Genomic DNA, 57,671 nt, shown 5'->3' on the forward strand with positions numbered 1-57,671 from the left:
CCGCCGCTAGGATCAGCGCGCCGATCACTGCCGTCAGGATCACACCCCAGATGATGCGGTGCTTGACACCGGTTTCCTGGCTACCACCCGACATGATGGTGTTCATGACCAGAATGCCCGAGTCCGCCGACGTCACAAGGAAGGTCATGATCAGGATCACGCACATGACGTTCAGCATGGACAGCAGCCCACCGTCGATCATGTAGGACAGGGTTACGAACAGCTTGTTGGTGTTCGATGCACCGATGATCGCACCTTCCGCGGCGCCTGCCAGTTCCAGATCGATCGCAGTGCCGCCCAGAACGGTCATCCAGGCAAAGCACACCAGCGCAGGTGCGAACACGCAGCCCAGTATGAACTCGCGAACGCTGCGACCCTTGGAGATGCGCGCCAGAAACAGACCCACGAAGGGCGAGAATGCGATCCACCATGCCCAGTAGAAGGTAGTCCAGCCTGCCTGCCAGCCAAACTGACGTCCTTGCTCACCCGCAGCATATGCCGCGGCCAAGGTTGCTTCGTCCAACTCGGCTGCCGCACCTTCCAGACCGCTTTTGAAGCCGTCAAAACTGCCCCATGCGTTGGTTGCGCCCCCCATCAGGTCTGCGGCGTGTGCTTGCGCTTCAGCCGGCAGGGCCGCTGCGAATGCTTCGGCCGACAGCGGGCCATAGGCATTAAAGCTGAGCGACAGGAACTGCAGGATATAATCGACCATCGCAGTTCCGTAGGTGGTCAAGGCAAAGACAAACGAACCGAAGACCACGAAAGTGCCCAGCAAGATGATCGACAGCACCAAGTTCAGGTTCGACAGGTACTTAACACCACGGCCGACACCGGAAACAGCAGAAATGATCGACAGGCACATGATGACCACCAAACCTGAGATCAGACCAACCTTGCTGGGGGTCGGCACCTCTCCGCCCAGATCCATGATCCACTGGATACCAGTGATGGCATAGAGGCCGTCGATGAACTGGCTGACGCCAAAACCGATGGTTACGGACACGCCGAGGATCGTTGCAACAACGCCCAAAACGTCGACCACATGGCCGAAAAAGCCGTTGACGAAACGACCAAACAGCGGAGTCAACGCCGAGCGGATCGTCAGAGGCATGTCGCGTGTATAAGCGTAGTAGGCCAGGGACAGACCAGTCACCACGTAGATTGCCCAGGCGTGGAAGCCATAATGCAGGAAAGTGAAACGGTAGGCCGATTGCAGTGCTTCGGGCGTGTTACCTTCGACATCACCAGAAACGACAACCGGATTCGAGCCCCAAAGACCCAGCGGTTCTGCTGTCGCAAAGACCATGAGACCGACACCCAGACCGGCACCGAACATCATAGAAAACCATGAGAAGTTGGAAAACTCAGGCTTTTCCCCTGGCGTTCCCATGACCCGACGACCCGTGGAAGGAATGATCGCAACAACGGCAAGGAAAAGGAAGAAGAACCCGACAATGATGATGTAGAAGCTGTTGAAGACTTCAAGCAACTGGCTGTTCAGGCTTCCCAGTGTGCTGTTTGCATTCGCAGGGAAAACCAGGGCCCAAAGGACCAGCCCGACCATGATGGCCTTACTGATCAGGGCAATTGGGACGCTGTAGTTTTCGTAGAATCCGGAATTAGCCGTTTCTATTTCAACGTCCGTGAAAGGTTCAGGTATCGACATATCGCGCGTTCCTCCTTGAGTGTCGTTTTTTGTTCTTTAGAAAATAGTGCTGGAAGACACCGCGCTGCACGGTGTGGACCATCATGCACGATGCACAAACTGATGATGAGCTGTGTTCAGCCCAGGTGTGGGCTTGCAGTAAAAACGCGTGCTCCCATTACGTTCCTTACTGCAGATCTCCTCCCGATTAATCGCTACCAGCCGACATCCCTGGTCCTAGTGATAAGTCAGCATGTCTTTAAACATGATCGCAACGTCGTAAGTGGTTATTGGGCTTCCAACTTCGAAACACCTATAGCATGGGTTAAGTGTCCTAATTTGAAAATCCGACACTTCGATTACGTGAAACGACTATAAAACTCACTCGTTTTCTATGTTAGCGAGAACAGTGCGATGCTATGAATTGCAGTGGTTATCATACTGTCTATAGCTTCAGGACCAGTTTCTCGGACTTGGCCCGCGATACACAGGTGCACAGGAACTCGTGGCTTTCCTGTTCTTGCGGTGTGAGTATTCCGTCGCGGTGGTCGACTTTTCCGGACACCACGTCAACGATGCAGGACCCGCACAACCCTTCGGAACAGCCGAAATCGACCTGCACGCCGTTGTTTTGCAATACTTCGAGAATGGTCTCCTCTTTGCCGACCGGGTAGATCGCGCCGGTTGACTGAATTTCGACCTGGAATTCGGCGTTTGTGTCGTGCTCGATATCAGATGCGGCTGCAAATCGTTCAAAATGGATTGCACCGCCGCGCAAGGATGCACTTGCTTCAAGAACAGCATTCAGCATCGGTTCAGGTCCGCAGGTATACACATCCGCACCCATCGGCATCGATTGCATGACCGATGCCAAATCAAACTGACCGTCGGTGTCATCGCAGTGCAAATGATACCATTCATCCAATCCAAGCGTTCGGAACTGCGCATCCATCGCGGCATATTCCCTTGACCGTACCAGGTAATAGACCCGAAAATCCTGCCCTCGGTTCATCAATTCCCGCGCCATTGCCACCAGCGGCGTCGCCCCAATGCCGCCTGCAATCAACGTGACGTGCCGATCATGGCTTTCGAGTTTGAAGTGATTTCGCGGCCCGCCGATTTCGACCATCGACCCATCTTGCAACGCGTGCATCGCCACCGAGCCGCCACGCCCTGCGTCGTCACGTTTGACGGCGACATTGATCAAGCGACCGTCTTGGCTCCAGCTCCACAGTGAATACTGCCGCACCAGATCATCGGCCAGATGAACATCGACATGTGCCCCGGGTTGAAGGCCCGTGAAGCGGCCGTTTTCGACCTCAAAGCAAAAATCGGACGTGTCCGGGCTCAGCTGTGTTTTGCGCACGAGGCGAGCAACTTGTGTATCCATCACACGTCCTGTTCGTTCTTGATCGAATTCGATCCTGTACCAGACGGCAAACAGCAGGAAAAAAACATAGATTTCAATTGCAAATTTTCTCACATTCGGATGAATGGAACTCACCTCTGTCCCTTGAGCAACGCAGCAGCCATGTCACGACGCCACTACAATCTTCCTCCGCTCACGACATTGTCGGCCTTTGAGGCCGCTGCCCGGCACCTCAGCTTCAAAGAAGCTGCAGGTGAACTGTCCGTTACGCCGGGTGCTGTCAGCCACCAGATAAAAGCGCTGGAAGGCGAATTGGGTTCAGCGTTGTTTGTCAGAAAGCACCGGGGCGTGGAACTGACCGAGGATGGTCAGGACTTGTTCGAAGTTCTCGGTTCGTCGTTCCGGCAGATATCGAAAGTGCTTGAAAAGATACGAAGCGGTGATTCGGAGAATCCGGTGACGGTCGGGTCCACTACCGCTGTGGCGGCATTGTGGCTTTCTCCTTCGGTCATCCGGTTCTGGCAGGACTATCCGTACGTCAAAGTGAACCAGATGGCGCAGGACAAGCCATTCTCGGACAGACCGGATATCGACTTTTTCATCCGCTACGGCCGTGACGTGAACTCGCAGCTGAACCATACCAAACTGTACCGTGATACTTTGACGCCAGTCTGTAGCCCCGAGATGGCCTTGGAACTGAAGGGGGCAAGCCTGGAAGATCTGGTCGAGCGTCGCCTGATCCACCTTGAAACGCAGGACAACACCTGGACCACCTGGCCATCTTGGTTTCACGACGTTGGATATACCGGAGTTGTACCGGTGCAGTCGCGCGTGAACAGCTATGCGTTGGCGTTGCAGTTGGCCCGCAAAGGGGCTGGACTTGCATTGGGGTGGAAACGCTTGATCCAACCCATGTTGACCTCGGGAAAACTTGTTGCGCTGGAAGAATTCAGCATACCCGCCCCGAACAATTTTTATCTCGTCGGTCGCCCGGACGACCAACTGACAGAAGGTGCCCTGGCCTTGAAAAACTGGTTGCTGGATGAATTGTCCGGGAGTTCGGTTTAGTTTACCTCAATCGGTCATTAGGTTTTTTGATATTGAATGAAGCTGGCTCGACCGGCCAATGGGGTAACGTTTAACGCATTCCGAATTACTCAGGAGCAACCGATGAACAAGCATTCAAGGCTTTCGTCTGTTCTGACCCCGGTAAACACCGCCAAGGGTCTGCCGAACGAGCATTATGTCGATCCCGCTGTCTTCGCCGAGGAACGGGATGCGGTCCTGTTTGCGAACTGGTCTGGCATCGGTTTCGGCAAGGACATTCCCGAAGCGGGTGATGCCTATCCGATCGACTTTCTTGGCACGCCGCTTCTGATGGTGCGCGACCGTGACGGACAGATCGGTGTTTTCCAGAACACCTGTCGTCATCGTGGAATGATTTTGGTCGACAAGCCGCAGAAAATCCGTGGCGCGATCCGTTGCCCCTATCACAGCTGGTGCTATGGCCTGAATGGCGAGTTGCGCACTGCGCCGCATGTCGGCGGCCCCGGACGGAACACGCATGAAGATCTGGACTTCGCCGAACTGGGCCTGATCCGCATTCGTTCTTATGTCTGGCGTGACGTTATCTTCGTCAATGTGGATGGCAACGCCCCGGAATTCGAAGAGGTCCATGGCGAGTTGATGGAACGCTGGAAAGATTTCGATCAGCCGATGTATCATGGCGGTGCCGGCGCGTCTGTCCGGCTGGCGCTGGAGTCGAACTGGAAACTGGCGGTCGAGAACTTCTGCGAAAGCTATCACTTGCCTTGGGTTCACCCGGGTCTTAACAGCTATTCGCGCCTAGAAGACCACTATAACATCAATGAACTGGGCAAGTATTCGGGTCAGGGCACTTATGTTTATCGTCAGTTCGAAGGTCAGAACGGCGAGAAACTGGATGACTTCCAGAACCTGAGCGAACAGTGGCACGAAGGTGCGGAATACATCGTCGTGTACCCAAACACCCTGCTGGGTGTTCAGCGCGACCATGGCTTTGCCTTCATCATCGATCCGATCACCCATGAGAGGTCGAATGAGAGAATTGAGCTGTACTACACCAAAAAACCGGAAGACGCACCCGAGCACGAAGCGTTGCGCGCAAAGAACGCGCAGCTTTGGAAAACCGTTTTCGAAGAGGATGTGTTCGTGGTTGAGGGCATGCAGAAGGGCCGTCATGGTGTCAAATTCGACGGCGGCCGCTTCTCGCCTGCGATGGATGGTCCAACGCATTGTTTTCACCACTGGGTGGCAACGCAGATCGAACAGGCCCGCGAAGAGGCATAGGCGACTTTCTACAGTACAGTCTGGCCCGATCCCAGGTGGTGGCGCACATGCCGAGGGCGGGTCAGATCTCTAACAGCAAGTGTTTGCTGGCGAACTCTCGACCCTGTTTGGTGGCGTTGGAAATTCCGGTTTCAGGCGCGAGAAAGGACTGAAAGCGTTGTATAAATACATGCGCACCAAAAACATCGCGATATCGCTGAAAGGCTGACCTTGGATTTTCAAGAACTCGATGACCAACTGCTGCAGGCCCATGCGGATAGCGATCTGCCGGCGCTGATCCGACTGTACCACGAGGCGGCCAGCCAGGCCGAACAACGTCAGGATCATGACGCGGCCTGTTTCTATCTGACACATGCGTTCGTATTTGCACTGGAATACGGAGCCCCCGAAGCGGATGAACTGAACTGCAAACTATACGAACGCGGTCGCGCCCATCGTTTGGCGTTCTGATGAAACCGGTATAACTGGGTTATTGCGGTGGCAAAGAGACAAAGCATGACTCATTTCACATTTCTATGCCTTGAAGATTTCCCGGTTGCTGCCCTGTCCATGGCCATTGACCCGTTACGCGTGGCCAATGAGATCAGCCGCAGGGATGGTCTTGGCTGGACCGTCGTATCAGAAGATGGGCAACCGGTCATGTCCAGCTCACGCCTCAGCTTCAATCCCGACAAGGCATTGTCCGAGGTGGATGAGACCGATGTGGTATTGGTCTTTGCCGGGGCGTCAACCCGGTTCAGGGATCGCAAGGCGTCAGGCGGAGCGCTGCGACGGCTTTTGTCCCATGGCGTGCGGATCGGTTCCGTCAGCGGTTCACTTTTTGCGCTGGCGGAAGAGAGGTTCTTCGATGGTTACAGCTGTAGCGCGCATTTCTGCTATACTGCTGCTTTGAAAGAACAATTTGACAGAGTGACCCTGTGTGACACGCTCTATACCATAGATCGCAACCGAATGTCGTTTGCCGGAACTTCGGCGGTGTTTGAATTTATGCTGGGCGTAATTTCGGATGAGGTATCCGATACGGTTGCCGTCGAAACGGCCTGCTGGTTTCAATACGCGACTTTGCGCGATGCAGGTACTTTGCAGGTTCTGCCGGGGTATAGCAAAGATCAAACCCGGAATGGCCTGCCACGCCCGGTTCGGCGGGCCATCGAGCTGTTTGCAAACAATATCGAAAACAAGATCTCAATCGAGCAGGTCTCGAAACTCGTTGGTATGTCCATGCGGCAATTGGAACGGCATTTCAAAAAAGAAACCGGAATCAGCCCCGGTGGGTATTATCGCAGATTGCGGCTGGATGCGGCGCGGCAGAAGCTGCTTTATACCGACCAGTCCCTGCAGGAAATCGCGCTGTCGGTCGGGTATGACAGCGCCAGTTCCTTCTCAAGCAATTACCGGCGGGAATTCGGCCTGCCTCCAACACAAGAGCGCAAGGAAAGAAGCCGCGGTGCAAGACACGCGGCCTTGTCCTTTGGTCAACGTCCGTCAAAGGGCTTTGGCCACCTCGGTCAGCATGTGGTGAACTGAAATCGCGTAGCTGCGTGGCGCGTAGATCGAGAAATCCGTTCCTGCCTCATTACAGCGCAACAGGCATCCCACATGATAGATTGCAGTGCGGTTGAAGGCTCCGGCCTGCATCTGCTCGACATCCAGAACCGTCAAGCGTTGCAGTAGATCGATGGCACCCTGCCCGGTCATGTCGATGCGTGTAAACACGTCCGACTGATCGGTCACGGACGCTATGCCAGCGAATTCGACCGCCATCCTCCGGGCCGGCTCCAATGGGCCTGTGTATGTTTCTTCGCACAGGTACTGATCCGGGCCCAACCAGTGCAGACTGCTGGTTTCGCCCTGTTCCCATTGCCCCGCGTCAGGCGCCGGGACTCCACAAACGGTTTGAAGCCTGGCCTTCACAGCCTCTTCTTGTCCCAGTCTGGCCGAAACGGATGCCAGTGCCACATCCTCTCGTTCCTGAAAGGTCAGAGGTCCGACCACGTCCCGTTTTGGTTCGGTGCCGCCAATGGCGGTCTTGGCAACAAACTCACGCACGGAGCCGTTCTCCTTCGGGGTCAACGAAATGCGCGCTGACAAGCGTCGCTTTGATGTTGGTGTCATCCACCGGGCTGACAATCTGCACGGTGTCGCCCAATCGCTGCGCCCCGCGTTTTACAAAGGCCAGGCCGATGCTGCTGGACAGGTGCGGCGAATAGGCAGCCGATGTGACATAGCCCAGATCGTTTTCCGGCAGGTGTGGCGCATCCTCGTCGAACACATGGCCACCGGCCAGCACGGTATCGGCGTTGTTGACCGGCCGGATGCCGACCAAAGCCAGGCCATCCGGATCCGTCAGAGCTTCGCGTGCGCTGAGCGTCGCACCGATACTTTCTTTCTTGGTTGAGACCATGCGCCCCATGCCCAGATTGTGGGCGCTGGTGGTTCCGTTCAGTTCGTTTCCGGTGGCATGGCCCTTTTCAATCCGCAGAACGCCAAGCGCTTCGGTGCCATACGGCGTTACGCCAAAGGGCTTTCCAAGCGCCATCAAATGTCGGATCAGCGCGTCACCGTACCGGGTAGGCACAGCCAGCTCATAGGCCAACTCGCCCGAGAACGAGATGCGGAACAGCCGCGCCGGGACCCCCCCGGCAATGGTCACCTCGCTACACGCCATAAAGGGGAAACCTTCGTTGCTGATGTCATAGCCATCATCAACGACCTTTTGCAGCAACTCACGGGATTTCGGGCCCGCTATGGCATATTGCGCCCAGGCGTCGGTGGTCGAGATCATCTGCACATCCATGTCCGGAAACAGGCATTGATGCACGAACTCCATGTGGCGATAGACACCAACCGCGTTTGCGGTTGTGGTGGTGACCACAAAGTGATCCTCGGCCAGGCGGGCGGCGGTGCCGTCATCCATGGCTATGCCGTCTTCGCGCAGCATCAGGCCATAGCGGGTTTTGCCCACCGGCAGTTTGGCGAAGCCGTTACAATAGATCTTGTTGAGGAATTCCGCGGCATCCGCGCCCTGCACGTCGATTTTGCCCAGCGTGGTCACGTCGCAGACGCCGACACCGCTGCGTACTGCCAGAACCTCGCGGTCCACCGACTCGCGCCAATGGGTTTCACCAGCCTTGGGGAACCACTGCGCACGCAACCAAGGGCCCACCTCGACGAATACCGCGCCTTGTTCTTCAGCCCATTGGTGGCTGGGCGTCAGTCGCGTAGGTTTGAACTCTTTCCCGACCGAGCGCCCGGCCCAGGCGCCCATCGCCACAGGCGTGTAAGGTGGCCGGAAGATGGTTGTGCCGGTTTCGGGAATGCTCTTACCGGTGATCTCGGCCATCACGGCCAGCGCGCCGACATTCGCGGTTTTGCCCTGATCGGTCGCCATGCCAAGAGTTGTATAGCGTTTCAGATGCTCGACACTGCGAAACCCTTCCTGTTCGGCCAGTTTGACGTCCTTTACGGTCACGTCATTCTGGAAATCCAGCCAGGCGCGGCCTTTGCCGGGCACGTTCCAGAACGGGGTGATACGGATCGCATCATCCTCAGCTTCCGGCAGGTCGACCGGGCAGGCCGTGATCCCCAATCCGTCCAGCGCCGCAAGTGCCGCATTGGTGCCCGAGGCGATCGCCCCGTGGCTGGTCAGGTTGCCAGCGGCGGCACCGGCGACAACCATACCCTTCGGCAACTCGGCCGGCGGGATGAAGGCTGCAAGCGGTTCGAACCATTGCGGGCGACCGCGTTGGTGGCATGTCAGTTGCACATTCGGGTTCCATCCACCCGAAACGCCCAGACCGCTGACTTCAATCGGGCGGGTCTGACCATCGGCCATCTGCACGGTGATCGATTTCAGCCCCAGACGCCCCTGCGCGCCGATGACTTGCGCACCGGCCAGCAATTCACATTCGGCGATGCGCGGTGCATCGCGGCGCGGGTCGATAACAGTGACAACCTTGATCCCGGCTTTGATCAGATCCTGCGCGGCGCGGTGTCCTTCATCGTTGTTGGTGAAGATCGCCACGCGCTTGCCCGGTGTCACAGCCCAGCGGTTTGCATAGGCCCGCATCGCGCCCGCCAGCATTATGCCCGGTCGGTCGTTGTTTTCGAAAGCAATCGGACGTTCGGTAGAGCCGGCACAAAGCACCGAGTGCTTCGCGTAAATGCGCCACAGAATCTGGCGTGGTTTCCCCGCTTCGGGCACTGCAAGGTGATCCGAGACCCGCTCAAGCGCGCCGTGGATGCCGTGATCATAGGCGCCGAACACAGTGGTGCGCGTCAGAAGGCGCACATTGTCCATCGACGCCAGCTCTCCCAGTGTCTGCGCGACCCAATCCGCATTCGAAATGCCCTCGAACCGGTCACAGTCAGACAACAGACGCCCACCCATCCGGCTGTCCTCGTCGGCTAGAATGACCCGCGCGCCAGACCGCGCCGCCGTCAAGGCTGCGATCAGGCCAGAAGGACCGGCTCCGATAACCAGTACGTCGCAATGCAAATAGCCTTTGTCGTAGATGTCCGGGTCAGCTTCTTTCGTCAGGTTGCCCAGACCGGCCGCCTTGCGGATCATCGGCTCATAGAGCTTTTCCCAGAACGCCTTGGGCCACATGAAGGTCTTGTAATAGAAACCCGCCGTCAAAAACGGTGAGAACTGGTCATTGATTGACAGCGCGTCGAAGGCGAGCGAGGGCCAGCGGTTCTGCGATGTCGCCTCGAGCCCGTCGAACAATTCAATTGTGGTCGCGCGTGTGTTCGGTTCCTGCCGGTTGCCTGTGCGCAGCTCAACCAGCGCGTTGGGTTCTTCCGAGCCCGAGGCCAGCACACCGCGTGGGCGGTGGTATTTGAACGAGCGGCCAACCAACCGTACGTCATTGGCCAGCAGAGCCGAGGCCAGCGTGTCGCCCTGATAACCTTCGTAGGATTTGCCATCGAAGGTAAAGCGCAGTTTTTTGGACCGGTCGATCAGACCGCCCTGCAAACGATTGCTCTGGGTCATCTTCCCCGCCCCGTCTTGCGGGCTACATCCCGCGCCAGTTCTGTTGCCAGAATTTCATGGGTCAGCGTGTTGCGTGTCACAACAAGCCACGAGCGGTCGCCCTGCTCGTGAAACCACAACTCACGATGGGTTCCTGCGGGGTTGTCGCGCAGGTAGAGATAGTCGTGAAACTCTGCGGCAGCCGATTCTGATTGCCAGTCGGGCCGATTGATCAGGCTCGCGTCACCCAGATAGGTGAATTCGGATGCGTCTCGCGGGCCAAGCAATGGATGATTTATGATCATGTCCGGGCCTCCTCAGTGCAGGTTGGGCTGTGCGCCCACGCCTTTTTCGTCAATCATCCGTCCGGTTTTGAACCGGTCCAGACGATAGGCAGTTGCAACTTCATGCGGTCGGTCAGTGGCCATCAGATGCGCGAAACAAAAACCAGATGCTGGCGTTGCCTTGAAACCGCCGTAGCACCAGCCACCATTGAAATAGAGCCCGTCAATTCCGGTGTGATCTATGAACGGCGAGCCATCCATCGACATATCCATCACGCCGCCCCACATCCGCAGCAGGCGCGCGCGACCGATCATCGGCATCAGGGACATACCACCTTCGGCCACATCCTCAACCACAGGCAGGTTGCCGCGTTGGGCATAGGTGTTATAGCTATCGATATCGCCACCAAAGACCAGCCCGCCCTTGTCCGATTGGCTGACATAGAAATGTCCGGCGCCATAAGTTATCACCCCGTCAAGAACCGGTTTCAGCCCTTCGGTCACAAAGGCCTGTAGCACGTGACTTTCGATCGGCAGACGCATTCCCGCCTGAGCCATCACGCGGCCGGAAGAACCGGCCACCGCCACGCCCACCTTCTTGGCACCGATATATCCCCGTGTGGTTTCAACACCCAGCAGTTTTCCGTTTTCGATGCGGAACCCGGTGACTTCGCAATTCTGGATGATGTCGACACCCCGTTGATCCGCGGCACGGGCATAGCCCCAGGCCACACCGTCATGACGCGCCGTGCCGCCACGACGGTGCAAAAGACCGCCCTTGATCGGAAAGCGCGCATCGTCAAAGTTCAAGAACGGATACATCGCGCGAACGCCGTCCGTATCCAGAAGTTCGGCCCCAGAACCGGTGAACATCATTGCATTGCCACGGCGGCGATACGCGTCTCGCTGCGCATCCGTGTGACAAAGGTTCAGAATACCGCGCTGGCTGACCATCGCATTGTAGTTCAGGTCCTGCTCCAGGTTCTCCCACAGTTTCAGCGACAGTTCATAGAAAGGCTGGTTGCCCTCCAACAGGTAATTGGCGCGAATGATCGTCGTGTTCCGCCCCACGTTACCGCCGCCGATCCAGCCTTTTTCCAGAACGGCCACTCTTGCGGCGTTGTGTTCCTTGGCCAGATAGTATGCCGTCGCAAGGCCATGACCGCCGCCGCCAATCACGATGAAGTCATAGCTTGATTGAGGTTCGGGATCGCGCCATGCCGGTGTCCAGCCCCGGTGCCCGTTCAAAACCTGCCGCATGATCGCGAGTGCCGAATACCGCATATGGATGAGTCCTTAACCCTTTGTGCGTCGATGCATCTTGAGCCACCTGAACGGACTCAGTCACGGCGTAATCCGTCACGGAGTTTATCAGTTGCGACAATTTTCAGGCTCGTGTTCGGATAGACTGTTGGACGACTGAGCAAATTACCAATGCATGGGTGACGGGCCCGTGCAGCCATCGCGCGAAGATCAACGTTCCATGCGAAGCCGCCCGGCCATCGTCCGGTTGTCTTCCGTGATTGCGGGGTTGCTGTTACAACGCCAAAGGCACCGCCGCGTGTGAGGGGATCAGAACCGCAACAATTCAAGCGTATGCCCTGCGGGCAGGTCCTCGGCCTCTGCCGGTATGGTCACCAACCCGTCTGCCTGCGCCAGCAAAGCCACACGGCCACTGTAGGATGGTGCCATCAGGCGCAACCTCAGAAGGCCATCCGGCGAGGTGCCGTCAATCTGGACCGGTCGATATTCCTGCCGACCCGCGTGACGCTGCAAGGGTTCGGCCAGCACCGCCTGAACAGGTGTCTGAGGCATGTGACGCAGACCCGCGCGGCGCGCCATCATCTGTGATCCGATTATCTGCCATGTCACGTAAGCCGAAACCGGGTTGCCTGGCAGACCAACATAGAGAGCACGTCCGCGCCGCCCGAACATGACCGGTTTCCCTGGCTTCATCGCGACTTTCATGACATCGGTTTCGCCGCCGATCTCGCTGAACAGTCGGGGCATGTGATCTTCATCCCCTACGGACACTCCCCCGGTTGTAACGATCAGATCCGAGGTATCGCATGCCTCGCGCAGAACCCGTCCAAGACGGGCCGGGTCATCTTCGACCGGCCCCCGGTCGTTCAGTTCGATCCAGGGTTTTTGCAACAACGCCAGCAGCATATAACGGTTCGAGTTGTAGATTTGGCCGAGGCCAAGGGGTTCGCCCGGTTGGCGCAGCTCGCTACCTGTCGAAAAGATCGTAACCTTCAGTTTTCGGAACACCAAGACCTCGCCGTACCCGGCGGATGCCAGGGCTGCCACCTCACGCGGTCCAATTTCGCAGCCGCGCTGCAGGATCGGACCCCCAGCAAGAAGATCTTCCCCCGCACGCCGGATATTCTGGCCGGGTTTGGGGCGGCGGCTGAATCGAACCCTGTCGATCACGAGATCGCAATCTTCCTGCATCAGCACAGCATCGAAGTCAGGCGGCACAGGAGCCCCCGTAAAGATGCGCAAAGCGCTGCCTTCGGGTGCATCATGGTCGCCGGGGTCGCCCGCAGCCACGCGTCCGGCCACGGGAAGTTCGAATACCGGTCCGTCGCCCAGATCTCTGGTGCGGATGGCATAGCCATCCATGGCAGAGTTGTCGAAGGCGGGCATGTCGACCTTACTGGTGCAATCCTCGGCCAGAACCCGGCCTATCGCCTGTTTCAGCGGCAAAGTCTCGGTTTCAGTAAGAGGATCGGCCACAGAAAGACCGCGCTCAAGGGCGTGATCTACACTCAAATACACGTTGGCCTGGCGGTCACATGCACATCCATCAGCCATGTTGATCCTCCAAATATGCAAAGAAGTCTTGGAGCCCTGTAGCCCCGGCAGGGATTTGCGGTGACCTCAGCTCAAACCGAAAGGCGAGGATTGGTGTGTCCGCCTTCGGGTCGATGCTCTGATGTATTGCAACGGCCTCGGAGATAACCTTGGCCGATGCAGCGTGGGCAAAGACCCAGAGTCCGGTAAAGATTGCTGCAGTTAGTTTCAGCGAAGCATTCATCTGTCCCTCCGGAGTTCAGGCCGCCCGGCAGAAATCCCCCAGCAGGTCAGCCAGAACGCTGATCACCACCGGCAAAAGGGAGCGATGGTTATTGTCGCACAGTCCGGCCAGAAATTCCCGGCCAATGGACATCACGTCAGGCGTACTGTCATTGACATAGGTCATGACCCGCCGTTCGGGGCCTTTGTCAGCAAAGGCACTATGGCCGCCTCTGCTGCTTCCACAGGTTCTGAAATCACAACCGAAGCCGCGCACTGTTCGTTGCGTTGCCCTTTGGTCGGTTTCGAAAGAAAAAAGCCTGGCACGGCCATGAAAAAGTGAACGAGCACGAGGATCGGGATCTCTTTTTCAGATGATCTTAGCCGAATGCCAGACGTTCTTGACCGTCATGTAATTCTCAAGGCCTTCGGTTCCGCCTTCCCGACCATAGCCGCTGGATTTCACGCCCCCAAAGGGTGTTTCAGGCATGGATGCTTCAAGTGTGTTGATCGACAGATTGCCGACCTCGACCTCGTCGATCAGACGGTCGATGTAATCCGCCCGGTTGGTGAAAGCGTATCCGGCCAGACCGTAGGGAACTGAATTCGCCAGATCGATTGCCTCATCCAGCGAAGCCACCGAATTGATCACGGCAACCGGTCCAAACGGCTCCTCGCGCATGATCCGCGCCGTTTCGGGAACGTTCAATAGCACCGTGGGTTCAAAGAAATATCCCCGTTCACCAAGCCGCGATCCGCCGGTGGCAAGCGTTGCCCCCTGTGCCACCGCGTCTTCAACCAGTTCTGTCAAAGCCGGCACGCGCCGGTCGTTGGCCGTTGGGCCCATTTCAACCGTTGCTTCAAGCCCATTGCCGACGACTGTGGCTTTAGCCCGCGCGGTAAACCCAGCCGCATAGGCGTCAAATATACTCTCATGCGCGAAAAAACGGGTTGGCGACGTGCAGACCTGACCGGTATTGCGCGTTTTGCGCACCGCGCTTGAAACAGCAGCTGATTGCACATCCGTATCTTCGCAAACAATGACCGGCGCGTGGCCGCCCAACTCCATAAGCACTCGGGTGTCATGCCGGGCCGCCAAAGTGGTCAAATGGCGCCCAACGGTTGTCGAGCCTGTGAAGGCTACCAAGCGAACGGGGTCCTGCGGGATCAGGTGGCCGGATATCTCGGACGGTTCACCGAACACCAAATTCAGAACCCCCGGAGGCAGACCGGCATCTTCGAACGCTTTTGCTATGTGTAAAGCTCCGGCTGGCGTTTCTTCCGCAGCCTTCAGGATCACCGAACAGCCAGAGGCCAAAGCACCGGCGATTTTCCGGGCAGGTTGGCTCATGGGGAAGTTCCACGGCGAGAACGCGGCGACAACGCCAACAGGCTGGTGATGAACTGCAAACTTGTGACCCTGAGCTGCCGGAATGATCCTCCCATAGGTCCGCATCGCCTCGCCCGCATCCCATTCAAAGAACTCGGCACCGCGAATGACCTCCAGCCGGGCCTGCTTTAGGGGTTTGCCATGTTCCAGAGTGATGGAATGCGCGATTTCTTCCTGTCGCTGACGCATGAGGGCTGCCGCCCGCAGGATCGTATCCGCACGCTCACGCGGCGGTGTACGGCGCCACAGTCGAAAGCCTTCGACGGCCGCTTGCAGCGCGTCGTCCAGGTCTTTCACCGATGCGCAAGGCAATCGACCGAGTTCTTCCTCGGTCGCCGGGTTGACAACCGGGATATCGCGACCGGTTTTTCGCCACGTGCCGCCGATGAAAAGCTTGAGCTCTGGATACATGAAATCGGGGCCTCCGTTTGCCTTGATTTTTGATCGCTCGATGCCTCGTATTACTTCAAGCGCATAGCGCGAATACGGATATCAATTTGGCGAATATCTGGTCTGTCTGCTCCGCGCCGCGCGATGCAGAGCCGTTTTGAAAGCTCGCCCCGCAGGCGACAAATCGTCGTCCGCACGGAAGGAAACTCCTATTGGCCCCTGCCCAAACGGAACCACCCAGGCGAGCTGGGCAAGATGCCCGTTTTCGATATCCTGGGCGACGACCTCGGCAGGCATTAGGCCGATCAGGTCACGTGATTGCAGCAGCGCCCGGTTCGTCAGATAGGACACGGATTCAATCGCGACCGGTGGCACATATTGCTGCTGACCGACAAAAAAATGATCCGCCTGACGTCGCAACGTTGTCTCTTGCGGGGGGAGGATCCAGCCAAACGGTTTGGTTTGCGCAAAGGTCACGGCGTCCCGGCCCGCCAGTGGGTGCCGAGGGCCTACAATGGCCAATATCCGATCCTCGAACAGTTTTTCCTGCCGAATCTTGTCACGATGCCGGTGCGACGGCAGACGTCCTACAATCAAGTCGATCTCACCCGACAGAAGCCGAGGCATAAGTACCTCGTTGGTCCCTTCGCTGATCTTGACCGCGACGTTCGGGCGGTCTTCCAGCAGCAGTTCAATGGCGGCAGGTAGCAGGCTGGTGGACGCCGCAAGCAACGTGCCCACCACGACACGGCCGGAGTTTCCTTCGTTCAGATCGTCCAGTTCCTGCGCGGCATTTGAAACCTGTGCAAATATCAGTTTCCCGTGACGTATGAGAGTTTCGCCAAAAACGGTTGGCACAACGCCTCGATTGGTGCGTGTGAACAGTTTGATTTCAAAGTCCAGCTCAAGATCCTGAATCATCTTGGTTGCTGCTGGTTGAGATATTCCCAACTCCCGCGCGGCATTCTGAATGTTTCCATGCGCGCCCACCGCGACCAGCAGACGCAGTTGTCGCAGTTTCAGACGGGTCAAGGCGCGGTCCACGATGCGAGAATGACGCCCCACCATGGCTACAGCACAATCGGCTTGCAAAGCTGATCCAGCTTGGACAGCACGCTCATGGCCGCAAGCGCCGAGCTTCGCGGGTTGTCGGGCAGCGCGGTTCCGCTGATCCTAAACTGAAAAGTGCCAAAATCACCTTCGGCCTCGACCTCGTGAATGTTCTTGTGGATCGTCGGATCGGCGATCAGACGAACCTGTGTGCTGTCGAATCCCACACCTGCCAAGGCGACGGCAGCGGCGACATTTGCGTTCTTGGGGTAAGCCAAAGCCGCCTCTCGCGCGGAACCCTGAAAATGAGTTTCAGCCGCGGTGATATTGCTGAGGTCGAGACTGTGTTCAGCAAGTGATCCTTTCCACCCCGCCGGCGGCTTGCGCCCCACATATGTAACGGATTTGAGCGGACCGACCGCTGCGGCGCTGAGGCAGTCCAGCCCGCCTATGGCACCGCTTGCCAGATGCAGCCGAGCCCCACCCTTTCGCGCGGCCCTGTCCAGCCGGCCACTGACCTGCTGATCCGCAAGTGCCCCGGCAGAGACACTGATGATATCCAGCCCTCGCGCCAGAATTTCCGGACCCAACCCGGCCAATGCCTCGTGCCCCGCGCAATCCAGAACCACTTCGATTCCGGCCGGCAGGTCATCAACCGAACCGACTGACATAGGCGATTTTGGATCAACGCGCTGTGGCCTGACCAGAATGGCCGCCAACTCATGCCCATGTTCTGGCAACATGCGCTGCACATATTGCGCGATTGCGCCGGTTCCAATGACTGCGATCTTCATGTCTCGACCCTAGACCAGCATTGAAAAAATCTGAATTGGTAAGTTGGTGATATATGTTTTTCAGATAGCCATTTCTCTGAAATAGCGCTGGATCGACCCGCTCAGTGTGCTTTTCTTCATATCAATGCCACTGGGACCACGGTGAAAATGAAGTACTCAAAACACGACGCGAAGGCCTATGCCCGCGAACATATGACTGGGATATGGGCAGCTGCATTGAACCCGTTCAATGATGACCTGTCTCTGGATGAATCGGGACTGCGCGCCAACATCCGCCATTGGATCGATGACCTGGACATCCAGGGCCTGTTCGTCGCCGGCAAACAGGGCGAATTTTTTTCAATGAGCATCGAAGAGCGCAAGCGTAACTTCGAAATCGCGGTCGACGAATGCGCAGGCGAAGCCGGTGTAATCGTCTCGGTCTCGGACCAGAACATGAATACTGCGTTGGACCTGGCGCATTACGCCCAGAATTGCGGTGCAGATTACATCGTTCTTCACGCCCCGGTTCTGAGTTTCGTACAGGATCGTGGCGAGGTCTTGTATCAGTACTACAAGCGCTTCTGCGATGAGCTGGATATCGGCATCGCCATGTGGAGCCATCCTGACAGCGGCTATTTGATGCAACCTGAAGAATGCGCCCGCATTGCTGATTTGCCGAATATCGTAGCCATTAAGTATTCGGTTCCGCGTGAGATGTACGTGAAGCTGACCCATATGGTGGGCGACAGGATCCACGTCTCGACTTCGGCCGAACATGAATGGCTGGACAACATACTGGAACTGGACTGGAAGCTGTATCTCTGCTCCTCTCCGCCCTACCAACTGCAAAGCACGGTCGATCGGAGAATGAACGAATACACACGTCTGGCCTTTGCGGGACAGGCGGATGAAGCGCGGCGTGTCTTTGACAGTCTGAACCCAGTCCGCAATGCGATGAAACGCGCCCGTCCTGCGGGCAAACCCACTGCATTCGGAAAATACTGGCAAGAGTTGCTGGGTCAGGTCGGTGGCCGTGTGCGCCCGCCGATGCTGGAACTGACCGACGCGGAAAAAGCGATCATTCGCAAAGCATTTGATGAAAGCGGGCTGCGCGTCTGAGCCGGGTGAGGCCTAGCAGTATAAGGAAATCGGATAGCGAGATGCTGAAAATTTCTTTGCGGTTATGGAAAAACGCGGCAAACTTTCCAGGATAGGGAGTGGGACATGTCAAAACTGAAAGCGTTCAACTTTAAGACCTGGATCGACGAGCATCGCCATCTGCTCAAGCCGCCCGTAGGGAATCGTCAGGTTTGGGAAAATGCCGATCTGATGGTTACCGTTGTAGGTGGGCCAAACAAGCGAACCGATTACCACGATGATCCGGTTGAAGAATTCTTCTACCAGCTTGAAGGCGACATGGTGCTGAAAATCTATGACGGAGAGGAGTTCTATGATGTTCCGATCCGTGAAGGTGAAGTTTTCCTGCTGCCTCCGCATGTGCGCCACTCACCACAGCGCCCTCAGGAAGGCTCGATCGGGCTTGTAATTGAACCCAAGCGCCAGACCGGAGAGCTGGACGCCATCGAATGGTATTGTTTCGAATGCGGATCACTGGTGCATCGTGCAGAAATGCAGCTAAAGTCCATCGTTGATGACCTGCCTCCGGTTTATCAGAAGTTCTATGCCTCGGAACAAGACCGCACCTGCCCCAATTGTCAGGCTGTGCACCCGGGAAAGGAACCGCCCGAGGGCTGGGTCACGTTGTAAAACAAGATCAAACAGGGGAAGTAATGAGACATTTCGCAAAAATCGCCGCCTCTGCGGCTGCGCTGGCACTGTCGTCCGTGGCCATTCACGCCGAAGAGTTTCGGTTGGGTCTGATCACGCCGCCACCGCACATCTGGACCAAAGCCGCTGAGGCGTTCGGGGCTGAGTTGAATGAGGCCAGTGGTGGCGCGCATTCGGTATCGGTTTTCCCGGCCCGCCAGTTGGGCAATGAGGCCGAAATGCTGCAACAATTGCAGACCGGAGCGCTGGACATGGCCTTCATGACGGTGGCCGAGGTTTCCAACCGCGCGCCTGAATTGGGGGCGTTTTATGCGCCCTATCTGGCAGGTGACATTGGGCACGCAGGGCGCATTCTGCGGTCTGACACCGCCAAATCCATGCTGGAACCATTGCCAGGGCAGGTAGGTGTCGTTGGACTGGGATATGGGATGGCCGGATTGCGTCAGATCGTAAGCCGTGGCGAGGTCTCATCCGCCGAAGACTTGTCGGGCCTTAAACTACGGATCACGCCCTTCACACCGATCCTGGATTTCTACAACGCGGTGGGCGCAGCACCCACGCCCATGCCCTTGCCTGCCGTCTATGATGCGCTGGCCAATGGTCAGGTCGACGCCATAGACATGGACGCCGAGCTGATCTGGGTACTGAAATATTATGAACACGCCGACACGATCGTGCAGTCAGATCACATGATGTTCCCAATGGTCGGTCTGGTTTCGGCCAAGGTCTGGGCTGGTTTGTCCGAAGAAGACCGCGCGATGATTGCGGAACTTATGGCCAAGCATGTCGACAGCACCATTGATGCTTACGTTGAAAACGATGCCAAATGGCTGGAGCAGATCGAAGGAACAGGCAAGGCTTACAAAAAGGTCGACGCCTCGTTCTTCGGCGACGCAATCGAGGAATGGAATGCGATCTGGTCCCAGAAGACCTCTTCCCTTGACGCTTTGCGGCAGACTGCGGCAGAAACAAAATAACGAAAACGACATGACGAAGAGGGCGCAGCTCGATCCTGCGCCCTTTTTCACGGGAGAACAGCGATGTTGTATCGGCTGTCGGCAGGCTTAGCGCGGGTCGAGTTGTGGTGCGCTGCCTTTCTGGCGGTCTGCATAACGGTTTTGATTTTGCTGAATGTCGTGACGCGCACGGCGGGCAATGCCCTGTTCTGGGTTGATGAGCTGGCGATTTACGCGATGGTCTGGATGACTTTTCTGGGCGCGTCTTCCGCATTGCATCATCGCAGTTCGGTGTCGATCTCCATTGTTTCCGACAACGTGCCCGGACGCGCGAAACGATTGATCCGCAAGAGTGTGGACGTGGTCGTGTTTGCTTTTTCCCTTGCGATGCTGTGGTTCTGCTGGCGCTGGTTCCTTCCGCTGGACATTGCCAGCAACGGATTCGATGTGGCGGTATTTCAAGGTCAGACATTCAATTTCATCTATGCCGAGCCGACATTGACCCTGGGCCTGCCAAAGTACCTGTTCTGGTTGGTGATGTGGCTTTTCGCACTGGGCGCGACGCTGCATTCCACCATGCATCTGCTGAGCACCCCAGAGCAAGGGGCACAGCCATGAGCCCCATCGTCTTTCTGGCCACTTTACTTCTTTCCGTGCCCGTGGCGATCGTGCTGGCGATCACCGCCATCTGGTACATCTGGGAAAGCGGCAACACGGTTCTTTATGACAGCTTCGCGCAGAAAATGTTCGGAGGCCTTGAGAATTACGGCCTTCTGGCAATTCCTCTGTTCATGTTGACCGGAGAATTGATGAACGAAGGCGGTATGACGCGGCGCCTTGTCGCGCTGGCCCGGGTGTTCGTCGGCGGGTTTCGCGGCGGGCTGGCCTATATCAACTTGCTGGCAAACATGTTTATGGCGGCAATCATCGGGTCTGCGACGGCGCAGATCGCGGTGATGTCGCGCGCCATGGTCCCCGCGATGAAGGAAGAAGGCTATGACAAGGGTTTCGCCGCTGCCACGACTGCCGCAGGCGGGCTTCTGGCTCCGGTCATACCGCCGTCGATGATGTTTGTCATCTTCGGCGTACTGGCACAGATCCCGATTGGTGACATGTTCATTGCCGGGATTCTGCCCGGTTTTATCTTGGCTGCTTCATTCGCTTTGGTCATTACCTTGATTGGGTGGCGGCAGCAGTTCCCGAAAGGGAACTGGATGACACGCAGCGAAACCATCAAGGCCGTGATCAGCGCCGCCCCTGCCCTGCTGATCCCGATGTCGATCATAGGTGGTATTCTGTTCGGGATTGCCACACCGACCGAATCCGCCGCAATCGCATCCCTGATCGCGTTTTTGGTGGGCTGGTTGGTTTACGGGGACCTGAAGCCGGGCAGCCTGGCACAGATGTTCAAACGCACGGCGGCCAATGCCTCGATGATCCTGTTCATGATCTCGGCAGCCAGCGTGTTCGGCTGGGTCATCATCTATGAGGAAATACCACAGCAACTGGCTGGGCTGATTACCTCCGTCACTTCGGACCCGTTCGTGTTCCTGCTAATCGTGAATCTGGCGCTTTTGCTGGTTGGAATGGTGATCGATGGCATCGCCGCGATTATCCTGATCACTCCGATCCTGCTGCCAATTGCAACCGGTTCATACGATATCAGCCCCTATCAATTTGGCATTGTTGCCTGCCTGAACCTTGTGCTTGGGCTGATGACACCCCCGGTCGGGATCGGATTGTACATCGCCTCATCCATGAGCGGCACATCGCCCGGCTCAATCCTGAAATCGCTTTGGCCATTCCTGATCGCGGTAACTTTGGTTTTGCTTCTGCTCAGCTATTTTCCAAGCCTGTCAACGCTGCTGATCTGATTTGGATACGTTTTCCGGTCGTAATCAGTTGAAAACTTAGCGCCGGAAATCACGCTCTACTTATCGGTTCCTGTCAGCTAAGCTGGCGGGAACACGTCAAAAGGTCACAAAAAAGGTTTTCATGCTGCTCGACACTCCTATCTGCGATTTCGGCTGGCAGGCCCCGGATTTCACGCTCAGGGACCCGAATGGTCATTCTTTCACCATGTCCGATCACCTGCAAAACGGATTGCTGATCGCCTTCATCTGCAACCACTGCCCTTATGTTAAAACGATCACTGACCGGCTTGCACAGGACACGGGCCTGTTGATGTCGAAAGGGATTGGGGTATTGGCGGTCATGTCAAACGACTATCGGGAGTATCCCGAAGATGCACCGCAGAAAATGCTGGAATTCGCGAGGGAAAATGGGTTCAACTTTCCCTATCTCGTAGACGAAGGTCAAACCATAGGAAAGGCCTATGGTGCTGTTTGCACACCCGATTTCTTTGGGCTGAATGCGGATGGAAGACTGCAATACCGTGGCCGTCTGGACAATCTGGGCCGCAGCCAGACAGGCGAGCGCGAACCGGAGCTGGTCAATGCCATGCTGCAGATTGCACAGACCGGGCAAGGTCCCCGGCATCAGAGTCCGTCAATGGGGTGTTCGATCAAATGGACGCGAGGCTAGGTCATGGGGATCGCTACGCTGGATCATGTCAACCTGCGCACTACACGTTTGGAGGAGATGATCGAATGGTACAGAAAAGTGCTGGGGATGCAGGTCGGCCCACGCCCGCCCTTCCCCTTTCCCGGAGCCTGGCTTTATGTCGGTGGACACGCTTACGTGCATCTTGTTGGTGTCGAGATCGAAGCCGCGGGATCGGAGGCCGAGCTGAAGCTCGAGCATTTCGCCTTTTCGGCAAACGGGTTGGACAGTTTCGAAGCTCACCTCAAAGTAAACGATGTTCTCTATCGCCGTGCGGTTCTGACGGCAGTCAATATAGTGCAGTTGAATGTCTGGGATCCGGACGGCAATCATGTCCACATCGATTTTCCGGCTGACGAATAAGGGCGAAAGTCGCCGATATTTTTGGCCAGTAAACAGTTTCTCTCTCAATTTGAAGACTTGACCCGAATTGCTGGGTCGTCCTTGATAGGGTTAGATTTCTCCCGACTACTCCCGGGTAAATTGTACTGGCTAAAAAGAAATGGGGACTGCATGGCATCGCGCCACCGCCGACATGCATGGCAGTCGAATGACTGATACTAAGGCTTGGCTGGCCAGACACGGCTTGTCCAAATATGTCGATGCCTTTTCAAGGCACGAGATCGAGCTGGGCGATCTGTCGGAACTAAGTGACGATGACCTTGTCACAATTGGCCTGCCCCTAGGACCCAGGCGCCGCTTTCTGAAAGCCATGCGGGAAGAAAACCAAGGGCCCGCAGCAACACAACGCGCAAGTCAGGTACCCAACATCGTTGCCGAGCGTAGACAGCTGACGGTCATGTTTATCGATCTTGTTGGGTCGACGGCTATATCGCAGAAGCTGGACCCCGAAGATCTGGCCGAAGTTCTGAGACTCTTCAAGGAAACCTGCGCTGCTGCAGTTGCGGCATTTGATGGTCATATCGCTAGTTACTATGGCGATGGCATCATGGTGTTTTTTGGTTTTCCGCATGCGCATGAAGACGATCCGGAACGTGCCATTCATGCAGGTCTTCGAATTATTCGCGAAATTCCGGAAATCCGCACGCATGCACATCTTGAAGTCCGCATCGGGATCGCGACCGGCCTGGTTGTCGTCGGTGACCTGCGGGGAGAGAAGATGTTCGAAGACGGCACGGCCATGGGCGAGACCCCGAACCTGGCCGCACGGCTTCAATCGATGGCTGATCCGGGTACAATGATTGTGGCGCCGACGACCCAGGAACTGGCGGGTGAAGCTTTCGAATACGTGCGCCGTGGCACTTTTCAATTGAAAGGCTTTGCCAAAGAGGTCGAAGCTTGGCAGGTCACCGGCACGCGCCAGACTGTCAGCCGCTTCCTTGCGGCAGACGACACCCGGATGAGTTCATTGGTCGGGCGCACGCAGGAGCACGAAACCCTTCAAAGCAAGTGGAGGCTGGCCCGCCAGGGCCATGGTCAGGTGGTGTCGGTCTCGGGCGAGGCGGGTATAGGAAAGTCCAGGCTGATCGAAGAGCTTCGCCGCAAGATCCCGGGTCCAGACCATCAGCAGCTACGCTTTCAGTGTTCACCCTTCCATGATGCAAGTGCGCTGTACCCGATCATTCGCCAGCTTGAAAATGCAGCCGAAGTTCGGGCTAATGACGGTGCGGACGAAAAGTTGGAAAAGATTTCCAGCATCCTGGGCGATCCTTCTGAAGGGTCACTGAAACTGGCTGCGACACTATTGTCGGTCCCATTTGAAGACAGGCTTGGCCCGCTGGATCTGACCCCTGAGCAGATCATGAAGCAGACGCTGGAAATGCTGGTCAATCATATTTTCAACTCGGCGCAGGAAACCCCGACCCTTTTGCTGTTTGAAGATGCGCATTGGATCGACCCAACGACAAAGACAATGCTTGACCGGCTTGTGAACCGGATTGGGGACGCGCGCCTGCTGATGGTAATGAGTTATCGTACGGGCTTTGATCCGGGCTGGCCACAATCACACAACCTGATGCACGTCGCGCTCCAACAACTGGACTTCGTGCAGGTCAAAGAGATCGTGAACGATATTGCCAAAGGCAAAACCGTCCCGGACGAAGTTTACCATCTGATCGCCGCCAGATCCAACGGTGTCCCGCTTTTCGTGGAAGAGGTGACAAAGGATTTGCTGGAATCCGATCTTCTGACTGAACGTGCTGATGCCTATACGATGGACCGGTCCACGCCATCGCCTCCAGTACCGAAAACACTGCACGACGCGTTGATGGCACGCCTTGACCGACTGAGCTCAGCCAAGGAAGTCGCACAGATTGGTGCTGTCATTGGCCCGCAATTCTCTTATCCGATGATTGCAAGCGTTTCCCGTTTTAATGAACGGGCGTTACGTTCCGGCCTGGATTCGCTGGTGGATGCCGGGATCGTGATTGTCTCAGCTTCAGAGCCCGAGGAAACGTTCAGTTACCGCCACGCTCTCATTCGCGACACCGCATACAACAGCCTGCTGAAACGGGAGAGGAGAACGCTTCACGCTCGTGTGGTCGAAGCACTGAACTCTTCGTCATTGCATGACAGTTTCGCCGAACCGGAAATTCTGGCTCATCACTACACGATGGCAGATATGCCGAATGAAGCGATTGAACAATGGTATCAGGCCGGACAACGTGCCGTTGAACGCTCGGCCGGGATCGAAGCGGCCACTCAGCTGGGTCGTGCCATCGCGTTGCTGGAACAGCAGGATGACTCGGTTGACCGCGACCGCAAGGAAACCAAAATACAAACGTTGCGGGCTGGCGTTCTTCGCTCGACCGCTGGCATCGCAGCCGACGAAACGGGGGCGGTATATGCCCGGATCCGCGACTTGTGTAATCGGCTGGGCGAAACCGAACAATTGTTTCCCGTGCTCAACGGACTCTATGCGTATCATCTGGTCCGCGGTGAATACGACCTTGCCAAGGACGTCGCGGCGCAGTTACTGGAACTGGCCAATCTGACCGAAGAAACGCACCACACGATGATTGCCCACCGGGCCATGGGTGCCGTCTTGTTGCATATCGGGCACCAGGACACCGCCTATGATCACCTACGGCAGGCATTGCATTTGTATGATCCTCAGCAGCACAGCCGCCTTGCCTATGTCTATGGAACGGATCATGCTGCCATTACATCGTGCTTTTTAAGCATAACAGTCTGGTTGCGCGGGGAACCTGATCGCGCACTTGAGATCCAGCATCAGGCAGTCGCAACCGCACAGGAACTGGATCACGCGCATAGTCTGGCCCAGACCCTGACGTATCTGTGTATGCTGCACCTGATGCGGCGTGAACCGGAACAAGTTTACGACGTTGCCGCTCGCCTTGAAGAACTGGCAACCAAACACACCTTCCCCTTCATGAAATTGACGGTGAATGTCTGGCGTTGCTGGGCAGACGCGCAGATCACGCCTGGCCCAGAAACGATCTGTGCTATGCGTGAGGCGTCCGAAGCCTGGTGGGCCAGCGGGGCTGGAAACTACAAGCCGGTGTTCCTGACGGCCCTTGCCGAAGCGTCATTGACAGCGGGCGAACCGATGGCAGCGCAGCGCCTGCTGGATGAAGCACGTGAACAGCAGGTACTGACCCATGAAGGGTGGGCTCAAGCGGAAACAGATCGGATACAGGCGTTGGTGCGGTCCACGGACAATGCGGCTGACGATCTGTTCATGGACGCTCTGAAAACCGCACGCGAACAGCAGGCAAGGATGTTCGAACTGCGAACAGCCGTGGATTACGTACAAACTTGCGGCCACTTTGACTGCACACCGGCCTCGCCCCCTGATCTTCGAGAGATACTGGGAAAGATTGTCGGTGGCGCACAGACCCGCGATGTTGCGCAGGCCATGTCTTTGCTCGATCAAGTGAAACTATCGTAGATAACCTTTGTCGGCCTTTTCGACGGGCAATAACCTTCCGTCCATCCCATCGCCCTGAAAGTAAGGGGGCTCAACAGGTAGTTGCATCAACTCGATTGCAACTCATCCTGATATCCAAACAACGCCGGTTGGCCGCCTGTGTGCAGCAGAACTACTTTCTGGCCTTTGCGGATGACACCTTGTTCAAGCAACCCTAAAAGCCCTGCAAAGGTTTTGGCAGAATAAACGGGATCCAGAAGGATACCCTCAGCGCGCGCCATGAGGGTCAGTGCTTCGCGGGCTGCCCGACCAATCCGCCCATATCCAGGTGCCAGGGCGCCGTCCCAAGTATAGATGTCTCCCGTAACCAAAACAGGGTCGAAACCCATCATGGTTGCCAATCGCCCCAAGACCTTTTGCAGACGCGCTTTCTGCTGGTTCTGATCGCGGCGAACGCATATGCCGTAAACAGGTGCAGACTGCCCGACCAAACGCAATCCGGCCAGGAACCCCCCATGGGTAGACCCGCTGCCAGACGGCACGACCGCTGCGTCGAAATCGCTGATCTGCGCATGCAACTCGGCTGCCCCTGCCACATAACCCAACGCCCCCAACGGAGGGTGATCGACGCCCAGATGGATCACATACGGTTTTCGCCCCTCAGCAACCAGTTGGTCGGCGCGTTCGTGAAGAGCGTTGTCGGCACCTGCCTCGTCCTCACCCCTGGGGTAGCTCATATGTTCGGCCCCCAGAAGCTGGGCCAGAAGAACATTTCCGGATCGATGGTAGCATTCTCCCATATTCGCCACACGTTCTTCCAGTTGAAGGATGGATGACATTCCCAGTTTTGCTGAGGCTGCGGCTGCCGTGCGTACAAAATTGGATTGAACCGCGCCCGTGATCAGGATGGTGTCGGCCCTCTGCTGAAGTGCCTCACCCAAATAAAATTCCAGCTGACGGGTCTTGTTGCCACCGAAGCTGAGTCCGGTCAGGTCGTCTCGTTTGATCCACAGATCCAGCCCCAGTTGGTCAGAAAGACGCTCAAGCCGTTCTACCGGGGTGACCGATGTCATCAACTTCGCGCGGGGAAAGCTTGAAAGCGCCTCGTCAATCATAAACCCTGTGCCCCTTCATATTCATGCAAGCGACTCGTGCCGATGGGTGGCACTGCTGACAAAGATAAAGAGGACACTGCCAGCGCGGAAGACAACTGATCAAGCCAAAAGGCTGATCGCGCGCAAAAGCGCTTGACTGAGAAGCCCCCATTTGAACGGTGCCAGCTTTGGATCCTATGTATTCCGCGAAACTACAATTTCGATGGACTTGGCCGCCGGTGGAAATTCACTTCTCACTCGGATCGCTTTCAGCGTAGTTCCGCAAGTCATCCATGTCAGCGATATCCGCGTGGTTCCTGTCGATCTTGACACCAACAGGTTTCAATCGCGAAAACGCGCGGCTCAGGCTTTCAGGCTTCATTCCCAGACGTCCGGCGATCAGCATCTTGTCGTAAGGCAGTTCCACCTCGCACTGACCGGAATCCCGATCGCACAGGTTCAACAGAAACTCTGCAACACGTTGCGCCCCGGTCTGCGCCTTCAATTGCTCCAGCTGGGACACCAGAGCATGCAGATGCGTGAACGTGGCAGCCAGAATTGACACCCCGATTTCCGGGTCTTCCTTCATCAGTGACAACAGCACCGGGCTGGGGATGTGCATCACTTCACAGGCTGAAACGGCTTCGGCTGAAACGGGATATGGCACATTACGCAGCGCAACGGCCTCACCAAAGCTTTCTCCACGGGTGAAAACGCTCACCACCGCCTCCGCCCCGGTCGGAGAGATACGGAACAGCTTGACCCATCCGGCCAGCACGACGTGTACAGCCTTGGCTTCTTCCTCTTGCAGAAAGATCGTCTCGCCACGGTCATACTGCCGCCAAATCGCCTGCCTCAGCAAAGTATCCACATGCTGATCCGGCAGGCTGCGCAGAAGCAGAGACTGCCGCGCAATCGCCTTTTGTGCCTCGTGTGGCATGAAGGCACTCCCTTCTTCATCCAGTCCGGGCGATGGCCCGGGTAATCATCCCCAATGCCCTGCTATGCCAAAGCCGGCGTGCCAGGGCCAGCCTTTTTCTTGAAGATCAACTTGACAATTGTCATGTCGTGGCGCCCATCGCTGCCCTAGGGTCGGTTCACAGCCAGTTATCCGGGGAGCATGTCAGATGGATTTCGAGCGATTTTTCAGCCAGAGCCTCGACGCTTTGAAAGATGAAGGGAACTATCGGGTTTTCATCGACTTGCAGCGACGCCGCGGAGCTTTCCCGAATGCACGCCAGACCGATGGAGCAATCCAGCGGGATGTACGCATCTGGTGCTCGAATGACTACTTGGGTATGGGGCAACACGCATCGGTCATCAACGCCATGCACGATGCGCTGGAGCGTTGTGGTGCCGGTGCAGGCGGGACGCGGAATATTTCGGGCACTACGCACGACCACGTCTTGCTTGAGACAGAATTGGCAGACCTCCACGACAAAGAGTCCGCTTTGCTGTTCACCTCGGGCTACGTGTCAAACTGGGCCGCTCTGGGGACGCTGGCTGCGAAGATCCCCGGTCTGATTGTTTTCTCTGATGCGCTGAACCATGCCTCGATGATCGAAGGCATCCGCCACTCACGGGCGCAGAAGGTAATCTGGAAACATAACGACCTTGAAGACCTGGAGGCCAAGCTGGCCGCCGCAGACCCGAACGCGCCCAAGATGATCGCCTTTGAATCCGTGTATTCCATGGATGGTGATATCGCGCCGATCAAGGAAATCTGCGACCTGGCCGACAAATACGGCGCGATGACCTATCTGGACGAAGTTCACGCCGTCGGCCTCTATGGCCCACGCGGCGGTGGCATTGCCGAGCGCGAGGGCCTGATGGATCGCCTGACCGTGATTGAAGGTACGTTGGGCAAGGCCTTTGGCGTGGTTGGTGGGTACATCGCAGCGTCGGCAGCTCTGTGTGATTTCGTTCGCAGCTTTGCCAGCGGCTTCATCTTCACCACTGCCTTGCCGCCTTCGATCGCAGCTGGTGCTGCAGCATCTATCCGGCATCTGAAGCAGTCAAGCGCAGAGCGTGATCTGCAAAAAGCCCGTGTGGATCAGGTGCGCGCCCGTCTGGATGCAGAAGGAATTCCGCATCTGCCGAACCCCAGCCATATCATCCCGGTGATGGTAGGAGACCCGGTGAAGTGCAAGTTTATCTCGGATACGCTTCTTGAAGAATTCGGCATCTACATCCAGCCGATCAACTATCCCACTGTTCCTAAAGGAACCGAACGCTTACGGATCACGCCGTCCCCGGTTCACACGGATGAGGATATTGATCATCTGGTTGGTGCCTTGTCGGCGCTGTGGCAACGCTGTCAGATTGCGCGGATACCACAGGCCGCTCAGTAACCAAGGCCCCCTTTGCTTGAATACTGCCGCCTCTCGGGGCGGCATTTTTTTGTCTCAGACCAGATAGAGCGCAAAAATCACTGCGGAAAAACCCACCAGTACCATAGTGAACCCGCGCAGCCAGCTTTGGCTGTTCTCCAAATCCAAGTAGTGTTTCAGGATCACGCGAGCTTTGATCAACGCCAACAACACGATACCGCCAGCAATGACTGCGGTTGGCGCGCCAATCAGAGTAAGCAGCGCAGATCCGGCGCTGAGGGCCAACAGCCCAAGCCACGCTTGGGTCAGGGGGCTCAGCGACCTCTGGCGAGAATTTTTGGCCAAAGATGAAGGTTGGACCATCTGTTTTATCCCAGCAGATAGATCACTGGGAACAGCATGATCCAGATCAGGTCGACCATATGCCAGAATTGCGCGCCAGCTTCTATGTTGCCAGGGTCATCACGCCACGCCACCAGCAACAGAATTCCAACCCCGGCTAGTACGTGCGCAGCATGAAAGCCGGTCAGCAAGTAATAAAACAGAAAGAATGGGTGCGTTTCGTAACCAATCCCCTGGGACGCCTTGTCGGCATACTCCGTACCCTTAATGATCAGGAACACGACACCCAGAAGCGCGGCAAGGATCAACGCCAAACGGGCCAGCGAACGCTGCATGTTTCGCCTCCATTGCAACGCCTGTGCAGCCAGATAGCCAGATGTCACCAAAACCGCTGTGTTCAATGCCGCGCCGGTGCGATGCAGATGCGACTGCGCCTCTGCAAAACCAGCCGGATCGGTCAGGCGCACGCCCAGGAAGGCGATCATCCCCGCGCCAAAAACCAGCAGCTCCGAAATGATGAGAACCCACATCAGGAACTCGCCCGGTAGTTCGTCGATCAGAGAGGCATCACTCATGCGCCGACCAACTGGCGGTAGATTTGCGGCAGCGCCATGGTCAGGCGATGCGGATCAGGAATGACCGCGAAACCACCCTGCCCGAACATCCGCGGAAACCAGCTTTTGCCTGTTCTATCGATGGTGACGCCGAACACTGACTGTCCGGCGCGACGCGCCTCACGGACGGCCATGCAGGTGTCTTCGATGCCGTGGCGCCCCTCGTAGTGATCCAGATCGTTTGGTTTACCGTCCGTTATGACCAGCAGCAATCGGCGCTTGCGGGACTGGCTTGCCAGGTCTGCTGAACAGTGCCGGATTGCCGCGCCCAACCTTGTGTAATGTCCGGGGCGCAGCGACGCGATGCGCTGTTCAACTTTGGTTCCCATCTGCTCGTCAAACCGTTTGCAACACTGCACATAGACGCGCTGACGCTTGAGGGAACTAAACGCATGAATGGCGAAATCGTCACCACACGCGTTCAGGCCCCAGGCCAATGCGGCCAGCGCCTCGCGTTCGATATCGATCACGGCGCGACCAGTGACGGCGCTTTCAGTCGAGCGGCTGACGTCCAGCAGGATCGAGACCGCCAGATCACGGGCCTCGGGACGAGATTGCATCCAGACGCGTTCCGTCCCTTCACCATTTGCGCAGCGGTCAACCTGCGCCCGAACGGCGGCTTCCACATCCAGCTGGTCTCCGTCCAGATGGCCCCGCGTCATCACACGCCCCGGGCGCAGCGCCTCGAATTGGCGCTTGACGGCACGAATGCGGCGTGCAGTTGCCGGATCCTTGCCAAACTCGGCGGCATCGTCGCGGATATCGGCATCCGAAAGCAGAACGTTCACATGATCCGGCAGATACTGACCCGTCCGCACATCCCATTCGGGATATAGAATGCGACCTGACAGACGTTCGCGGTTGACGTCCTCGGGCGCCAAATCAAGGTGAAGCTTCAACTTGGTAGGTGGCGCTTTTGAAATCTGGCCAAGACCGATCTCTTCCTGATCGTCAGCCGCCTTCTTGGCGTTGTCGGGATCGTCGTCATCGATGCGACGGTTGATATTCAGGAATTCGGCCCAGCTAAGGATGGCTTCGAACTTGTGCAGAATGAAACTGTCGCTGCGCTCGGCCTGATCTGATTTGCGGCGCCGGGCGCGGTGTGTCTTTTCGCCGGATTCCTCTGGCGGGCCTTCAGTATCGGGGTTTTCAACCTCGTTGTGTTCCGAGAACCCAACTGCCCGCAATTCCGGCCACAGGGGAACCGGGCGCATCGGCTGATAGCCGCGCGGAGCGATCAGGTCGTCGTCAAGTGCCAGAAGTTGCTCGGCCTGATCCGACAAGGGTTTGGGATCGCCCAGCATATGACGGATCAGTTCTTCGACCGCAGCCTCGGCAGGCGGCAGACTGGGGATGTCGCGCTGATACAGCACGCCCTTGCAAAGCTCAGTATAAAGCGGACGCAAGCCAGGCGCTTCGTCCAGAGTCGCCTCGACCATGTGCCGAGCGGCAATCAAGGCACGCAGGTCGGCAAGCAGTGGATCGTCTTCATCAATTCGGGTTCCGGCATGGGCAGCGGCGGCGGCCAACCAGACATAGAGCGCGCCATTAGCTTCGCGCGCCGGGAATACGGCCAGACGGTCGGGCAGGCGCAAAACCTCTCCATCAAACGAGGCGCGCGACATCAATTCCACTTCGGTTGCAAGTTTGCGGCGCCAACTCAGGCGGTGACGCGAAACCTCGGGTGAGACCGGGCGCAATTCAACGCCCGGACTACCCCCGAGCCCCCGAAAGAGGACTGCCAGCCGCCCCGCGACCTCAGAAAGGTCGACCGCGGCTCCTACATGCACCTGGGGTGCATCGAGGCGGCTGGCAAGGGTGTGCCACAGTTTCCCGATCGTTTCTTCGGGTTCCCATGGCTCAAAGTCGATCCTGACCATCGCCGGCCTCACCCAAAGACGGCGGTGACAAGATCGAGGAGCCCGCGTTTGATATCCTCGTCATCGGTGAGAGGTTCGATCATGGCGGCAAGGATGGCGCGGTCGGTGGACATGCCCTGCGCGATCAGCGTCGCAGCATAGACGACCAGCCGGGTGGATACACCTTCCTCGAGGTCCTGACCCTTGAGCCCCCGCAACTTGCCCGCCAGCCGCACCAGCGGCTTGCAGCGTTCCAGCGGCAGGCCGCTTTCCTCCGCGACCACCTCGGCCTCCAACTCGGGCGAGGGAAAGTCGAATTCCAACGAGATGAACCGTTGCCGGGTCGAGGGTTTGAGGGTTTTCAGGATGTTCTGGTAGCCGGGGTTGTACGAAGCCACCAGCATGAAACCGGGCGCGGCCTCAAGTTCTTCGCCGGTTCGGTCGATCGGCAAGATGCGCCGGTCGTCGGTCAGCGGGTGCAGAACAACAGTGACGTCCTTGCGGGCTTCGACAACCTCGTCAAGATAGCAGATCGCGCCTTCGCGCACCGCGCGGGTCAGGGGGCCATCGACCCAAACGGTTTCTCCGCCCTTCAGTAAATAGCGTCCGATCAGGTCGGCGGCGGCGAGATCGTCGTGGCACGCCACGGTATAGAGCGGGCGGCCAAGTTTCGCAGCCATATGGGCTACAAACCGGGTCTTGCCGCAGCCCGTCGGTCCTTTCAGCAAGACCGGCAGGTCGTTGTTGTAGGCGGCGGTGAACACATCGCATTCATCACCTTGGGCGAGGTAGAAGGGGGCGTTTGCCGCCCCCTCTTTCAGGTTCATGGAGCCATCCATATCCATCACTCCGCAGGGGTTTCGGCTGCGCCGGGTTCAATGACCTCTTTCCGGGGAACCCAGATCGAGTAGATGAACAGCAACGCTCCAAGAACCACGACCACACCGGAGCCAAGACGCATCCAGTAGAAGATCGCAATTTGGTCTTGCACGTCCATGAAGTAGTCACCGACCACACGCTGCATGTGCGTCTGTACGGTTCCACCGAAGGTCAGGACGAAGGTCATGAAGACCATACCGCTGGTCATCAGCCAGAACGAACCCATATTCAGAACCTGATTATAGGGATCACGGTTCTTGAGGATCGGCATCGCATAGCTGAAGATCGCCAGGTTGAGGCAGACATAGGCACCGTAGAAGGCCAGGTGACCGTGCGCGGCGGTGATCTGCGTGCCGTGGGTATAGTAGTTCACCCCGTGCAGCGTGTGCAGGAAGCCCCATACCCCAGCACCAAAGAAGGCAAGCGTAGCACAGCCAAGCGACCACAAAAGCGCGGCTTTGTTGGGGTGGTCACGGCGGCCCTTCCAAACCATGACGAAGGCAAAGGCCATCATCGCGAAGAACGGGATCACTTCGAGGCTTGAGAAGATCGAACCGATCCACTGCCAGTATGCAGGCGTACCGATCCAGTAGTAGTGGTGGCCGGTGCCGAGGATGCCCGAGAACAGCGCGGCGGCGACGATGACATAGAGCCATTTTTCGACCACCTCACGGTCAACACCGGTCAGCTTCAGCATCAGGTAGGCCAGGATCGAGGCCATGATCAGCTCCCACACACCTTCGACCCACAGGTGGACGACATACCACCAGTATTGCTTGTCCAGCGACAGGTTGCCCGGGTTGTAGAAGGCAAACAGGAATAGCAGCGCCAGACCCCAAAGGCCCAGCAGCAGGATATTTGTGATCGCGGTTTTCTTACCTTTCAGCACTGTCATCGACACGTTGTAAAGGAAGATCAGCGCGGCCACGACGATGCCGGCCTTGACCCATTTGGGCTGCTCAAGGAACTCGCGCCCCTCCTTGCCCAGCAGCCAGTTGCCTTCGAACAGGTTGAAGACGTAGGTCACAACCACGCCCAACGTCCCGACCACAAGGATGATCAGCTGCAGGTAAGCCAGCTTGGGCGAATGTATCTCGCGCTCGGCCTCTTCCGGGATCAGGAAATAGGCGGCCCCGAAAAAGCCCAGAATAAGCCAGACGATCAGAGAGTTGGTGTGCAGCATCCGCACGATGTTGAACGGCAGAAGCTCACTCAGGAAATTGGGGAATACATAGATGAAACCGGCCAGAAGGCCGCCAATCACCTGTATCGCGAACAACGCCATGGCTACCGCAAAGTAGGCATAGGCGATTTTTTGGGATTCGTATTTCATTGCTCCGTTCCCTTTCTCAGCCTGCCTCGTTGGGCGGCCAGCCCTGTGCGTCGATATTGTCCGTCCAGATCAGGAAGTTGGTCAGGTCACGGATTTCTTCGTCGCTGAGGTTGAAATTGGGCATTTGTCGACGACCGGGAATGCCGGTCGGTTGTGCTTCCATCCAGCCCTTAAGGGATTCAAAGGCTGATTCCGGGTCGTCCAGCACGCCCCAGCGTGTCATCACGTTGCCGACTTCGGGGGCAAAGTAGGCCCCTTCACCCAGAATCGAATGACAGTTCACACAGGCGTGTTTTTCCCAGACATGTTTACCCCGAACCACACTATCATCGAGTTTCGCGGCATTTTCGGAATTGACGATATACCAGTGGGAGTGGGCCGAAAGGGCCAAAAAGATGAGAATGAAGAACAGTGACCCGCCATAAAAAATATTGCGGGCCATGCTCTTTGTCATGACGTCTCGCATCGCGCTCTCCTTTGCGCAGATTAGCTAGTGAGAGCAACATGCCGGGCGGGAGCCGGCGATGCCTTAACGAAAGTCAAGGCCTGTCACGAGATCAACCGGACGGTTCAGAATTGAGCGATTTGGACCCGCTGATCGTCAGGAGAAAAAGACCTGCCAATCAATTTGCGAACAGCATTTCTTTTTGAGTGTTCTCTCCATTGTATGGCCTTTAAATTGACGCAAGTTTTTGCCAAGCAGTATGAAAGGAAGGAGAGTCATCGCACTTTCCTTACTGTGGGTAAGATTTCCGGTGCCTCGGTAGCGCCAATGGTTAAAAGGTACGAGTATGGCAAACTATTCCTATATTGGTTACGCCCCCGGGGTCATTACGGTCGATTTTAATTTTGGCCCCGACTTCATTACGCTTGACCCCAATTTCGATCCCGCAACAGACCGTCGTGTATTTGATGTCACCGATGCAGCTGGCGGAACGATCCTGAACGGGGCGAACCCTCTGCCCGATACTGGCACTGTGTTCAATGGTGACCGCTTCAATAACGAAAACGGTGACGACGCCACGCAAACTGGTGTGGTGACCAACCTGAACGGATCGACTACTTTTGCCAACGGAGACATCTACCTTGAAGAATCCTACTCCCTGACCAATCCAGCGGGCGGGACGATTGACGTGTTTCGGGTCGAAGTTGAAGGCACATTGGTTGGCTACATCACGTCCGAGCCTCTGGTTCCGGGTCTGACCTATACATTCCAAGCTTCGAACGTTACTCCGACCAACGCCCCTGACACTACGGATCCCTCCGCGATTGTCGATGTACCGTGCTTTGTGGCGGGAACACGGATCATGGCCCCGACCGGTCCAACACCAGTCGAGGATCTGAAAGTTGGCGATGTCGTTTTGACCGCAGACAATGGGCCGCAACACATACGTTGGATTGGCACGCGACATCTGGACCAAGCGGCGCTTCGCACCCGTCTGAGGCTGAAGCCCATCCGGATCGAGGCCGGTTCACTGGGCGATCAGTTGCCCCAGCGCGATCTGTTCGTGTCACCGCAACACCGTATGCTGGTCCGGTCCCCGATTGCCGTCAGAATGTTCGACGCCGAAGAAGTTCTTGTTCCTGCACACATTCTTGTGGGCGTTCCTGGCATTTCGGTCGCCGAGGACACTTGTGCGGTGACCTATGTCCATCTTTTGTTCGACCGTCATGAAATCATCTATGCAGAAGGCGCACCTTCCGAAAGCCTGCTCACCGGCGCGCAGACCCTGTCCAGTGTTCACCCTGACGCACGGTCAGAAATTCTTGAACTGTTCCCTGAATTGGGTCAGCGCAATTACGTTCCGCCAGCCGCACGACGGATACCGGATAAAGGGAAACGTGCCCGTGCGCTGATCCGTCGCCATATCAAAAACGAGCGGCCTCTGATCGCTGGAAGATAAGTTCAGTCTGAATAAGCTTCAGGTTTGTTTCACGGCACGGGGGCCCGTGAGGGCAGGCCACATGGCAAACAGGTACAGTCCTGTTGCGGCGATCCAAAACCCGTCTGCGGTCAGCATCGCTGTCATGTAACCTCCCGCCAGTCCGGACCCCAGCCAACGCACAAGCGCAGCACCCGCCATCAAGCCATAGGCAATCGCCATGGGCTTTGGCGCGACAAGGGGACGACCGCTGTGGCCCAAAGCGGCGCGGCTCATGACGGCAAGGGTCATGCCGCCAACGCAACCGATGCCCAGAACGTGGAGCGCGCTGATCTCATTTCCCATTCCAATGGCTGCCAACCCCCAAAGAATCAGACCCAAGGCCAGCATCCCGAGGCCCAGATGCAGGGCGATCAGGATCGGTTGACGCAAAGCCCATCCGGTTCTCCAACGCGCCATGCGCATCATTTGAACACCACCCATCGCCAGGGCAACGCTTCCCGCAAGAGGCCCAACATCAAGTGCAAGCACAAGCAGGGGCAGCAGCAGTGCCAGAATCATCGTCGCCCTGTCCAACCAGGCCACAGATACTGGCCACGATGCTTCGGGTTGACCAGCTCTCTTCATTGCATTGCGGGTAAAAGCTGGCGTAATCCGGCCGCCCAGGATCGCAATCATCGAACACAAGGTCAAAAGCCCGACCCGGATGCCGGTGTTCAGTGTATCCACCGTGCCCCCCATCCATTCCAAGTGAACCATTACATTCGAGGCCAGAAGCAAAACCAGAAGATACAGAAACACCACATTCTGAGGCTTGGGCCGACGGACCAGTTGACTGGCAATCTTCAGCGCCAGAATGGGAACAAAACTCAGGTCCACGATCGCGACGACCATGGGTGACAACGCTCCGGAAAACCAGACCGTCAGGCGCCCTGCCATCCAGATCAATGCGACTAGCGTGATAAAACGGGCCCGCGCCTCGGGCGCACCAGTCCAGTTCGGAACGGCGGTCAGAAAGAAGCCACCCAGAGCGGCCGTTGCATATCCAAAAATCATCTCATGAGCGTGCCACATGACCGGGGGCATGGCGTAGCTTTGTTCCATGTAAGGCATCAGCCCGTCCAGCGACGCCAACCACACGCCCCACGCGACCCCTGCAAACACACCATAAAGACCCGCCGAGAGGAAAAAGACCCGGAACCCTTCACTGAAAACACGTGCGATTACAGCTGTCATGCCTGCTCTCCATAGCTTTTCCCGCCGTTGAGCAATGTGTAGTTCCTTCACGACGCGGCGCCCTTAACCGAAATCAAGACAAGGCTTAAAGATGCGATAAAAACACAAGATTTATTGAGGGGTCTTGACCTGAGTTTTCTGCCCAAAGTGCCCAGACTTCGCCCTTCCCGTTGACTTTGGTCAAGGATGACATCCTCGTGATGTTTCACTCTCGGCGGTGCCTCACCACGCATATGGAGAGTGATCATGTCACTTGGAATCAGCTACAACAAAACCGGCCGCGCCTTCGGGGTCGGATTGGCAATGTTGTTGGGCAGCGTCGCTGCTCCGACATTCGCCGAAGAGCCAACATTAAGCGATGAAGCCTTTGAGGCTTCCAAGCAGCTTTACTTTGAACAATGCGCAGGTTGTCACGGCGTTCTGCGTAAAGGCGCTACAGGCAAAAGCCTTGAACCGCATTGGAAAAAGACCGCGGCCGACGGTACCGTAACCGAAGGCGGCACCCTGCAATTGGGCCAGGAACGTCTTGAGAAGATCATCGCCTGGGGGACCGAGGGCGGTATGAACAACTTCTCGGACATCATGACCGAGCAGGAAATCAAGGATATGGCGACCTATATCCAGATGGAGGCCCCAAAGCCGCCGGAAATGTCGCTGGAACAGATGATGGCGACCCGCAAGGTCTATGTCGAGGAAGAGGATTATCCGACCGAGCCCCTTCATGGCCGCAACTGGGAAAACTTCTTTGTCGTCATCGAACGTGACGTGGGCAAGGTGGCCGTGATCGACGGTGACACCAAAGAGGTGCTGACCCATATCCCGACCGGTTATGCGGTGCACGTTCTGAAAGCATCCGAGCACCATGCGCTGGAAGAGCCGGAACAGCCCGGACGTTTCTGGTACACCATGGGACGCGACGGCAAGATGACCAAGATCGACCTTTGGCAGACGCCGGACAAGATGTTGGTTTCCGAGGTCAAGATTGCCTATGACGCGCGCGACGTTGCCGTATCCGGCGATGGCAAATATGTCATCGGTGGGGGCTACTGGCCGCCGCACTTTGCAATCGTTGATGCCCAGACCATGGAACCGGTCAAGGTCGTTTCGACCCGCGGTGTGAACGTCGACGGTGACTATGTGGAAGAGGCCCGCGTGGCCGCGATCTATACCACTCCGAACGAGCCCACCTGGATTGTCGCGGTGAAAGAGCTGGGGCAACTGTGGCAGGTCGATTATACCGATCTGGACAATCTGCGGATCGATAAGATCGACAGCGCCAAATTCCTGCATGACGGGTTCTTTGACCCGACAGGCCGGTATTTCCAGATCGCCGCAAACGCGTCGAACAAGATGGTGGTTGTCGATACCGAAACCCACAAGCTTGAGGCGATGATCGACACAGCCGCATTGCCGCACCCAGGTCCGGGGGCCAACTGGGTTGACCCGAACTGTGGCCCGGTTGCTGGTACGACCCACCTTGGCGTTGGCACCGTGACAGTCTGGGGTAACGACCCCGAGAACCGTCCGGACGATGCCTGGAAGGTCTGCTACGAAGTGGAAACCGACGGCCCCGGCCTGTTTGTCCGCACCCACCCGAATTCGGATTACATCTGGGCTGACCAGACCAAGCATCCCGAACCGGAAGTGCAGCAATCCGTGCAGGTCATCTCGAAAGAGACCGGCGAGATCGTGAAAACGATCCAGATTACCGAGGACGAAGGCAGCGCCGCTGTTCACTTCGAATTCAATGCTGACGGTACCGAGGTCTGGGTTTCCAAATGGAACTTGTCGGACTCGAAAGAACCCAATGGTCAGATCGTGATCTTCGACGCCAAGACGCTGGAAGAAATTGGTCGCATCGAAGGGCTGTATGCCCCGACCGGCAAGTTCAACGTCTACAACCGTTCGAACCACGTCACCTGACGCGTTCGCAACCATCACCGGAAAGGGCGGGCCCCTCGCCCGCCCTTTCCTCGTTTGAGACATCAGCCAAACTCACCGGCCTGCCACCCAAGGCCAGACAAGACAGCCAAAACGGAGCCCGGATATGACCTCCGAACCGGATAAGAAAAAACCGATCTGGCGCCGGTATTTCCTGTGGGGAATGCCTGTGGCCGGTATCGCCGCGGCCTTTGCCGCCGGCATCATCTTCTGGGGCGGGTTCAACACTGCCATGGAAGCCACCAACACCAAGGATTTCTGTATCTCGTGCCATGAGATGCGCGATTTCGTCTATGAGGAATATACCGGCACGATCCACGATGTGAACCGCTCGGGCGTGGGCGCTGTCTGTTCCGACTGCCACGTGCCCAAGGACTGGACGCACAAGATGATCCGCAAGATCAAGGCGTCGAAAGAGCTCTATGGCAAGATGGTCGGTACCATCAACACCCGCGAAAAGTTCGAGGCCAAGCGTGTGCATCTGGCGATGAACGAGTGGGAACGGATGAAGGCGACCGACTCGCGCGAATGCCGCAACTGCCACGACTTTGAGTCGATGATGCCCGAGTTCCAGAAACCCCGCGCCCGTCAGCAGCACCTGAACGCGATGGAGATCGGCCAGACCTGTATCGACTGTCATAAGGGGATCGCCCACTCGGACGCCCGCGACCGGGCCGAAGAAGAATATCTGGAACAGCTTGAGGCCCCGAACCCGGCCTTTATCCGCCCGATTCCGCCCGAATACATGGCCAGTCTTGAGCGGATCGAAGCTAAGGAAGCTGCAGAAGCCGAGGCGGAAAAAGCAGCCAAGAAAGCTCAGCAGGAGGCGGTCCAGGCACAAATCGCAGCAGCAGTTGACGCGGCTGTGGCCGAAGAGCGCGCCAATACCTCTGGCGATGCTGCCGCAGCGCCCGCAGGTGGTGGTGGCAATGTCGGTTCAGATATCGACTGGAATGCCGTCGCCGCTGCGGATCTGAAACTGTTCTACCCCGGTCAGGCCTCGTTCGAATGGGTGCAGAATGGTAAATTCCACGGTGGGGCGCGTCCTCTGACCAAAGGTGGAGATCAGTGTACAACCTGCCACGCCAAGGAACTGGACACGATCGGCAACAAGATCGTTGCTGGTGGCGAACTGGAGCCAACACCGATCCCCGGCAAGCGCGGTATCATCGACGCAACCGTTCAGGCGGCCCATGACGACGAGAACCTGTACATTCGTCTTCAATGGCCTGATGCGGGTCACAACCCTGCCCCGTTCGTCGATGGCGGCAAGATGGATCCAGACAACCAGATCAAGGTTGCCATGATGATCACCGGCACCGGTATCGAGCTGGGCGATCAGGTGGGTTGCTGGGCCTCGTGCCACGCTGACAACACGTATATGCCTTTTGCGCCCGAAGCGGATGCGATTGCTGCAAACGCAGAAGTTGCCGGTCGCCTCAGCACACAGGACAGCGTAACCAAATACATCAGCGAAAGTCGCACGGATGTTGAGGTCAAAGGCCGCCGTGGCAAAGCTCTGGGTGGCTGGGACAAGTTGCAGGCCGCAGAACAGATCGAGCAGTATCTGGCCGACGGCACCTATCTTGATCTGATGCGTGTCTACGCTGACGGCAGCGCCACCAACGGCTATCTGCTAGAGCAGCGCGTGGTCAATGATGGTGAAATCGCCGCGTCGGCTGAACTGTCCGGCGGCATGTGGACCGTGGTCTTTACCCGCCCACTGAACTCAGGGACGCCCGGTGATGTGCCGCTGGAAGCAGGCCAGACCTATACCGTCGGCTTTGCCATCCACGACGACTTCGCTGCTGCAAGGTTCCACCACGTGACGCTGAACACCAGCCTGGCACTGGATGACGACAGCGCGTTCATCAACGTGGTCAAACAATAACGGTTCGGGGCCGGTTCATCCGGCCCCACCATTTTGGAAAGGAGACACGGACCATGAAACCCCAACGCCTTCTTCCTGTGCTGTTGCTTCTGGCCGCGCCCGCTTGGTCAGATGAGGCTGCTGAGCTGTGCGCCGAGGCAGAAGAGCGCTATGTCGAGCTGTTCGGTCAGCCTTCGTCCGCTGTCGAGGACGCTGAAGTGGTACTGATGTACAAATACAATTTCTGCCCGTTCGAGTTGACGGTAAAGGTAGGCACAACTGTCCGGTGGGTGAACGTCGACAAACGCACCAGCCACTCGGTTCTATTGAAGGACGGCAGCGAGCCTGAAAGTGATCGGCTGTTCCCAGAAGAATCTGTTGAATTGACCTTCCTCGCGCCCGGCCCACAAGACTATCTGTGCGGCCCCCATTGGGAGACGCAGAACATGTTCGGAATGATCACAGTCGAACCCTGAAGCCAGATACAATACAGGCAAGAAGAAGGAGCGCGGAGGCAAATCCCGCGCTCCTTAACTTATGTCAAGGAGGTTGGTTTTGGATTGGGCCAATCTGCGTTCATGACACGCCCGGCTCACCCAGCAACGTCATGCAAACGCAACGGATCTGCATGGGACACCGGGTTACGAAGACCTTCAGACCAAGCGAGTTTGCACATGAGCGGTAAGGTATTTCTGATTGGCGCAGGCCCCGGCGATCCCGAACTGATGACCCTGCGCGCACTGCGGATGCTGCAAGAAGCGGACGTAGTGGTTTATGACAGGCTGGTGTCAGCCGACATTCTGAATTTACACGCGGAAGGCGCACGGCTGATCCCTGTCGGCAAAGCCCCCAAATGCCACACCGTTCCGCAGGACCGCATCAACGAAATACTGCTCGAAGAGGCCAGCGCTGGTCACACGGTTGCACGGCTGAAAGGCGGCGACCCCATGATCTTTGGTCGCGGCTCGGAAGAGGCTGCTTACCTGATGGCCCGCAGTGTTGCTGTCGAGTACGCACCGGGCATTACGGCAGCCCAGGGGGCGTCTTGTTCGACGGGTGTGCCGCTGACCCATCGCGGGCTGGCAACCTCGGTTCAATATGTCACCGGGCACAGGCAGGCCGACAAAGTGCTGGATCTGGACTGGAAACGTCTTGCCGATCCGGACTCGACATTGGTGGTTTATATGGGCGTTGCCAATATCGGTCAGATCGCCATGGGACTGATGACCGAAAACCTGCCGGGCTCGACACCGGTTCTGGCAGTGGGCAAGGCCACAACACCTGATGAGCGTCGTCTTGTGTCACGGCTTGACCAACTGGCCACGGATGTGCGCACAGCCGAGCTGAAGGCGCCGACGCTGTTTATCATTGGCAAGGTGGTTTCGCTCTATGCCGAACGGCCTTTGACCGAGCTTCTGGAACAGGCCCATGGCTAAGCTGGGCAGAAGAGACCGAGGGATTGACCCAACACGTGCCGGCAGATCGCCGGGGCGGTCGGGGTGGGCTGGGCGAACCTGCCTGACCATTGCGGTTCTGGCCGCGACCTCCGCCTTCGCGGCTGATGTCATCGACCCCGACACCCTGAAAAGACTTGTGCATCAGGATTGCGGTTCCTGTCACGGCTTGTCCCTGAAGGGCGGCCTTGGTCCTGACCTGCGCAGTGAAACACTGGGCCACTACGACGCGGATGTTTTGACCAGCGTCATCCTTGACGGCATCCCTGACACCGCGATGCCCCCATGGCGGCCTCTGATCAGTGAAGAAGAAGCCGAGTGGATCGCCCGTTACCTGCTGGAACAGGAGTCACAATGAAACACTTCATCCTTGGCCTTGCAGCCACATTGATGATGTCCACAGCTCAGGCTGAACCAACCGCGACAGGCGATCTTGGCCTCGTCATCGAACGCGCCAAGGGCTCGGTTCTGCTGGTGGATCAATCCGACCGTGCAGCTCTGGCCCGGATTGAGGGGTTGGGCGATCTGTCTCATGCATCTCTAGTCTATTCGCCCGATGAACGGTTTGCCTATGTGTTTGGCCGCGACGGAGGACTGACCAAGATCGACATCGTGACCCGTCAGGTCGTGAACCGCGTCGTGCAGGCCGGAAACGCCATTGGAGGAGCGATTTCGGACGATGGTAAGCTTGTGGCTGTTTCGAACTATGAACCCGGTGGCGTGCGCGTCTTTGATGCGGACACTCTGGAGATAGTCGCTGACATCCCAACCGATAGCAAAACCATCGGCCTGGTCGATGCACCGGGTCGGCGGTTCGTTTTCACGATGTGGGACACTGGGGAAACCTGGATAGCCGATTTCGCACAGGGCGCACCAGAGATCACCAAAATCCCGGACATGGGCAAGAACCCCTATGACGCGCTGATTACCGCCAATGGCCGCACCTATATCACCGGCCTGTTTGGCGAGGACGGCCTGACCGCGCTTGATCTGTGGTCCGAATCCCCCGAACCGATCCGCGTTCTGCCCGATTACGGGCGTGGGCAGGAAGAAATGCCGGTCTACAAGATGCCCCATCTGGAAGGCTGGGCGTTGACCGGGAGCGAGTTTGTTCTGCCCGCCGTTGGCCATCACGAGGTTCTCTGGATCGACGCGGAAACCTTGACCGAAACCGGGCGCACCAAAACCCATGGCCAGCCGGTTTTCGCCATGGCACGTCCCGACGGGCGGCAGGTTTGGGTGAATTTCGCCCACCCGTTGAACGATACGATTCAGGTGATCGACAGCGTCAGCAAAGAGATCATCCACGAATTCAAACCCGGCCCGGCCGTATTGCACATGGAGTTCACGCCGCGCGGGCATGAGGTCTGGATCAGCGTGCGCGACGCCAACAAGGTCATGGTCTACGACACGCATAGCTTTGAAAAACTGCGCGAGATCGATGCAGACAGCCCGTCCGGCATTTTCTTCACTGCTCGCGCCCACAGAACAGGGCTGTAACCGATGCGACATATTACGGACCCGATCGACCGCCGTCTGCTGGACGAGTTTCAACGCGATTTTCCAGTTGCTGAGAGACCATTTAAGGTGTTGGGTAACGCTCTCGGGCTGGACGAGGCCGAAGTCATCCATCGCCTGTCCCGGATGCGCGCCACAGGCCGCATTACACGGGTTGGTGCAACCATCACGCCCGGCGCGGTGACGGCCAGCACCTTGGCTGCCGTGTCGGCTCCGGAAGATCGATTGGAGGAGGTCGCCGCCCAGATCGATGCTGAACCCGGTGTGAACCACAATTATCAACGTGAAGACGCGTGGAACCTGTGGTTTGTCGCGACCGGGCCGGATCGCGCGCATGTCAACAATACCCTTGCGCGGATCAGTCGATCCACCGGATTGCAAGTGCTGGACTTGCGGCTGGTGCGTCCTTTCAACGTGGATCTTGGGTTTCGCATGACTGGAGGCACCAAAAACGTGCCCACAGCGCGAAAGGTCGATGCATCTGTCATGCGCGAGGGCGATCGTTGCCTGCTGCAGTCTCTGAGTTCCGGGCTATCTTTGGTCTCAGAACCCTACGCCGCTCTGGCTCGTTCGCTGAAACGGGATGTCATCGACGTGATGGAGCGGGTCGAAGCCTTGCATGCCGCCGGAATAATCTCGCGGCTCGGCGTCATCGTGCGTCACCGAGCGCTTGGCTGGTCGGCCAATGCGATGGTGGTCTGGGATCTGCCGGCAGAGCGAATCGACACCGCTGGTCCCGCTTTGGCCGCCTACCCAGGGGTGACTTTGTGCTATGAGCGTAATCCGGTGCCCGATGTCTGGCCATATCGCCTGTATTCCATGATCCATGCCAGAACCCGAAGCGAGGCCTTGGAAACATTGGCGGGTGCGATTGCACTGACCGAACTGGCCGGAGCACGGCACAAGGTTCTCTTCTCAACCCGCTGTTTCAAGCAGACCGGAGCGCTGATTCAGGCCAAGGAGGCTGCCGCATGACGCTGGACCAAATGGATCGGGCGATCCTGAATCGCGTGCAAGATGATCTGCCACTGACCTCGCATCCTTTCGCAACCGTGGCCGCAGAGCTGGGCCTGTCCGAGGCGGAATTGCTGACGCGTCTGAGCCGCATGAAAGAAGGCCGCGTCATCACACGCTTCGGTCCATTTTTCGACGCCGCGGCCATGGGTGGGGCTTTCTGCCTTTGTGCGATGGCCGTTCCAGCCAAAGATTTCAAAACCGTCCTGACCAAAGTCAATGCACATCCCGAGGTGGCACATAATTATGAACGTACGCACCGGCTGAACATGTGGTTCGTGCTGGCCACCGAAACACCCGAGGGGATCGAGGCCGCCGCCGATGCCATCGAACGGGAAACGGGGATCTGCGTTCTACGTTTCCCCAAACTTCAGGAATTCTTTATCGGCTTTCGGGTAGCGGCATGATCGACGCAACAGACAGACAGATTATCGAGGCGCTGCAGGGGGGCTTACCCCTGACCCCGGCCCCGTATGTTCAGGTTGCCCACGAGCTGGGGCTGCAGGAAGATGATTTGCTTGAGAGACTGTCATCCCTCAAAGCGCGCGGGGTGATCCGACGGATCGCCGCAGCCCCCAACCACTATAAGCTGGGCATGACATCGAACGGCATGACCGTCTGGGATGTACAGGATGACCTGATCGGCGAACTGGGCGCTCATATCGGGGCCCTGCCCTTCGTCACCCATTGTTATGAACGGCCTCGCGCTCTGCCCGACTGGCCCTACAACCTGTTCGCCATGGTCCACGGCCAGTCGCGCGACGAGGTCGAAGACAAACGCGGCCAGATCGCCGCGATTCTGGGATCGGCCTGCCGGGGCAGCGACATCCTCTATTCCACGCGCATCCTGAAAAAGACCGGGCTGCGCCTGAGACAGAAAGGTTGATACATGTTCCGCCTGACCGAATACATGCATCAGCTGGTCAAACCGACTCCGGTGCGCAAACGTCGCCCCGGCGCGGTAAAGCCGGTTGTGATCTGGAATTTGACGCGGCGCTGTAACCTGAAGTGCCGCCATTGCTACACCGTCTCGGCGGATGTCGCGTTCCCGGGTGAGCTCAGCCATGAGCAAGCCATGGTAACCCTTGAGGATCTGGGCCAATTTCGCGTCCCGGCCTTGATCCTCTCGGGTGGGGAACCGTTGGATCGGTTCGATTTCTTCGACATCGCAAAACGGGCCCGTGATCTGGTGCCAATGCTGGCCTTGTCGACCAACGGCACCCGGATCTACGACGAAACGGCCGATATGATAGCGGATGTCGGATTCAACTACGTCGGCATCTCGCTGGACGGGATTGGAGCGACGAATGACTGGTTCCGTGGCGTCGAGGGCGCTTTTGCTGACGCCCTGCGCGGCGTGCGCGAATGCAAAAAGCGCGGTATCAAGGTCGGCCTGCGGTTCTGCCTGACCGAAGGCACGCAACATCACTTGCCTGACTTGCTGGCATTGTGTGACGATGAAGGTGTCGACAAGTTCTACCTGTCTCACCTTGTTTATGCGGGGCGCGGCGACAAGAACCGGGGTGAAGACGCTGAACATCAGCGCACCCGCAAGGGTCTGGACCTGTTGCTGGAACGCGCCTGGGAAGCCGCATCGGGCGGTCGTCCGTTGGATATCGTGACGGGGAACAATGACGCCGACGCGGGATATTTTCTGAACTGGATTCGCGCGCATTTCGACGCCGAAAAAGCGGCACATGTGCGCGAGCACCTGGCCGCGTGGGGCGGAAACTCGAGTGGTTTGGGTGTCGCCAATATCGACAATCTTGGCCGGGTCCACCCGGACACCTATTGGTCCGATTACACAGTCGGCAACGTAAAGACCAAATCGTTTTCCGAACTCTGGACCAGCGATGATCCGATGCTTGCCATGCTCCGCACCCGCCCACGCCCGCTGAAGGGGCGCTGTGGAGCCTGCGAACTCAAGGACGTGTGCGGCGGCAATACCCGCATCCGCGCCTTGCAATTGACCGGTGATCCATGGGCCGAGGATCCAGCCTGTTACCTGACCAACCAGGAAATCGGTGTGGATACCGCAGGTGAGCGCCTTCAGGTCACACCGTTCCGGGGGAAAAGCCATGATCCGGCGCATCAGTTCTTTTAAGACACTCACGGTCAGCACATTATGGTCCGTACTTCTGGCAGGAACCGCATGGGCGGATGCCCCGTCGGACTACGCTGAACATTGTGCTTCATGCCACGGCGAAAACCGTCTGGGCGGAGTTGGCCCCGCGCTGATCCCGGAAACACTCAAGCGCATGCGGGGTCCGCGGGTAGCTGCCGTGATTGCCGAAGGTCGCACGGCGACACAAATGCCCGCATTCTCGCACGACCTGGATGCTCTGCAGATCGAGGAACTGGCAGGCTGGTTGAAATCGCCGTTGGAATCAGACCCGGAATGGGACGAGGCTGAGATTATGGCCAGCCGGACGCTGGACGAGGAATATGTGCCAGTGGATACACCCGTCTGGAACAGCGACCCGATGAACATCACGCTGGTCGTCGAGACCGGGGATCACCATGTCAGCGTTCTGGACGGGGATACGTTCGAAGTACTGGACCGGTTCGAAACTCCTTTCGCCGTTCATGGCGGACCGAAATTCAGCCCGGATGGGCGTTACGTCTTCATCATGTCCCGCGACGGGTGGGTTCAGAAGTACGACATTTGGGCACTGAAACAGGTGGGCCGTGTACGTGCCGGCCTGAACAGCCGCAATATCGCCATGTCCGGCGATGGCAAATGGGTGGCTGTGGCGAACTACCTGCCCAACAGCTTGACAGTGTTGTCCACTGAAGACCTTTCAGTCGCAAAGGTCATCGAGGTCAAAAGCAAGAAGGGCCTGCCCAGCCGCGTTTCCGCTGTCTACCAGGCCCCTCCGCGGGAAAGCTTTGTTCTGGCGCTGAAGGATGTGCCCGAGATTTGGGAAGTGTTCTATGGCGCCAATCCCCCGCAATCCGGGCTTGGTCATGATTTCCGCATCGAAGGCCAGTTCAAGAACCCCGACCCCTTCCCGGTGCGCAAGATCACTACGCCTGACTACCTTGACGATTTCTTCTTCGACCAGAGTTATGAATATGTCATGGGAGCGTCCCGCGATGGCAAGGGCGGACAAGTGATTGATCTGGTGATCGGGCACAAGGTGGCCGATCTGGATTTGCCCGGAATGCCACATCTGGGCTCGGGGATCACATGGAAACACGGCGATACGACCGTGATGGCCACGCCGCACCTGACAGACGGCGCCGTGTCGGTGATCGACATGGAAAGCTGGGAAACCGTCAAACGGATCAAGACCGAGGGCCCCGGGTTCTTCATGCGCAGCCATGAGAATTCGCCTTATGTCTGGGCCGACGTTTTCTTCGGCCCCAACAAGGACGCAATGCATGTCATCGACAAGCAAAGCCTTGAAATCGTAAAGACCCTGCGCCCCGCTCCCGGAAAAACCGTGGCCCATGTCGAGTTTACCAGGGATGGCAGCCACGCACTGGTTTCGATCTGGGAAGATGACGGCGCCGTAATCGTCTATGACGCGCAGACGCTGGAAGAGGTCCGCCGCCTGCCGATGCGCAAACCTTCGGGGAAATACAATGTCTGGAACAAGATCACCTTCTCCGAAGGAACCAGCCACTGAGGGGAAATGGCCGGTTTGGAAACTGGCCATTCTGCTGTATCCGGCCACGGCGTTAACCGTGGCCATCAACCTGTTTTTGCTCGGCCTTATCCTGCACAGCGTCGGGTTCGGTGCAATCGAACCGGTTCCGGCAATCCTCTGGTCGATTCCGCTGGGCATTCCTGCGGCATGGTTGGCCGGTCGGTGGGTGCGCGGATTGATGGACGAGGCCGACGGGTAGGTGCAATTTGTCAGGCACCTGACCTAAGTCAAGTCTCCGCCTGAGAGAATCCCGTAGGGTTCGGGAAAGCTTGCCGAGTTGGATTCTCAATGCCTGCCTTCCGCCCTCCGCACAACCTGTTTGATCGCGTGTCCCGCGCTGTGTGCGGTTTGGTGGGCATATTCCTTTTGCTTATGCAAATGCTTGGCCCGGTGCTGGCGAGTCCCGGGGACAGCATGTGGATTGAGATCTGCTCGGAGGCAGGGGCGGTCTGGGTTGAAGTGGATCTTGAAGAAGGCTCCGATGACCCGACTGCGCCCTGTCCGAAATGCGCCGACTGTGCGCTATGCGCGGTAACCACGGCAGCGCCGCTGCCCGACCCGTCGCTGCTGGCACACGCCGGAAATGTACAGATTGCACCCTCTGCAAACAGGGAACCGTGCGCTTTGTACAACTCGAAACGATTGTGGCCCGAAACCCGAGGGCCCCCGTTTGCGACCCAAGAAGAATCTGAACGCGCCCTGCGCGCGTCCATGGCGTCCACCCTGAATATCGGAGGTGCGCCGTGGTCGTAAGTCGCGCAATCCATTTCCTGCTGGCTTTCACCCTGTCCTGCCTGATGGCGATCAGCGCCCATGCCGACAGCCTGGCCAGTTTCCTGCCCGACATTGAACCTGCCGATCTGGCCCCCGGCGCCGATGCATTTGGTCCGGTACGGGACGACGTGAAAGTCGCCCCTGTACTGAAGGGCGGCGAGACCATTGCCTGGGCATTCCTGACCTCTGACTTTGTCGGCACGACCGGTTATTCCGGCAAACCCATCCACGTGGTTGCCTCCATCGATGAAGATGCGGTGCTGACCGGGGTACAACTGGTCAAGCATTCGGAACCCATCGTTCTGATCGGCATCCCAAATTCCCGCATGGTTGAGCTGACAGAAGGCTACGCCGGGCTCGACCTGAAGGTTGAAGCCGAGACCGGGGGCGAGGGGCACGACCTCGATATCATCTCAGGCGCGACCGTCACGATCATGGTGATCGACGACAGCCTTGTGCGGGGCGGCATCAAGGTGGCGCGTGCACTGGGTTTGGGGGGCTTGTCCCCGTTGCAGGCTGATGGGCCAAAGCGCGAAATCGATATGGCGCAGAATGCGGTCCATGACTGGTCGACCCTGTCGGGTGACGGCTCGATCCGGCGGTTGACGCTGGATGTCGGGCAGGTCAATGCCGCCTTCGAGGCCACCGGCGACCAGCGCGCGATCAAACGCCCCGAGCCGGGCGAACCGGATGACACCTTCATCGACATGCATATGGCGCTTGTCTCGGTTCCGTCGATCGGCAAATCACTGCTAGGCGACGCCGAATATCAGAATCTGACCGAGTGGCTGGACGAAGGTGAACAGGCCATTCTGGTGCTGGGGCGTGGGGCTTACAGCTTCAAGGGTTCAGGCTATGTGCGCGGCGGAATTTTCGACCGGATTCAGCTTATTCAGGGCGACAATTCGGTGCGGTTCTTTGACAAGCAGCAAGAGCGTCTGGGCAAGGTTGCGGCCCCGGATGCGCCCAGCTTCACCGAACTGGATATCTTCAAGATCCCTGCCGAGGCCGAGTTTGACCCCGCCGAGCCGTTCCGCCTGCAATTGCTGGTGCAACGGGCCGTGGGCGCGGTTGAGAAGACGTTCCTGACCTTCGATCTAGGCTACAAACTGCCCGAGCAATACCTGCTGCCCGTCACTGCCCCTGCGGTCGTAGACGATGCCACGGGCGAAGCCGCGGCCAAAGCCGCACTTTGGAAGCGCATCTGGAAGGACCGCACGGTCGAGATCGCCGTGCTCGGCATCATGCTGCTGGTTCTGACGGCGACGTTCTTCTTCCAGTTCCACGCGACGATGAATGCACGGGTCTTCTACTGGTTCCGCATTGGATACCTGACCATGACCCTGTTCTTCATTGGCTGGTACGCCAATGCACAGCTGAGCGTCGTGAACCTAATGGCATTGGCGGGCAGCCTGCGGACCGGCTTCTCATGGGATGCGTTCCTGCTGGATCCACTGGTCTTCATCCAATGGTTTGCCGTCGCCGCCGCGTTGCTATTCTGGGGCCGTGGTGCCTACTGCGGCTGGCTGTGTCCATTCGGCGCGCTGCAGGAGCTGACCAACAAGATCGCGCGGGCCTTACGTGTCCCGCAATGGACGCTGCCTTGGGGCCTGAACGAACGCCTCTGGCCCGCAAAATACATGATCTTCCTCGGATTGTTCGGCCTCAGCTTCGTCTCGATCCCGCTGGCCGAGACTTATGCCGAGATCGAACCCTTCAAGACGGCAATCATTCTGAAATTCATGCGGGACTGGCCCTTCGTGGTCTTTGCGCTGACCCTGCTGGGGATCGGGCTGTTCATCGAACGGTTCTACTGCCGCTACCTCTGCCCGCTGGGCGGAGCGCTGGCCATCCCCGCCCGAATTCGCATGTTCGACTGGCTGCGCCGCTACAAGGATTGCGGCACTCCCTGTCAAACCTGCGCCAACGAATGCCCCGTTCAGGCCATCCACCCCACCGGTGAGATCAATCCGAACGAGTGCGTCACCTGCCTGCATTGTCAGGTGCTCTACCAGTCCGAGGACAAATGTCCCGTCGTTATCCGCCAGCTCAAGCGGCGGGCCAAGACAGGGTCGGTCGATCTCAAGACCCCACTCGGACAACCACCGGCGAACCATCCGAACGCCAAACCGAAAACCGTTTCCTAAAGGAGGAACGATCATGTCGGAACATGACAACAAACTGAACATCACACGTCGCGGGATGCTGGGCGCAACCGCAACCGGCGCCGTGCTGGCCGGGACCGGTCTGGGTTCGACCCTGATGACCGCAAAACAGGCCAGCGCCGCCGCCAATGCCAATCTGCAGCCCGGCGAACTGGACGAGTATTACGGCTTCTGGTCCTCGGGTCAGACCGGTGAACTGCGTATCCTGGGCTTCCCTTCCATGCGCGAGCTGATGCGGGTGCCGGTCTTCAACCGCTGCTCGGCCACCGGTTGGGGTCAGACCAACGAGTCACTGAAGATCATGACCGAAGGGTTGCTGCCTGAAACCAAGGAGTTTCTCGCCAAGCGTGGCATGAAAACTTATGACAACGGCGACCTTCACCACCCGCATATGTCGTTCACCGACGGCACCTATGACGGCCGTTACCTGTTCATGAACGACAAGGCCAACACCCGCGTCGCCCGTGTGCGCTGTGACGTGATGAAATGCGACAAGATCACCGAGATCCCGAACGCCAAGGCGATCCACGGTCTACGTCCGCAGAAATTCCCGCGCACCGGCTATGTCTTTGCCAATGGTGAAGATGAAACGCCGCTGGTCAACGATGGCAGCGTGCTGGACGATCCGTCGCAATACGTGAACATCTTCACCGCGCTGGACGGCGACACCATGGAAGTGGCATGGCAGGTGATCGTGTCGGGCAACCTCGACAACACCGACTGTGACTATCAGGGTAAATACGCCTACTCGACCTCGTACAACTCGGAAATGGGTATGAACCTGGCCGAGATGACCGAGAACGAGCTGGACCACGTCGTTGTCTTTAACCTCGCGGAAATCGAAGCGGGTATCGAAGCCGGTGACTATCAGGAGCTGAAAGGCGTCAAGGTTCTGGACGGCCGTAAGGGTCAGAACAAGAACTACACCCGCTACATTCCGATCCCGAACTCGCCGCACGGTATCAACACCGCACCTGACGGCAAGCACGTCTGCATCAACGGTAAGCTGTCGCCGACCGTTTCGATCATGGACGTGACCAAGCTGGACGCCCTGTTCGAAAGCGATGCCGACCCGCGGTCCTGCATCGTGGGTGAGCCGCAGCTGGGTCTTGGTCCGCTTCACACCGCCTACGACGGTCAGGGCAACGCGTTCACCACGCTGTTCCTGGACAGCCAGATCGTGAAGTGGAACATCGAAAAGGCAATCGAAGCTTACGGTGGCGCCGATGTGGACCCGATCATCTCGAAGGTCGACGTGCACTATCAGCCGGGCCACAACTCGACCTCCATGGGTGAAACCAAGGACGCCGACGGCAAATGGCTGATTTCGATGAACAAGTTCTCGAAAGACCGCTTCCTGAACGTTGGCCCGCTGAAGCCCGAGAACGAGCAGCTGATCGACATCTCGTCGGATGAGATGAAGGTGGTCCACGATGGCCCGACCTTTGCCGAACCGCATGACTCGATCATCGTTCGCAGCGACATCGTCAACCCGGTCAACGTCTGGGATCGCGCCGATGTCACCTGGGAAGACGCCCGCAAACAGGCCGAAGCCGATGGCGTCGATCTGGAAGAAGGCGCCGAGGAACCGATCCGGGATGGCAACAAGGTGCGGGTCTACATGACTTCGCAAGCCCCGACCTTCAGCCTCGAGAAGTTCACCGTCAAACAGGGCGACGAAGTGACGGTTTACATCACCAACCTCGATGACGTGGACGACGTGACCCACGGCTTCTGCCTGGGCAACTACGGTATCGCTATGGAAGTGGCGCCGCTGGCCACCGCCTCGGTCACCTTCACTGCCGACCGTCCGGGCGTGCACTGGTTCTACTGCCAGTGGTTCTGCCATGCGCTGCACATGGAAATGCGCGGTCGGATGCTGGTCGAACCGCAAGGAGCCTGACCCATGCGCTGGTCCCTGTTCATACCGCTCCTGCTCGGCTCGCCCCTTTGGGCGGCGGATTGGGATGTGCCCAACCGGGCGGGGGCCATCAATGAAATACTGGCGCAGGCGGCGGATGGAGACACCCTCCGCCTGAGCCCCGGTGTCTATGCCGAGCATCTCGTCCTGGACCGGCCCGTCATCATCGACGGGCAGGGCCAGGCCACCATTGACGGGCAAGGCACCGGCAGCGTCATCACCGTGACCGGCCCGGGCGTGACCGTGCGCAGTCTGACTGTGATCGGCTCGGGCTCAAGCCATGACGGGATCGACAGCGGAATCCAACTGACCAAGACGGCCCGCGCGCCGCTGGTCGAGAATAATGTTCTGCTGGGCAATCTTTATGGCGTCGACATTCATGGTGCCAAAGACAGTATCGTGCGTGGCAACCGGATCGAAGGACGTTTGGACCAGCGGATGAACGACCGCGGCAATGGCGTCTATGTCTGGAATGCGCCGGGCGCGGTGGTCGAGGGCAATGACATCCGCTATGGGCGCGACGGAATCTTCGTGAACTCGTCCAAGAAGAACACCTTTAAAGGCAACCTGTTCCGCGACCTCCGGTTCGCAGTGCACTACATGTATGCCGACAATTCAGTGGTCAGCGACAATGTCTCGATCGGTAACGATCTGGGCTATGCGGTCATGTTCACGACAAATGTGAAGGTCGCAGACAACGTCTCGATCGGTGACCGTGAACACGGCGTGATGCTGAACTACGCCAACAAGAGTGAGATCACCGGAAACGTGGTGATCGGTGCCAAGGAAAAGTGCACTTTCCTTTATAACTCCAACAAGAACGAGTTCACCGACAACTGGTTCCAGGGATGCGGCATCGGAATCCATTTCACCGCCGGCAGCGAACGCAACCGGATCGTCGGCAACGCCTTTGTCGGCAACCGGACACAGGTAAAATACGTCTCGACCAAATGGGTCGAGTGGTCGGAAGACGACCGCGGCAATTACTGGTCCGATTTTGCCGCCTATGATGTGGATGGCAACGGCATTGCCGATGCCCCCTATCGCCCAAATGACTCGATGGACCATGTGCTGTGGACCCAACCCGCAGCCAAACTGCTGCTCGGCTCTCCCGCCGTGCAGCTGGTACGCTGGTCGCAATCCGCTTTTCCGGCACTGTTGCCCGGTGGCGTGATGGACAGCAATCCATTGATGCAACCCCCTGAACCCCCAGCTATGAAAAAGGTGCCTCATGACGGATAAGGCCCTGACTATTGACCATGTCAGCAAGGATCGAGGGCAAACCCGCGTTCTTGACGATATCACCCTGTCTCTTGCCCCCGGCCAGCGCGTTGCGCTGCTGGGCCATAACGGCGCAGGCAAGTCGACCCTGATCAAATCCATCCTTGGCCTGACGCCGATCCATCGCGGAGCCATTCGGATCGGGAACGCCACCCCCGGTAGCGCTCAGGCACGGCGCGAGACGGCTTATCTGCCCGAAGCGGTGTCGTTTCATCCCGCATTGACCGGGCGCGAGCAATTGACCCTTTTCGCAAAACTGTCCGGGACCAAGGCCGATGTGCCCAGCTTACTGGATCGTGTCGGCCTGAGCGACGCTTTGGACCGTCGGATCGGAACCTATTCCAAAGGAATGCGGCAACGTCTGGGTCTGGCGCAGGTGCTGTTGGGCCAACCGAAAGTGGCTTTGCTGGATGAGCCGACAAGCGGGCTGGACCCGATTTCTCGGCAAGATCTTTATGCCATCATCGACGAGTTGGCCGCCCAAGGCACCGCCGTCCTGATTGCCAGCCACGCACTGACCGAGGTCGAGGCCCGCACCGACCGTATCGCCATCATGCGAAAGGGTCGGATGGTGGCCGATGACACGCTGAACAATCTGTCGGCGCTGGCCGGTCTTCCGATCCGTCTGAAAGTGCGTGCTAGCGCCAACGCCGATGCCTTGGCTGCTGAACTGGGTGGCAACCGGATCAACGGTGCGTTGGTGGAACTGCTCTGCACCCCCGCTGACAAGATGGAGGCTCTGCGCCGCATCGCCGGAATGGGCGACGCGGTCGCGGATGTGGAAATGACCCCGCCCAAGCTTGAAGATCTTTATCGTCACTACGCGCAGGAGGGACTGCAATGACCCGCTTTCTCGCCATCACCCGCACCGAAATGTTGATCCTGCGCCGCAACCGCTGGTTGCTGGTCGCTACGCTTATCATGGTGCTGTTCGCATTGGCGTTGACCTTTGCGGGCAGCGCGCCAACTGGCACGCTGGGCGTTGACATGCTGACCGTTTCGGTTGCGTCGATGACCACGCTGTCGGTCTACCTCGCGCCCCTTCTGGCGTTGATGATCTCGTTCGACGCCATCGCCGGAGACGTGGACCGGGGCAGCCTGTCTCTGTTGTTGTCCTATCCGGCAGGGCGCGGAGAAATCCTGTTGGGCAAGTTCACCGCACATCTGTCTGCGCTGGCGTTCGCCATGACGGTCGGTTTCGGTACCGCTGGCGCAGTGGCTGCCTTCTTTGGCGGTGCCGGGCCGGAAAGCCTTATGGCTTTGGTCCGTCTCATTCTCACGTCCATCCTTCTGGGCGCCGTGTTTCTGGCGCTGGGATACCTGCTGTCTGCCATGGCTAAGGGGGCTACGGCGGCGGCGGGTCTGTCGGCCGGGCTCTGGCTGGTTTTTGTTGTCCTCTATGATCTGGGCCTGTTGGGGGCTGTCGTCATGGACAAGGGCGGCACCTTTACCCAATCCGTCTTTCCGTGGGTGATGGTGGCCAACCCGGCCGACGCATTCCGTCTGTGGAACATCGCTGCGACCGAAGGAGTCGCGATGGCTTCGGGCATGACCGGGGCCGCGCAGGCCCTGCCTGTGTGGGCCGCGCCGGCATCTTTGTTGATCTGGCCAGTGATTGGCTTTGCCCTCGCGCGACTGGCATTCCGGAGGGTCGAGCCATGAAACCCCTCGTCCTGATTGCGTTGATCGCGCTGGCGGCCTGCAGGGAAGAACTGGCCGAAGCCCCCGACCCGGTCGACCTGACCCCTGATGCGCTGAGTTATTTCTGCCAGATGAACATAGCCGAACATGGCGGTCCCAAGGGGCAGATCCATCTGAAGGGATACCCCGCACCGCTGTTCTTTGCGCAGGTGCGAGACATGGTGGCATATCTCAAAAGCCCTGAACGAGATGCCGACATCACAGCCGTCTATGTCAGCAACATGGGCATTGCGACAAGCTGGCGACAGCCGGGTATCTCGAACTGGATCGCCGCGGATGGCGCGATCTTTGTTGTTGGCGCCAATGTGGCGGGCGGCATGGGTGCGCGTGAAGTGGTGCCATTTGCCGATCCTGCTGATGCAAAGGCATTCATTGAAATTTACGGCGGGACCGCACTGGGTCTGCCGGACATCCCGGATACCGAAGTG

The 57,671-nt window shown here is 57.8% G+C and carries 53 protein-coding genes (2 of these 53 cut by a window edge); 33 read left to right on the forward strand and 20 right to left on the reverse strand.

Going from position 1 to position 57,671, the window contains the following annotated elements; translation table 11 throughout:
- Both AC2FFA_RS10345 and AC2FFA_RS10350 read right to left on the reverse strand, forming a co-directional pair.
- Positions 1–1,666: the 5' portion of a BCCT family transporter gene (locus AC2FFA_RS10345; RefSeq protein WP_496851598.1), read on the reverse strand. 161 nt of this gene lie to the left of the window's left edge; the window shows 1,666 of its 1,827 coding nt (coding positions 1–1,666); it begins with the start codon at positions 1,664–1,666; the stop codon falls past the left edge of the window.
- A 424-nt stretch (positions 1,667–2,090) separates the two neighbouring features.
- Positions 2,091–3,035, reverse strand: coding sequence for a PDR/VanB family oxidoreductase (locus tag AC2FFA_RS10350; protein ID WP_117873393.1), 945 nt, complete (start codon positions 3,033–3,035; stop codon positions 2,091–2,093).
- A gap of 141 nt (positions 3,036–3,176) precedes the next feature.
- On the opposite strand from AC2FFA_RS10350, the gene AC2FFA_RS10355 reads away from it, so the two are divergent.
- The 4 genes from AC2FFA_RS10355 (at position 3,177) to AC2FFA_RS10370 (ending at position 6,869) form a co-directional block, all read left to right on the forward strand.
- Positions 3,177–4,082, forward strand: coding sequence for a LysR substrate-binding domain-containing protein (locus tag AC2FFA_RS10355; protein ID WP_117873395.1), 906 nt, complete (start codon positions 3,177–3,179; stop codon positions 4,080–4,082).
- Positions 4,083–4,184: 102 nt separating this feature from the next.
- Positions 4,185–5,342: an aromatic ring-hydroxylating oxygenase subunit alpha gene (locus tag AC2FFA_RS10360; RefSeq protein WP_496851600.1), complete on the forward strand. Its 1,158-nt coding sequence runs from the start codon at positions 4,185–4,187 to the stop codon at positions 5,340–5,342.
- A 210-nt stretch (positions 5,343–5,552) separates the two neighbouring features.
- Positions 5,553–5,792: a hypothetical protein gene (locus AC2FFA_RS10365; protein ID WP_496851601.1), complete on the forward strand. Its 240-nt coding sequence runs from the start codon at positions 5,553–5,555 to the stop codon at positions 5,790–5,792.
- Between the two features lie 45 nt (positions 5,793–5,837).
- Entirely contained in the window at positions 5,838–6,869 is a 1,032-nt protein-coding gene (locus AC2FFA_RS10370) for a GlxA family transcriptional regulator (protein WP_496851602.1), read from the forward strand.
- On the opposite strand, the gene AC2FFA_RS10375 is transcribed toward AC2FFA_RS10370, so the two are convergent.
- The 9 genes from AC2FFA_RS10375 to AC2FFA_RS10415 form a co-directional block, all read right to left on the reverse strand.
- Positions 6,828–7,391 (reverse strand): sarcosine oxidase subunit gamma, encoded by a 564-nt coding sequence (locus AC2FFA_RS10375; RefSeq protein WP_496851603.1) that lies wholly within the window; start codon positions 7,389–7,391, stop codon positions 6,828–6,830. The two genes, AC2FFA_RS10370 and AC2FFA_RS10375, sit on opposite strands and share 42 nt — an antisense overlap.
- Complete coding sequence (locus tag AC2FFA_RS10380) at positions 7,384–10,338, reverse strand: sarcosine oxidase subunit alpha family protein (protein ID WP_496851605.1); 2,955 nt, start codon at positions 10,336–10,338, stop codon at positions 7,384–7,386. Before AC2FFA_RS10380 ends, AC2FFA_RS10375 begins: the two co-directional genes overlap by 8 nt.
- Positions 10,335–10,622, reverse strand: a complete 288-nt coding sequence (locus AC2FFA_RS10385) for a sarcosine oxidase subunit delta (protein WP_496851607.1) — start codon at positions 10,620–10,622, stop codon at positions 10,335–10,337. The genes AC2FFA_RS10380 and AC2FFA_RS10385 overlap by 4 nt, the downstream gene beginning before the upstream one ends.
- A gap of 12 nt (positions 10,623–10,634) precedes the next feature.
- Positions 10,635–11,885 carry a sarcosine oxidase subunit beta family protein gene (locus AC2FFA_RS10390; RefSeq protein ID WP_496851609.1) on the reverse strand — a complete coding sequence of 417 codons (1,251 nt, stop codon included), beginning with the start codon at positions 11,883–11,885 and terminating at the stop codon, positions 10,635–10,637.
- 288 nt (positions 11,886–12,173) lie between these two features.
- Positions 12,174–13,418: a molybdopterin molybdotransferase MoeA gene (locus tag AC2FFA_RS10395; RefSeq protein WP_496851611.1), complete on the reverse strand. Its 1,245-nt coding sequence runs from the start codon at positions 13,416–13,418 to the stop codon at positions 12,174–12,176.
- A gap of 238 nt (positions 13,419–13,656) precedes the next feature.
- Positions 13,657–13,806: a hypothetical protein gene (locus AC2FFA_RS10400; protein ID WP_496718173.1), complete on the reverse strand. Its 150-nt coding sequence runs from the start codon at positions 13,804–13,806 to the stop codon at positions 13,657–13,659.
- A gap of 183 nt (positions 13,807–13,989) precedes the next feature.
- Complete coding sequence (locus AC2FFA_RS10405) at positions 13,990–15,420, reverse strand: NAD-dependent succinate-semialdehyde dehydrogenase (RefSeq protein ID WP_117873415.1); 1,431 nt, start codon at positions 15,418–15,420, stop codon at positions 13,990–13,992.
- Positions 15,421–15,501: 81 nt separating this feature from the next.
- Positions 15,502–16,467: a LysR substrate-binding domain-containing protein gene (locus AC2FFA_RS10410; RefSeq protein WP_496851676.1), complete on the reverse strand. Its 966-nt coding sequence runs from the start codon at positions 16,465–16,467 to the stop codon at positions 15,502–15,504.
- 2 nt (positions 16,468–16,469) lie between these two features.
- The gene (locus AC2FFA_RS10415; RefSeq protein ID WP_496851613.1) at positions 16,470–17,243 is read right to left on the reverse strand and encodes an aspartate dehydrogenase; all 774 of its coding nucleotides are present in this window, start codon (positions 17,241–17,243) and stop codon (positions 16,470–16,472) included.
- A 147-nt stretch (positions 17,244–17,390) separates the two neighbouring features.
- On the opposite strand from AC2FFA_RS10415, the gene AC2FFA_RS10420 reads away from it, so the two are divergent.
- The 8 genes from AC2FFA_RS10420 to AC2FFA_RS10455 all read left to right on the forward strand — a co-directional run bounded on the left by AC2FFA_RS10420 (position 17,391) and on the right by AC2FFA_RS10455 (position 26,402).
- The gene (locus AC2FFA_RS10420; protein ID WP_496851615.1) at positions 17,391–18,344 is read left to right on the forward strand and encodes a dihydrodipicolinate synthase family protein; all 954 of its coding nucleotides are present in this window, start codon (positions 17,391–17,393) and stop codon (positions 18,342–18,344) included.
- 105 nt (positions 18,345–18,449) lie between these two features.
- Positions 18,450–18,992: a 3-hydroxyanthranilate 3,4-dioxygenase gene (locus tag AC2FFA_RS10425; protein WP_496851617.1), complete on the forward strand. Its 543-nt coding sequence runs from the start codon at positions 18,450–18,452 to the stop codon at positions 18,990–18,992.
- Positions 18,993–19,015: 23 nt separating this feature from the next.
- A complete protein-coding gene (locus AC2FFA_RS10430) occupies positions 19,016–19,990 on the forward strand; it encodes a TRAP transporter substrate-binding protein (RefSeq protein ID WP_496851618.1) in 975 nt (324 codons plus the stop codon).
- Between the two features lie 63 nt (positions 19,991–20,053).
- Positions 20,054–20,587, forward strand: a complete 534-nt coding sequence (locus tag AC2FFA_RS10435) for a TRAP transporter small permease (RefSeq protein WP_299898275.1) — start codon at positions 20,054–20,056, stop codon at positions 20,585–20,587.
- A complete protein-coding gene (locus AC2FFA_RS10440) occupies positions 20,584–21,843 on the forward strand; it encodes a TRAP transporter large permease (RefSeq protein WP_299898276.1) in 1,260 nt (419 codons plus the stop codon). The genes AC2FFA_RS10435 and AC2FFA_RS10440 overlap by 4 nt, the downstream gene beginning before the upstream one ends.
- 121 nt (positions 21,844–21,964) lie before the next feature.
- Positions 21,965–22,513, forward strand: a complete 549-nt coding sequence (locus AC2FFA_RS10445; protein ID WP_496851621.1) for a thioredoxin family protein — start codon at positions 21,965–21,967, stop codon at positions 22,511–22,513.
- Positions 22,514–22,516: 3 nt separating this feature from the next.
- On the forward strand, positions 22,517–22,894 hold the full coding sequence (locus AC2FFA_RS10450) for a VOC family protein (protein WP_496670844.1): 378 nt from the start codon (positions 22,517–22,519) through the stop codon (positions 22,892–22,894).
- Between the two features lie 187 nt (positions 22,895–23,081).
- The gene (locus tag AC2FFA_RS10455) at positions 23,082–26,402 is read left to right on the forward strand and encodes an ATP-binding protein (RefSeq protein ID WP_496851624.1); all 3,321 of its coding nucleotides are present in this window, start codon (positions 23,082–23,084) and stop codon (positions 26,400–26,402) included.
- A gap of 86 nt (positions 26,403–26,488) precedes the next feature.
- Here the strand turns inward: AC2FFA_RS10455 and AC2FFA_RS10460 are convergent, their stop codons facing one another.
- A complete protein-coding gene (locus AC2FFA_RS10460; protein WP_496851626.1) occupies positions 26,489–27,496 on the reverse strand; it encodes a D-cysteine desulfhydrase family protein in 1,008 nt (335 codons plus the stop codon).
- A gap of 226 nt (positions 27,497–27,722) precedes the next feature.
- The gene (locus tag AC2FFA_RS10465) at positions 27,723–28,415 is read right to left on the reverse strand and encodes a Crp/Fnr family transcriptional regulator (RefSeq protein ID WP_117873440.1); all 693 of its coding nucleotides are present in this window, start codon (positions 28,413–28,415) and stop codon (positions 27,723–27,725) included.
- Positions 28,416–28,602: 187 nt separating this feature from the next.
- Between AC2FFA_RS10465 and hemA the strand changes: the two genes are divergently transcribed.
- Positions 28,603–29,826, forward strand: a complete 1,224-nt coding sequence (gene hemA, locus AC2FFA_RS10470) for a 5-aminolevulinate synthase (protein ID WP_496683061.1) — start codon at positions 28,603–28,605, stop codon at positions 29,824–29,826.
- Between the two features lie 54 nt (positions 29,827–29,880).
- Here hemA and AC2FFA_RS10475 read toward each other — a convergent pair whose 3' ends face one another.
- The 6 genes from AC2FFA_RS10475 to AC2FFA_RS10500 are packed head-to-tail and all read right to left on the reverse strand — an operon-like array spanning position 29,881 to position 35,298.
- Entirely contained in the window at positions 29,881–30,168 is a 288-nt protein-coding gene (locus tag AC2FFA_RS10475; RefSeq protein WP_117873444.1) for a cytochrome C oxidase subunit IV family protein, read from the reverse strand.
- Between the two features lie 5 nt (positions 30,169–30,173).
- Complete coding sequence (locus AC2FFA_RS10480) at positions 30,174–30,722, reverse strand: cytochrome c oxidase subunit 3 (RefSeq protein WP_496670854.1); 549 nt, start codon at positions 30,720–30,722, stop codon at positions 30,174–30,176.
- Complete coding sequence (locus tag AC2FFA_RS10485) at positions 30,719–32,641, reverse strand: nitric oxide reductase activation protein NorD (RefSeq protein WP_496851630.1); 1,923 nt, start codon at positions 32,639–32,641, stop codon at positions 30,719–30,721. Before AC2FFA_RS10485 ends, AC2FFA_RS10480 begins: the two co-directional genes overlap by 4 nt.
- A gap of 8 nt (positions 32,642–32,649) precedes the next feature.
- Positions 32,650–33,459: a CbbQ/NirQ/NorQ/GpvN family protein gene (locus tag AC2FFA_RS10490; protein ID WP_371415314.1), complete on the reverse strand. Its 810-nt coding sequence runs from the start codon at positions 33,457–33,459 to the stop codon at positions 32,650–32,652.
- A gap of 5 nt (positions 33,460–33,464) precedes the next feature.
- The gene (locus AC2FFA_RS10495) at positions 33,465–34,832 is read right to left on the reverse strand and encodes a cbb3-type cytochrome c oxidase subunit I (RefSeq protein WP_171169762.1); all 1,368 of its coding nucleotides are present in this window, start codon (positions 34,830–34,832) and stop codon (positions 33,465–33,467) included.
- A gap of 16 nt (positions 34,833–34,848) precedes the next feature.
- Positions 34,849–35,298, reverse strand: coding sequence for a c-type cytochrome (locus AC2FFA_RS10500; protein WP_117873455.1), 450 nt, complete (start codon positions 35,296–35,298; stop codon positions 34,849–34,851).
- 325 nt (positions 35,299–35,623) lie between these two features.
- On the opposite strand from AC2FFA_RS10500, the gene AC2FFA_RS10505 reads away from it, so the two are divergent.
- On the forward strand, positions 35,624–36,736 hold the full coding sequence (locus AC2FFA_RS10505) for a Hint domain-containing protein (protein ID WP_496851633.1): 1,113 nt from the start codon (positions 35,624–35,626) through the stop codon (positions 36,734–36,736).
- Between the two features lie 18 nt (positions 36,737–36,754).
- On the opposite strand, the gene AC2FFA_RS10510 is transcribed toward AC2FFA_RS10505, so the two are convergent.
- Positions 36,755–37,951, reverse strand: a complete 1,197-nt coding sequence (locus tag AC2FFA_RS10510; protein WP_496851635.1) for an NnrS family protein — start codon at positions 37,949–37,951, stop codon at positions 36,755–36,757.
- Between the two features lie 246 nt (positions 37,952–38,197).
- Here AC2FFA_RS10510 and AC2FFA_RS10515 point away from each other — a divergent pair, with 246 nt between their 5' ends.
- From AC2FFA_RS10515 to AC2FFA_RS10605, 19 genes are all read left to right on the forward strand, one after another.
- Positions 38,198–39,874: a cytochrome D1 domain-containing protein gene (locus AC2FFA_RS10515; RefSeq protein ID WP_496670869.1), complete on the forward strand. Its 1,677-nt coding sequence runs from the start codon at positions 38,198–38,200 to the stop codon at positions 39,872–39,874.
- 124 nt (positions 39,875–39,998) lie between these two features.
- Positions 39,999–41,783: a NapC/NirT family cytochrome c gene (locus AC2FFA_RS10520; RefSeq protein WP_496851638.1), complete on the forward strand. Its 1,785-nt coding sequence runs from the start codon at positions 39,999–40,001 to the stop codon at positions 41,781–41,783.
- 53 nt (positions 41,784–41,836) lie between these two features.
- Positions 41,837–42,238 carry a cupredoxin domain-containing protein gene (locus AC2FFA_RS10525; RefSeq protein WP_496851640.1) on the forward strand — a complete coding sequence of 134 codons (402 nt, stop codon included), beginning with the start codon at positions 41,837–41,839 and terminating at the stop codon, positions 42,236–42,238.
- A gap of 198 nt (positions 42,239–42,436) precedes the next feature.
- Complete coding sequence (gene cobA / locus AC2FFA_RS10530) at positions 42,437–43,198, forward strand: uroporphyrinogen-III C-methyltransferase (RefSeq protein ID WP_496851642.1); 762 nt, start codon at positions 42,437–42,439, stop codon at positions 43,196–43,198.
- Entirely contained in the window at positions 43,191–43,574 is a 384-nt protein-coding gene (locus AC2FFA_RS10535) for a c-type cytochrome (RefSeq protein ID WP_366140763.1), read from the forward strand. The genes cobA and AC2FFA_RS10535 overlap by 8 nt, the downstream gene beginning before the upstream one ends.
- On the forward strand, positions 43,571–44,716 hold the full coding sequence (locus AC2FFA_RS10540) for a cytochrome D1 domain-containing protein (protein ID WP_496851644.1): 1,146 nt from the start codon (positions 43,571–43,573) through the stop codon (positions 44,714–44,716). The genes AC2FFA_RS10535 and AC2FFA_RS10540 overlap by 4 nt, the downstream gene beginning before the upstream one ends.
- A 3-nt stretch (positions 44,717–44,719) precedes the next feature.
- On the forward strand, positions 44,720–45,709 hold the full coding sequence (gene ahbB / locus AC2FFA_RS10545; protein ID WP_496851646.1) for a siroheme decarboxylase subunit beta: 990 nt from the start codon (positions 44,720–44,722) through the stop codon (positions 45,707–45,709).
- Entirely contained in the window at positions 45,706–46,155 is a 450-nt protein-coding gene (locus AC2FFA_RS10550; protein WP_496851647.1) for an Lrp/AsnC family transcriptional regulator, read from the forward strand. Before ahbB (AC2FFA_RS10545) ends, AC2FFA_RS10550 begins: the two co-directional genes overlap by 4 nt.
- Positions 46,152–46,634: a siroheme decarboxylase subunit beta gene (gene ahbB / locus AC2FFA_RS10555; RefSeq protein ID WP_117873478.1), complete on the forward strand. Its 483-nt coding sequence runs from the start codon at positions 46,152–46,154 to the stop codon at positions 46,632–46,634. Before AC2FFA_RS10550 ends, ahbB (AC2FFA_RS10555) begins: the two co-directional genes overlap by 4 nt.
- A gap of 3 nt (positions 46,635–46,637) precedes the next feature.
- On the forward strand, positions 46,638–47,852 hold the full coding sequence (gene nirJ / locus AC2FFA_RS10560; protein ID WP_299898312.1) for a heme d1 biosynthesis radical SAM protein NirJ: 1,215 nt from the start codon (positions 46,638–46,640) through the stop codon (positions 47,850–47,852).
- Entirely contained in the window at positions 47,827–49,380 is a 1,554-nt protein-coding gene (locus tag AC2FFA_RS10565) for a nitrite reductase (RefSeq protein ID WP_299898314.1), read from the forward strand. The genes nirJ and AC2FFA_RS10565 overlap by 26 nt, the downstream gene beginning before the upstream one ends.
- On the forward strand, positions 49,337–49,600 hold the full coding sequence (locus tag AC2FFA_RS10570) for a hypothetical protein (RefSeq protein WP_496851648.1): 264 nt from the start codon (positions 49,337–49,339) through the stop codon (positions 49,598–49,600). The genes AC2FFA_RS10565 and AC2FFA_RS10570 overlap by 44 nt, the downstream gene beginning before the upstream one ends.
- 89 nt (positions 49,601–49,689) lie before the next feature.
- Complete coding sequence (locus tag AC2FFA_RS10575) at positions 49,690–50,154, forward strand: DUF2946 family protein (RefSeq protein WP_496851649.1); 465 nt, start codon at positions 49,690–49,692, stop codon at positions 50,152–50,154.
- Positions 50,155–50,198: 44 nt separating this feature from the next.
- The gene (locus AC2FFA_RS10580) at positions 50,199–52,322 is read left to right on the forward strand and encodes a 4Fe-4S binding protein (RefSeq protein WP_496851677.1); all 2,124 of its coding nucleotides are present in this window, start codon (positions 50,199–50,201) and stop codon (positions 52,320–52,322) included.
- A 13-nt stretch (positions 52,323–52,335) separates the two neighbouring features.
- The gene (nosZ, locus tag AC2FFA_RS10585; protein ID WP_496851650.1) at positions 52,336–54,243 is read left to right on the forward strand and encodes a TAT-dependent nitrous-oxide reductase; all 1,908 of its coding nucleotides are present in this window, start codon (positions 52,336–52,338) and stop codon (positions 54,241–54,243) included.
- Between the two features lie 3 nt (positions 54,244–54,246).
- Positions 54,247–55,503, forward strand: coding sequence for a nitrous oxide reductase family maturation protein NosD (locus AC2FFA_RS10590; RefSeq protein WP_496851651.1), 1,257 nt, complete (start codon positions 54,247–54,249; stop codon positions 55,501–55,503).
- A complete protein-coding gene (locus tag AC2FFA_RS10595) occupies positions 55,493–56,386 on the forward strand; it encodes an ABC transporter ATP-binding protein (protein WP_117873492.1) in 894 nt (297 codons plus the stop codon). Before AC2FFA_RS10590 ends, AC2FFA_RS10595 begins: the two co-directional genes overlap by 11 nt.
- Entirely contained in the window at positions 56,383–57,204 is an 822-nt protein-coding gene (locus AC2FFA_RS10600) for an ABC transporter permease (RefSeq protein WP_299898324.1), read from the forward strand. The genes AC2FFA_RS10595 and AC2FFA_RS10600 overlap by 4 nt, the downstream gene beginning before the upstream one ends.
- On the forward strand, positions 57,201–57,671 hold the 5' portion of the coding sequence (locus AC2FFA_RS10605; protein WP_496851652.1) for a nitrous oxide reductase accessory protein NosL. The gene runs 45 nt beyond the window's last position; 471 of the gene's 516 nt are visible here — the first part of the coding sequence; it begins with the start codon at positions 57,201–57,203; its stop codon lies beyond the right edge, outside the window. The genes AC2FFA_RS10600 and AC2FFA_RS10605 overlap by 4 nt, the downstream gene beginning before the upstream one ends.

This window comes from Ruegeria sp. YTSB088 (assembly GCF_059609825.1).

Coding starts and splice junctions, on each gene's coding strand:
- AC2FFA_RS10350 (WP_117873393.1), bottom strand. CDS start 3,035: ATGGATACACAAGTTGCTCGCCTCGTGCGCAAAACACAGCTGAGCCCG.
- AC2FFA_RS10355 (WP_117873395.1), top strand. CDS start 3,177: ATGTCACGACGCCACTACAATCTTCCTCCGCTCACGACATTGTCGGCC.
- AC2FFA_RS10360 (WP_496851600.1), top strand. CDS start 4,185: ATGAACAAGCATTCAAGGCTTTCGTCTGTTCTGACCCCGGTAAACACC.
- AC2FFA_RS10370 (WP_496851602.1), top strand. CDS start 5,838: ATGACTCATTTCACATTTCTATGCCTTGAAGATTTCCCGGTTGCTGCC.
- AC2FFA_RS10380 (WP_496851605.1), bottom strand. CDS start 10,338: ATGACCCAGAGCAATCGTTTGCAGGGCGGTCTGATCGACCGGTCCAAA.
- AC2FFA_RS10385 (WP_496851607.1), bottom strand. CDS start 10,622: ATGATCATAAATCATCCATTGCTTGGCCCGCGAGACGCATCCGAATTC.
- AC2FFA_RS10390 (WP_496851609.1), bottom strand. CDS start 11,885: ATGCGGTATTCGGCACTCGCGATCATGCGGCAGGTTTTGAACGGGCAC.
- AC2FFA_RS10395 (WP_496851611.1), bottom strand. CDS start 13,418: ATGGCTGATGGATGTGCATGTGACCGCCAGGCCAACGTGTATTTGAGT.
- AC2FFA_RS10400 (WP_496718173.1), bottom strand. CDS start 13,806: ATGACCTATGTCAATGACAGTACGCCTGACGTGATGTCCATTGGCCGG.
- AC2FFA_RS10405 (WP_117873415.1), bottom strand. CDS start 15,420: ATGTATCCAGAGCTCAAGCTTTTCATCGGCGGCACGTGGCGAAAAACC.
- AC2FFA_RS10410 (WP_496851676.1), bottom strand. CDS start 16,467: ATGGTGGGGCGTCATTCTCGCATCGTGGACCGCGCCTTGACCCGTCTG.
- AC2FFA_RS10415 (WP_496851613.1), bottom strand. CDS start 17,243: ATGAAGATCGCAGTCATTGGAACCGGCGCAATCGCGCAATATGTGCAG.
- AC2FFA_RS10420 (WP_496851615.1), top strand. CDS start 17,391: ATGAAGTACTCAAAACACGACGCGAAGGCCTATGCCCGCGAACATATG.
- AC2FFA_RS10425 (WP_496851617.1), top strand. CDS start 18,450: ATGTCAAAACTGAAAGCGTTCAACTTTAAGACCTGGATCGACGAGCAT.
- AC2FFA_RS10430 (WP_496851618.1), top strand. CDS start 19,016: ATGAGACATTTCGCAAAAATCGCCGCCTCTGCGGCTGCGCTGGCACTG.
- AC2FFA_RS10435 (WP_299898275.1), top strand. CDS start 20,054: ATGTTGTATCGGCTGTCGGCAGGCTTAGCGCGGGTCGAGTTGTGGTGC.
- AC2FFA_RS10440 (WP_299898276.1), top strand. CDS start 20,584: ATGAGCCCCATCGTCTTTCTGGCCACTTTACTTCTTTCCGTGCCCGTG.
- AC2FFA_RS10445 (WP_496851621.1), top strand. CDS start 21,965: ATGCTGCTCGACACTCCTATCTGCGATTTCGGCTGGCAGGCCCCGGAT.
- AC2FFA_RS10450 (WP_496670844.1), top strand. CDS start 22,517: ATGGGGATCGCTACGCTGGATCATGTCAACCTGCGCACTACACGTTTG.
- AC2FFA_RS10455 (WP_496851624.1), top strand. CDS start 23,082: ATGACTGATACTAAGGCTTGGCTGGCCAGACACGGCTTGTCCAAATAT.
- AC2FFA_RS10460 (WP_496851626.1), bottom strand. CDS start 27,496: ATGATTGACGAGGCGCTTTCAAGCTTTCCCCGCGCGAAGTTGATGACA.
- AC2FFA_RS10465 (WP_117873440.1), bottom strand. CDS start 28,415: ATGCCACACGAGGCACAAAAGGCGATTGCGCGGCAGTCTCTGCTTCTG.
- hemA (WP_496683061.1), top strand. CDS start 28,603: ATGGATTTCGAGCGATTTTTCAGCCAGAGCCTCGACGCTTTGAAAGAT.
- AC2FFA_RS10475 (WP_117873444.1), bottom strand. CDS start 30,168: ATGGTCCAACCTTCATCTTTGGCCAAAAATTCTCGCCAGAGGTCGCTG.
- AC2FFA_RS10480 (WP_496670854.1), bottom strand. CDS start 30,722: ATGAGTGATGCCTCTCTGATCGACGAACTACCGGGCGAGTTCCTGATG.
- AC2FFA_RS10485 (WP_496851630.1), bottom strand. CDS start 32,641: ATGGTCAGGATCGACTTTGAGCCATGGGAACCCGAAGAAACGATCGGG.
- AC2FFA_RS10490 (WP_371415314.1), bottom strand. CDS start 33,459: ATGGATGGCTCCATGAACCTGAAAGAGGGGGCGGCAAACGCCCCCTTC.
- AC2FFA_RS10495 (WP_171169762.1), bottom strand. CDS start 34,832: ATGAAATACGAATCCCAAAAAATCGCCTATGCCTACTTTGCGGTAGCC.
- AC2FFA_RS10500 (WP_117873455.1), bottom strand. CDS start 35,298: ATGCGAGACGTCATGACAAAGAGCATGGCCCGCAATATTTTTTATGGC.
- AC2FFA_RS10505 (WP_496851633.1), top strand. CDS start 35,624: ATGGCAAACTATTCCTATATTGGTTACGCCCCCGGGGTCATTACGGTC.
- AC2FFA_RS10510 (WP_496851635.1), bottom strand. CDS start 37,951: ATGACAGCTGTAATCGCACGTGTTTTCAGTGAAGGGTTCCGGGTCTTT.
- AC2FFA_RS10515 (WP_496670869.1), top strand. CDS start 38,198: ATGTCACTTGGAATCAGCTACAACAAAACCGGCCGCGCCTTCGGGGTC.
- AC2FFA_RS10520 (WP_496851638.1), top strand. CDS start 39,999: ATGACCTCCGAACCGGATAAGAAAAAACCGATCTGGCGCCGGTATTTC.
- AC2FFA_RS10525 (WP_496851640.1), top strand. CDS start 41,837: ATGAAACCCCAACGCCTTCTTCCTGTGCTGTTGCTTCTGGCCGCGCCC.
- cobA (WP_496851642.1), top strand. CDS start 42,437: ATGAGCGGTAAGGTATTTCTGATTGGCGCAGGCCCCGGCGATCCCGAA.
- AC2FFA_RS10535 (WP_366140763.1), top strand. CDS start 43,191: ATGGCTAAGCTGGGCAGAAGAGACCGAGGGATTGACCCAACACGTGCC.
- AC2FFA_RS10540 (WP_496851644.1), top strand. CDS start 43,571: ATGAAACACTTCATCCTTGGCCTTGCAGCCACATTGATGATGTCCACA.
- ahbB (WP_496851646.1), top strand. CDS start 44,720: ATGCGACATATTACGGACCCGATCGACCGCCGTCTGCTGGACGAGTTT.
- AC2FFA_RS10550 (WP_496851647.1), top strand. CDS start 45,706: ATGACGCTGGACCAAATGGATCGGGCGATCCTGAATCGCGTGCAAGAT.
- ahbB (WP_117873478.1), top strand. CDS start 46,152: ATGATCGACGCAACAGACAGACAGATTATCGAGGCGCTGCAGGGGGGC.
- nirJ (WP_299898312.1), top strand. CDS start 46,638: ATGTTCCGCCTGACCGAATACATGCATCAGCTGGTCAAACCGACTCCG.
- AC2FFA_RS10565 (WP_299898314.1), top strand. CDS start 47,827: ATGATCCGGCGCATCAGTTCTTTTAAGACACTCACGGTCAGCACATTA.
- AC2FFA_RS10570 (WP_496851648.1), top strand. CDS start 49,337: ATGTCTGGAACAAGATCACCTTCTCCGAAGGAACCAGCCACTGAGGGG.
- AC2FFA_RS10575 (WP_496851649.1), top strand. CDS start 49,690: ATGCCTGCCTTCCGCCCTCCGCACAACCTGTTTGATCGCGTGTCCCGC.
- AC2FFA_RS10580 (WP_496851677.1), top strand. CDS start 50,199: ATGGCGATCAGCGCCCATGCCGACAGCCTGGCCAGTTTCCTGCCCGAC.
- nosZ (WP_496851650.1), top strand. CDS start 52,336: ATGTCGGAACATGACAACAAACTGAACATCACACGTCGCGGGATGCTG.
- AC2FFA_RS10590 (WP_496851651.1), top strand. CDS start 54,247: ATGCGCTGGTCCCTGTTCATACCGCTCCTGCTCGGCTCGCCCCTTTGG.
- AC2FFA_RS10595 (WP_117873492.1), top strand. CDS start 55,493: ATGACGGATAAGGCCCTGACTATTGACCATGTCAGCAAGGATCGAGGG.
- AC2FFA_RS10600 (WP_299898324.1), top strand. CDS start 56,383: ATGACCCGCTTTCTCGCCATCACCCGCACCGAAATGTTGATCCTGCGC.